Here is a 57671-nt window from a genome sequence, read left to right as displayed (position 1 = left end):
AACACCGTCGCCCACCACCAGATCGACACCCTCGAAGATGCCCGCCAGCACCTGAACCAAGACACCTCATCTCGGCCTCCCGCCAGCTACCCCTGGTGGCACAGCGCCCCATTTCCCGGCCCTCACGACGAACCCTGGTACGAGCTGCCCCCACGCCCCCGACACCCCGCCGGAACGCCCGACGAAATCACCACCAGCTCCCGCGGCACGCCCACCCGGCTCCATGCCACCGACAGCCGGCCGCCTGCCATTGCTCTGCCAGCACACACCCACCCAGACACCCCCAGCGGCCCCCACCACGAGATCGTGGCTCAGCGCATCCACACCCGCATCGCCCACCCCATACACGCCGCAGCCGTCGCGATCCGAGCCCTGGCCGGCTATGGCACCGACCAGCTGTCCCAGCTCACCACTGCCACCCCAGAACACCCACGAGCGGACCTCCCCACCGAACTGCCAAACTGGGCGCGCCTCCTTCTGGACGCCGCCTGCATTCACACCGACCTGCAGGCATACATCCGCCATGATCTGCCCGCCCACCTGTCGGGCGCGGACAGGCCGTTCCGGCTGGGGTCCTGGGACAGAAACGACATCGCCCATGCCACCGAAACCTGCCACCTCATTGCAGCCCGCGCCCGCCGTGCACGCCAACGGTCCTGAGAGAAGCGTGTGAGTAGTAGCCTCCCCATCGGAGGCCTTACCTCAAGAGGACCCCGTGCGTCCTGTGCGGGAAGCCGGCCCAGCCAGAGCGTGGTGGCATCAGAGGCTGGCTCCACAGCTGTGCCGGATCCGCCGCCACAAGGTGGTCGGTTTCAGGCCGCGTTCGACGCGCAGCAGAAAGCCGGTTGGATTGGCTGCCGCAGCCTGGTCTGATTGTCGTCGTGCGCCGGTGACGAGGCCGAAGGCGGCTACGGCGGTCGTTCCGGCTGCCCCGGCCATGGTGCCCATCATGCTGCTGGCGAGAGCGCCGGCTGTACTGAACAGGGCAACTGAGCTGGGCATTTCGAACTTGGCGCTGATCGCCGTGGTGATGGTCTGCAGGCCGATGCCGTTCATCACCTTGCGTAGATCGTCAACCTTCGTCTCGAAGTCGTGGTGTACTGCTTGCCGCAGATACAGTTCCAGCGCCTGTCGGCTGGGGATGTCACCCACGTTCTCCTGCAGCTTCTGCGCGGTCTGCCGGACCGCATCGCTGTAGGCGACGAACTCCGACTGATACTTCGTGCGCAGCTCCACGATCTTGTCCACGGGCACCGTGGCCAGCCGGGCGGGCAGCACGTACTGCAAGGACAGAACCCCGACTCGACTGGTCAGATCAAGCATCTCGGTAGAGCCCAAGGGCCCACCCAGCAGAACTGCCGCCATGCGATCAGCGTCCCACTGGCCCGCTGCAGTGTGTGCGGCCACTTGGTCCGTCAGCGGGATGAAGGCCGTACGTCGTGCGACTTCGGCCGTCAGAGCGCACTTGTACACCCACGCCACAGCCGGATCCAATCCGATCCATTCTGTGCCGGACTGCCCGCTTACAGAGTTACGGATCGCCGGCACGGCCAGACCGCTGTCCCCCAAGGCCTGGCGCAGGGAAGCCGTCATCTCGCCGGGGTAAAGGCCGGCAAGACCCTGGCCGCCAAACTGCCTGCTGTTACCAGAGTGGGTAAGGTGCGCTGAGAACCCGGGAGGTGAAGGCTCGGCGTTCACCCCACCAGCCCGGTACGGTCCGACGCCAAAGGCGCCCGCCAGTTCATCCCCGTGAGCGTTCACTGTGGCAAGCAAGTGTGCAGACGCGGCTTCGACAGCGTCAGCGGGGTCGAAGTTCTCTACAAAACCCAAGCCATCTTGAAGCGCCTGGACCTCGCTGGGATCAGACACCCGGAAACCGCGGGGAACGACACGGGCGAGCCGCGGCATGTACAGCGCTGCAGCCTTGATCCAAGCCGGGTCACGGAAGTGAACGTAGGGGTAGTACAGACCGATGGCCACCATCCTCAACTCCCTGGTCGATGCACCAGCCCCCACTGGCGCGACCAGCGTCATACTAGGGGCTAGAGCGACTGAGCGGGACGACGGAGGCGAGTCCATGGACTGCAGCCGAGCCCTCGAATCTTGAGCTGTACCGGACGTGCGTACAGTGACCGGCGTTGCACTACGCCAAGGAGAACACCCCTTCTCTCCACGCTTTTCCGCTCCGGCGTCTCTGCCCTCGCTGCTGTCCCGGAGCTGCTGGAGCAACTGCTCTACCACTGGCAGCCGGATCGACTTCGTGTTTCGCCTCTGCAGCTACATCACCTACACACGCAGCGAGTTCGGCGACTTCGTGGATGCTCTGCCCTTAAGAGGACTGGGCGCCGACCTAACGATCGCCGAACGTCTGATCGACCCCGACACGACCTAGCGAGGCCTACTCGCTCGCTCAGCACACGCCGTCCGCGCCAGCAGTGCTCGCGGCGGCTCACCAAGAAGCGTTTGACCTCGATCCGCTACGCCGCTATTTTGCATATGCCAACTCAGTTATCAGAGTACGCATGAAGGGTGGGTGAGATGCTGCTGACCACCGGGCAGGCCGCGGAAGAAATCGGCTGCGCAATCACCACCCTGCGACGCCTCGTACAGGCAGGACTGCTGCCGGGCCTGTCGCGCCGTGGCGTACGCGTGATGATTCCGCTCGAAACCGTCCAGGCTCTGCGGGAGCGCAGTCATGCCCCGCTGCATCAACTGGAAGCCCCGGAAGTTGCTGTGCTGAGGGTCGATACAGCCCAGCCAGCACACGAGCCCGGTCGCGACTGGCTCGGATTCGCTTCATCCCTTACCCCCGAGGACCTGCTCAAAGCACTGCGCGGCTGGTGGCGATGCGACGCCGCGAGCGTCGCAGCCGGGGGAGTGCTGCCGGTGACGCTGTCCGGCTACGTCGTTGCCGTCCTTACAGGCTTGGAGCGATGGGAGAAGAACACCAAGGGCCGTCATGCTTTTCCCGACGCCCGACTGGCCGGCTACGTCACTGACCTGGCCACCCCGAAAACCGTGATCACCTCCGGCCCGGACGGCGACCGCCGGCTCGCCAAGCTGCTGCTGGGCACCCGGCTCGCCTCCCACTCGGGCGGAGCAGTCGCCTACGTCACCACGCATACCGCAGGCTGACCGAACAAGGACGCCCGATGGACGCACAGAGCTACAACGCCGCGCTCTCCGAACTGCGCACCGTGCGGGACGCGATCAAGAAAGCCCGAGCGGAACTGTCGAAGCTGGAGGCTGACCGGGACAAGCGCATCACTCAGCTGGCTTCCTACGGCAAGGCAAAGGCGGAGCGGATCGCCCCGGCCGCCGGACTGAGCGTGACCGACGTCGTCGCAGTCGCCCCCGCCCTGGCACCCGACAGCCTCGCCGTCACAGCCGACAAGCCACAGCCCCAGGGCCCCGCCCCCGAAACACTCGCCGCCGGGCCCGTTGACGAGACTGCCAAGCCGCAGGCGGCGATCGCCACTGCGGCGAGCACCGCCCTCCCGCGGCTCACCACCGCACCAGACCCTGTCGAACCCGTCAACCCGACTTCACCGCCGCCGGCTTCCACAGCACGCAGCCTTCCGTCGATCCCCAAAGACACCACCGGCGATGCCTGGTTCACCCACACACCGGGCCTGGCCTCCACCCGGCCCAACTTCACCCAGCAGGCCCGTTCCACCGTCTTCCTCGACACCACCACCGGCGTCCTGGTCCACCGCCAGCAGACCCACCACCTCGACCTCGGCGCCGCCACGGCCGCGGACCTCCTCACCGCCGTCTTCCACGCCGTCCCTGAGGGTGTGGAGCGGATCTACGTCACCGCCGGTGATCCCTGGCACCGCGAAGCCGACCGCTACCCCTACCTCCGTGACGCCGTCGCCGCCTGGCTCAACGCACCGGCCCCAGGCTGGCGTACCGACACCGGCCGCGGCAAAGACCGGATGGCCGGGCACTTCGTCCACGCCCGTAACCCCGTCGGCCGCTACCAGCGCGAGAACAATGACCAGCATGTCGAGATCCGCTCGGTGGGGGAGTGGTTCGACACCGACGGCGACGACCCCGCCGTCATCCGCGACGCCTTCGTCCTGCTGTGGCAGGCCCTGCGCCGCCACTGGAGCGACGCCGTCATCATGGGCTCCCCTCCAGACCGGCCGCGACCTGTGGACGCGCACCATCCCCACCCGCGGCCAGTACGCCGACGGCTTCCCCGTCCTGTCCGAGGAGCTCCGCGGCCTGCTGCACGCCACCGCAGGTCAGGGCCGCAACGAACTGATCACCCCACCCCGCGTCCCCGAGCAGCTGCCCCGGCTCGTCGAGTACGACCGCACCTTCGCCTACGCCAAACACACATGGAAATCCCCCGTCGGAACCCCACGCCGCATCACCGCTACCACCTTCGCCGCGTGGAGTGAGAAGGAACAGATGCGGGCCCTGTACGGTGCGGGCACTGGCAGGTCCGCGTGACCGTCCCCACCACCTGGAACCACGTCGGCCTGCTGCCGGCGCCCGCTCCCGGCGACCGCGCGTGGCACTACCCCGCCCAGCCCGGAACCACCTTCACCACCTGGGCAGGCGGCCCCGAGATCCACACCGCCCTGACCAACCCCATCCAGCCGTGGAAGATCGAGATCCTGGACGGCATCCTGTGGGACGACGGCAAGCCCCTCGACGACTGGGCCAGGAAACTCAAGGAGACCTGGGCGAACCTCTCCGCCCAGGCCCACTTCCAGGGGGATGCCCAGCAGGCCCGCGCAGCTCACCTCGCCTCCCGCGCGGTGCGCTCCATCCTGCTGTACGGCATCGGCGCCTTCGCCCAGCCCCCGCATGGTCACCGGCACCACCCCCCGCACCGCCGAACGCGACGTCCCCGCGGACGCCGAAATCATCGCCTTCGACGACGAACGCATCACCTGGCAGAAGCCCACCGGGTTCAGCCGCGACCCCAACGCCCATCCCGAATGGGCCGCCGCGATCTGGTCCGGCGCCCGGGCCGCCCTGCTCACCCAGCGCCACCGCGACGACAACGCCTACGCGGGTGCCCTGCACACCCCGCCCGGCAGCGTCATCGCCTTCCGCACCGACGCCCTCTACCTCACCGAGGCCCAGGACTGGCCCTACCACCACCAGCCCGGCGACTACCTCCTGCGCGGCCACCTCACCGGCCCCCTGGCTGCCCCCACCAGCGAGGAGGAGCTCCTCAGCCTGCGGGACGCCGGACGTACCGCCCTCACCACGAACCAGGAGTCCTGATGCCGCCCCGACGCCGACGCCAGGCCACCGGCCGCACAGCCTTGAACGAGGCGGCCCGCCTGGCCGACCGGCTCCAACAGGCCGGGTACACCAAACGCGACATCGCCCGCATCATCGACCGGGACCCCTCTTTGGTGTCGCAGTTCTACACCAGGAACAAGGGAGCGGCCTTCGTCCCCGCCCTGCGCGAGGTCCTCACCGCTGTCGAGGCCGGCGGCATCACCGACCTGCCCGAACTCCGCGCCATCGCAACCCGTCACATCACGCGCCGCACCACCGCCTCCGGCGCCCGAGCCCGCGTGCGCGGCAAAGCCGTCCTGATCACCCCTACCGGCACCGGCACCGGGCGCGTCGGTGCCCAGGCCATCGCTTCCGGCTCCGCCCGCCTGCGGCCCCTGATCGCCGAAGCCGCCCGCCGCGGTCTGCGCCTGGCGTTCACCGTCCGCCTGGCCAGGACCGGCTACCTGCACCCCTCCGGCAGCCGCACCGACTCACCAGGGATCCGCCGGGATGTGATCCAACGCGCCGACCACACCGAAGAACGCTCCTACGGCTCCGCCCGGACCCGCGGGTTCGACGCAGCCGATTTCGCCCGCCGGGTCGACGCCGCGGGCGGTGACGTCACCGCCGCCGTCCACCAGTGGCTCACCGAAACCGGTCGCATCCAGCCCGATGCCCGTATTCTCCACCTCGAGGTCCGTACCTGGCAGCCTCCAGCCTCCCGATGACCGGCGCTCAGCCGCCGGCCTGAACCGCTCCCGGCCACCCGGCCGACCCCCCGAGTGTTGTGCGAAGGCCGGGCACGCAGGCGCGTGCACGGTGCGCTCTCAGCCCAGTGCGCAGCATGGGCGTATCTGTCTTCGCTTCGACGAGGGCCTCGGCCAGCCTGTCGTAAGGTGCGGTCATGACCGGACAGGCCTGTGGGGGCTCCGCCTCGATCGCCCTTGCTGTGCGAGGAGACGGACATGCGGCAGCAGCCCTCGGGGCTCTTGCTCTCGGCAGTCACCTCGACAGTGCAGCGGTGCCCGCGGTCTTGGCCGCGGCCATCGACGAGCACGGTGGCTGTGTCCCGCTGCCCTACGGTCAAGGACAGTGCCGCATCGCCAGGGTCGGGGAAACCATCGCGGGGATGCTGTATGCCACTCCGCCCATACGCTGGCTGCGCGCACATCCGCCGGCTCAGCGCAACGGCCTGATCCACTCACTCACCGAGATCGAGCTTCTCGCCGTCGCAGAGCCTTACCGCCACCACGGCATCGGTACGGCTCTGCTGGAGGAAACCGAGCACGCCGCACGCGCTGACGGGACCCGCCTGGCTCTCGCCAAGGTCCGTATCGGTGCCTTCCCGGTCATGCGCTGGTATCGCAGACGCGGATACACCGTCGCAGCCCAGGGTGAACCCGTTGTCTTCCGCACCCGACTCGGTGGACTCACCTCCTGTGACGACGGATCCGACGGTTACCAACTCGCCGTCAAGGCACTCCAGCCCGGAGAAACGGTGCGCCGCGTGGCCAGGGGAGCCGACACGGTGCTCACCGTCGAACACGCCTGAACCCGGCTGCTGTGCGGCCAGCGCCCGCCGCTCGCCTCTGCGCAGGTCAAGCCCCGATGGCAGTGCTTGCCGCGAGTGTCGAGGCCGTGCGAAGCACCCCTCGGTTCGCCCTCGAAGATGCCCTTCTCTCGCCGTCGGCCGCGCACGAGCACGGGCAGCACCTCTGCACGAGGGCGTTCGCCCCGCGAAGGGGCAACCACGCCGCCCCTCGAACGGACCTACCGCGTCGCTGGGCCGGCAGAAACGCGCACCACGCTGCCCACTGCTCCGATGACAGCCCCTCCTGCCTGCACGGGCCAAGGCGCCAGGCGAGCCTGCCCGGTTGAGCGTGGCCACCTGCCCACGCGGGTGACAAGCGCACGCCTGAAGACCACTTTCGGGGGACACCGCGCAGCCCGTCGGAGCGGCTACGATCCTCGCACCCCACCCCATGCAATTGCATATGGGATTGCACTTCCCATGGTTCGGCAATGCAGCGGCCCGTGTGCGCAGAGCCTCGTGCTCCTCGCTCGGTGGGAGAAGGCGTCGACCGAAACGGGAAGGTGACAGCAATGCAGTACCGCAACGGAGTTCCGGCCGGTGAGATCCAGGACGTGATGTGGTTCAAAAGCAGCCGCAGCAGTGCCCAAGGCGGCAACTGTGTCGAAGTGGCGGCTCTGCCGGGTGGGGGAGCGGCGATGCGTCACTCCCGTGACCCGCAGGGGCCGGCACTGGTCTACACGGCCGAGGAGGTCGACGCGTTCCTCGTGGGAGTCAAGGCCGGTGAGTTCGACAGCCTGACTGGCTGAGCGCTTGGACGGCAACCGTCGGACATGCCCAGTCGGAGTCTGCGAAACTGGCCCCGGGTTCAAGGCTGTTTCGCAGGGGGGCGTGCATGTCCGACGGTTCTGCGGTGCGTGAGGAGAGCACTGAGCCTGCCGTTGTGCCGATCACCGGGCACAGTGCGCGGCCGGAGATCGCGGCCCGTCTGCTCGGTGAGACATTGCGGCAGGCCCGCAAGGAGCGCAGCTTGTCGTTGCGTGACGTTGCTCCCGTGATCCGCGGGTCGGTGTCCAAGGTCAGCCGTCTGGAGCGGGGCGAGAGCCCTCCGCGTGAGCGGGACATCAGGGACCTGGTCGCCTTCTACCAGTTCTCGAGCGATCAGGCCCATGAGATCGAAGGGCTGTTGCAGCAGGCCAAGAACAACGCATGGTGGCAGAAGTACGGTGATGTCACGCCCAATTGGCTCAGGCGCCTGATCGGCCTGGAAGCCGGGGCCACCCGCATCGCCTCCTACGAGAATCACGTCGTCCCCGGGCTGCTGCAGACCCGCAGCTATATGCGCGCCCTTGTCTCCAACGGTCTGCCGGGCGCCAGCTCTGAGGAGGTCGAGCGGCGTGTGAAGTTGCGCTTGGACCGTCAGCGCATCCTGTGGTCCCCCCGCCGGCCCAGCATCGTCGCGATGCTGGAGGAGGCGATCCTGCTGCGTCCGGTGGGCGGCCCCGGCGTGATGTGCGAGCAGCTCGACCACCTGATCGAACTCTCACAGCGAGACGGGATCAACATCCGGATCATCCCGTTCGAACGCAGCGCCAGTGTCGCCCCCAGTTACCCCATCACGCACCTGACGTTCGGCGACGGCGGACCGTCGGAGCTGGTCTACATCGAACTCATCGACAGCGCCATGTATCTCAGCCGGGCCGGCGACGTCGAGCAGTACCGGCAGGTGCTCCTGAATCTCCTCGCCGCCTCGCAACGCATGAGGGACAGCCGCGATCTGTTGGTGGAGGCGCGGGACCGTTACGCGGCCCGCGCCGCCGATAGCGCCCTATAGTGTTCGAACCGGGAAGGTACGCCGAGGCGATAGCTTCGCCTCGATAGTCTGCACGGCGTGATCAACGCATACGCGGGCTTCGACGATGCTGCGGTCGCGATAGCCGGAGCCCGGGCTGGCGCGGACGTGGTGCGCAATATGTACGGTCGGCGGCTCAGCCGCATCGACAAGGGTGCCGGGGACTTTGCCACCGCCGCCGATGTGGAGGCTGAGATGATGATCCTCGGCGTCATCCGTGCCGCACGGCCCGATGACGCGGTGCTCGGCGAGGAGGCGGGCAGCAGGGCGCCGCCGACGCTGTGCGCCAGTGGTTGGTGGATCCCTTGTGCGGCACGCTGAACTACGCCGTCGGCAACATGTTGGTGGCCGTCAACGTGGCACTGCGCGCCGGGGCGGCGGCCGTGGCCGACCCGTTCAGCGGCGAGGTTTTCTTCACCGACGGGCGAACCGCCTGGGTGCGGTACGACGGGGTCGACGACGCACCACTGACGCCCTCGCCCGCTACCCGATTGGTGGACGTCAACCTGGATCCGCCGTTCCCGAGTGCGCCCGGATTCCGGGCCGTGGATCTGCTGGCCCATCCTGATTTCGTCGAACGTTTCCGGCCTCGGGTCGTGTCCACGACGCTGGCGTTGGCCTGGGTCGCTGCCGGCAAGCGCGCCGCGTATGTCACCGATGGCGGCGACCTCTCCGGGAGCGTGCATTTCGCGGCCGGTATCGCTTTGTGCCGGGCTGCTGGCTGCGTCGTCACCGGCATCGACGGTGCCCCGATAGGTGAGGCAGGCCGTGGGCTTGTGGTCGCCGCCGATGGCGAGACCCACGGGCTGTTGTTGTCGATGATGCGCCGCCGAAGCTAGTGCTGTGACCGCAGGGTTTCGCCGGGCCGGGTCAGACTGCGGCTTTGAGGGGCCTGCTGTCCCAGCGGAGGCCCTTCTCGCTGCGGATCCGGGCACGTCGAGGATGTCCAGTCCGTCTGGGAAAGCGCGGACCTCGTGGTTTTCACGTACCTGGCTCTGGTGGCCATGCGTGAGAAGCCTGTATCAGTTCGGTCACCGGCCGCCGGTGCGGTCCATGTACAAGATCGCGTCCATGATGTCGCGCAGGTCATGTCCCGGCGGTCGGCCGAAGTCCCTGGCCGCGCCGCGCCGCGCCGCGGCGCGGCCAGGCCAGGGACCAGGCCTTAAGGATCGGCTCGATCAACATCCAGCGAGCGTCGGACAGATCACTCGGATTCGGGCGTCGCGTCGGCATGCTTCCGGCGTACCGCCGCAGACCGAGTGCGCCCAGGCGCACAGCGATGAGAACGGCTTGGACGAAAGGCCCGCTGCTGTCGCGGCACTGCTTGTGCCGGCGGTGGTGCGGGATGGCCAGGGGTACCGCGGTAGCCGCTGTCGGTGATCACCATGGGGTGCCGCCAGCCTTCACGCCGGAGTCCTCCCGGCCCGGCCCGGCCCGGCCCGATTGCGGTTGCCTGGCTGTGGCTTGCCGATGGCGACGATGAGGGGGTGTCTGTGTCGATGACCATGGTGGTTGGTGGAGCAACGATAGCTCTTTGCTGAGGATGGCCATGGCCCGGTCGCCGGTGGAGACCAGCGTGCCGTCCACATCGATGATGCGGTCGGCTGCCGACTTGGAGACAGCTTTCGCGGGTCGTCTCCGGAGCGCTGGGCAGTCCGTTCTGATCTCTGCCAGCACCTGCCGACCGGCTTGTCCGTCCGGCCGGTCAGCGTAGGGGGCGAGGTGAACAGTGGGACCAAGGGAGCAGAGGCTCCTGACCGCGCGTCCCGTCCGGTCAGCGAGATCACTGAAAGGCAGGTGGCGCCGGCAGCATCCACTTTGCGGAGTATGAGGTCGGGGCCAGCCCCCGTGCCGTCCGTTCAGTGTACTGCGAGGGAAGCTACTCAAATGTCGCGGTCAGGAACTATTTGTGGCGACAGTTGCCCGCGCTCGGCCGCCACTGGTGTGGCCTACGCCACTAGGTGTTCTGGGTTCTTTGGGTCCTCTGTGGCGTGATGCCTGCTTGTGGCCACCTAGACCTGTGCTTGATCTCTTGTTTACCGTCGTGTGCACGGTCTGTAAGAGATCGGTCACAGCGGGGGCAGGGTCTGGGGAGGCCCTGTGGGGAGGGTTTGTCATGCCTGTGGGGAGACGATGGAGCGTCACTGGTGCTGCGGTGGGTGCCGCAGTGTTATTGGGCCTGCTTCCGTCAGCAAACGCGGCCAGTGCTGCCGACAGCAAGACGTCGGCCGGTCAGGCGTTACATGCCTTGGATGCGGGAGATACCGGAACAGCTGCCACTGAGGCTGAGGCGGTGTCGCGCGCCAAGCAGACAGGCCAGCCCGTGGAGATCGCCTCTCTGAGAGGGAGAGCAGCGAGGTCTTCGCCGACCCGGACGGCAAGCTTGAGGCGCGTGAGCACCTGCGTCCCGTGCGCGCACGCGTCGATGGTGTGTGGAAGCCCATCGATACCGACCTCGCACAGACGGACGACGGGATGGTCGCGCCGAAGGCCACAACCATCGGCCTGAAATTCTCCGGCGGTGGCGATGCCCCGATGGTGAGAATGACCAAGGCCGGGCGTGAACTGGCCTTATCGTGGCCGGGGAAGCTGCCCGCTCCTCAGCTTCAAGGGGACACGGCCACCTACCCGGACGTCTTGACGGGTGTCGACCTGCGGTTGGGTGCACAACAGGACGGCTTCACCCAGCTCTTGGTCGTTAAGTCGGCCGAGGCGGCTGCCAGCAAGGAACTGGCCGAACTGCGCCTGAGACTGAATGCCGACGGCATGGAGGTGAAGGAGACCGGCGCCGGTGGTCTCCAGGCCGTGGACAAGGGCGCCGGCGGTACGGTGTTCGAGGCGGCGCAGCCGCTGATGTGGGACTCCAGCACAGGGCCTCGACGCAGAAAGCGGCGACTGCGCAACCTGGCACACTCCAAGGCGGCGAGGAGCTACCGACGACGTAGAGCCCGGCGCGACCGAGTCGGGCAAGCTGGCTCCCGTCGATGTGGAGGTTCCTCCCAGCCAGGATGCGCTTGTGCTGAGGCCGGACACCGAGGTCCTCCGCGGGAAGGACACCGTGTATCCGGTGTTCATCGACCCCAAGTGGGACGCGCCCAAGGCCACAGCCTGGACCGTGGCGTCGAAGTACTGGGCATCGTCCCCGCAGTGGAAGTTCAACGGCGATCCGGACGCCGGCCTGGGCTACTGCGCCTGGTACTACTGCAAGCCCTACGACACGAAGCGGCTCTTCTACCAGATGTCCGTCTCGAAGTACGCGGGCAAGGACGTCCTGTCGGCCGAGTTCGTCGTACGTGACACCTGGTCGGCCTCCTGCAGCGCGCGCAGTGTCCAGCTGTGGCGGACGAAAGGCATCTCGTCCTCAACGACATGGAACTCCCAGAACGAGTCCGGCTTCTGGATCGACCAGCTGGGGACCAAGTCGTTCGCCTACGGATTCGAAGGATGCGCGGCAAAGGACGCCGAGTTCGATGTCAGATCGGCCGTGCAGCAGGCCGTCGACAAGAAGTGGCCGACGATGACCTTCGGCCTCCGCGCCGGAGATGAGTCCGACGAGTACGGATGGAAGCGGTTCTCCGACGACGCCTTCCTGCGAGTGAAGTACAACCGGCCGCCGCAGCAGATCAAGATGTCGCAGCTGGAGATGGAGTACGGCGGTACATGCAAGAAGCCGTCGGACGCTCCGCGGGTACGCACCCTGGGCAAGATCTACGCGAACGACGTCACCGATCCCGACGGTGATGCCCTGGCGGTGCAGTTCCAGGCGAAGTGGGACGCCGGAGACGGCAAGGGCACGATCGCTCGCTGGAAGCCGCCACTGACCACCTACAAGAAGTCGGCCTCGAACTTCGCGGTCTCGCTGCCCTCGTCGATCCCGTCCAACAAGACGGTGAGCTGGTACGTCCGCTCCTACGACAGCGCGCAGTACTCGCCGTGGTCGTACACCGGAGGCTCGACCGGCTGCTACTTCGTCTACGACACCTCCGTGCCCAAGGCGCCGGCCATCTCGTCCGGCGAGTACCCGGCGTCAGACCCCGAGAACCCCGATGACCCGTGGTTTGACGGCGTGGGGAAGTACGGGTCCTTCGAACTCAAGGGCGCCAACAGCGATGTGACGAAATATTATTTCGGCGTCAACGAAGACCCGTCGTCCAAGAACACCCTCACCACGTCGGCAGGTGCTGCGAGAACCGCGAAGCTGCTTCCGTCCAAGCCGGGACTGAACTTCGTGACCGCCAAGGCGTTCGATGCGGCGGGCAACGCCAGTGAGATCCGCACGTATCACTTCCGCGTCAAGACCGGACAACCGGAGCGCGGGATGTGGCAACTGGACGATTCCGCCGGTGCACCAACGGCTGAAGGAACGGCACCCGAACGCACGGTACTGCTGGGTGGCGGAGCCAAACCGAACGTCCCCGGAGCCAAGGGCACGGCGGTGTCGTTCGACGGGGTGGACGACTATGCAGCCACCGACATTCCCGTCATCGACACTTCGGGAAGTTTCTCAGTCTCGGCCTGGGTCAAGCTTGCCGCCGTCCCCGACCATGCGGCCGTCGCGGTGACCCAGCCCGGGAATAACTCGCCCGGCTTCGAGATCTACTACTCCGCGGGTTACGACCGGTGGGTGTTCAGCCAACACACCTCCGACGTGCCCGGTTCGAGCAGTGTGACGGCCATGGCTTCCACCGGGGGCGCTGTGAAAGCCGGCGAATGGACCCATCTGGTGGGCACCTACAGCTCCGGCAGCGACGAACTGAAGCTGTACATCAACAATCAGCTCGCGGGCACGGCCAGCTACAGCTCCCCCTGGGACGCACGGCGAGGCCTACAGTTCGGCGCGGCAAGCCTCAACGGCAGCCGAACGAACTTCTTCCCCGGCGCGATCGACGAGGTGCAGATCTTCGACAAGCCGCTCTCGGCTGCCGAGGTGACCCAGCTGTACGGCAAGTCGTCCCTCACCGCGGGCCGCCCAGCCCGGGCAGCGTTCGCGATGGATGAGCCGGCCGAAGCCACCCAGTTGACCGGCAGGGCAGAGGTACCGGACGCCACCCTCATGAACGGGGCCAAGCCCGGGCAGAGCGGCATCGCCGGCAAAGCGCTGACACTGGACGGAATTGACGACTACGCCACCACCGAACGGCCGGTCCTGAACAACCAGAGCAGCTTTGCCATCTCCGCCTGGGCGAAGCTGCCGAAGACCAAACCCGACCACGCGGCGATCGTCGCCACCCAGGCGGGCGCCCATCGCGCGGGTCTGGAGCTGTATTACTCCAAGACCTACGACCGGTGGGCGGCCAACGAGTACTCTGCCGACTCCACCGACGCCACCCCGATCCGCGCCATGCAAGCAGACGGACAGACCGCCTTCGGCGACACTTGGACGCACCTGGTCGCGGTGCACGACACGGTCGCCGACAAACTGATCCTGTACGTCAACGGCACCAAGGCCGGAGAAACCGACCTCCAGGCCAACTGGTACGCGGGCGGCGCGGTACAGATAGGCGCGGGCTCCTACGACGGCCAGCCCGGCTCCTTTTTCCCCGGCCAGATCGACGACGTCCGGCTCTTCGACCGGCCCACGTCCGCGCAGGAGATCCAGCAGCTGTTCCGGCAGCGGCCGTTGGTCAAGGGGCGCTGGACGTTCGAGACGGCGTCCGGCTCGCCGCTCGTGACACCCGACGCCTCCGCGTCGGCCAACGGCATGACACTCTCCGGCGGCGCCCACCTCGACGCGGGCTGGGTCGACGGCGGCGTCACCCTCGACGGCGTCAATGACTACGGAACGACATCCACCGTGCCCGGGACACCAGCGCCAGCTTCACCGTCACCGCATGGGCGCAGGCGGCAGCGATCCCCGGCAAGGGCGTGACCCTGCTCAGTGTCCCCGGCGCAACCCAGAGCGCCTTCACGGTCCGCTACGAACCCAGCAACACACCAGGCTCCGACCCGGGGCGATGGCGCATCGCGATGGCCGCAGCCGACAGCAGCAGCGCCCCCTCACTCAGGTCGACAACAGCCAGTTCTACAGCCCCACCGAATGGACGCACTGGCTCTGGTCTACGACGGCTTCTCCAAAACCTGACGCTGTACGTCAATGGTGAGCAGGAAGAAGTCGCCTGCAAGGACGCCGACGGTGACGGGGACGCAGACGACTCCTCGTGCACGGACAAGCTGTCCTGGGCAGACGACGTACTGGCCTTCAAGGCGGCACAGCCCATGCAACTCGGCCGGGCCAAGACCGGAACAAACCTGGGGCGAATACTGGCCGGGCGCCGTCTCCGACGTGTGGACCTTCCAAGGCGCACTGTCAGACGCCCAGATCGAGTTGCTGGCCCTGGGACAGCCCGGAATGGCAACCGACGTCCCCGGCACCGACTGAAAGCCCGGGTGGGCTCTCGCCTGTGCAGGGCCCACCCGGGCACCGCCCGTGCTCTCTTTCCAGGCATGGCATCCAACTTCACCTCCGCCACCGTGCGCTTGGCACCCACGCGGAGCACCGCAGCGAAGGACGAAGGACACGATGAACGGCAGATCGAGCAGGCACTTCGCAAGAATGCGGCGACGCCTCGCACTCGCCTCGGCCACGATCATGGTGGGCACACTCCTGCAGGGAGTGACGCAGCCGGCTCTCGCCGCCGACAACGGCAAGGGGCGACCCACCCTGCCCACCTCCGAGCGCCCGGTCGCCACCACGACAGGCAAGGTCAAGCCGCGCCCCCTGATGAAAGGGCCGCGGACACCACAGACAGCGCCCCACGCCACCTGGCCCAAGACAGCGTCCACGGTAGTGCGCCTCCCCGACGCCAGTAAGAAAAACCCCACGGCCTCCGTCCACGCCCACGGTCTCCCGCTGACACTCGACACCCAGGGCACGGCCCGGAAAAAACCCTTCCGCGGGAATGTCGAGGCCCGCCTGCTCAGCCACAAAGCGGCACAGAAAGCCGGCGTCGACGGCCTGTTGTTCGCCCTGAGACCTCCCAAGACCGGGACGAAGGCCGGGCAGGTGGGCCACGTCCAGGCCCAGCTCGACTACTCCGGCTTCGCCGACGCCTACGGCGGCGGCTACGCCTCCCGTCTCACCATCGTCGAGCTCCCCGCCTGCGTACTCACCACACCGGACAAGGCTGCTTGCCACTCCACGAAACCGCTCACCACAGTCAACGACGCGGTCAAGCAGACCCTGACCGCGCGGAACGTGAGCCTGACTGCCGGAACGGCCACAGTGCTCGCGGCTGTCTCCGGAACGGGAAGCGCGCAAAGCGACTACAAGGCGACATCGCTCTCCCCCTCAGCAACCTGGAACACGAGCCTCAACACAGGCGACTTCACCTGGTCCTACGACATGCCGGCCCCCGACGTCCCCGGTGGACTCGCCCCCAAAGTAGGCCTGTCCTACTCCTCCGGATCAGTCGACGGCCGTACGAGCAACACCAACAACCAGGCGTCCTGGGTGGGGGACGGCTTCGACCTGTGGTCCGGCTACATCGAGCGCCGCTACAAACCATGCTCCGACGACGGCGTCAAGCACGCGGACGGAAGCAAGCCGGGCGACCTGTGCTGGGGCTATGACAACGCCTTCATCACCTTCAACGGCAAGGGCGGCGAACTCGTCCCCAACGGCAAGGACTCCTGGAAGCTCAAGGACGACGACGGCACGAAGATCGACCACCTGACGTCCAGCGACCGCAGCAACGGCGACGACAACAACGAGTACTGGCGGCTCACCACACCGGACGGCACCAAGTACTACTTCGGCTACAACCGCCTGCCCGGCTGGACCGACGGGAAGGAAACCACCGACTCTACCTGGACCGCACCCGTCTTCGGCGACGACTCCGACGAACCCTGCCACGCCGCCACCTTCGCCGACTCCTACTGCCAGCAGGCCTGGCGCTGGAACCTCGACTACGCAGTCGACGTCCACGGCAACGCCATCGCCTACTACTACGACAAGGAAACCAACTCCTACGGCCGCAACCTCGAGGCCAAGGACAACACCCGCTACGTACGCGGCGGCACCCTCGACCGCATCGAATACGGACTGAAATCCTCGTCCGTATACAGCACCAAGGCCCTCGCCAAGGTCAACTTCACCAGCAGTGAGCGCTGCCTGCCGGACACCCACACGACCTGCTCGGACATCTCCGCCGACGCCTTCTACTGGTACGACACCCCATGGGACCTGAACTGCGACACCGGCAAGGACTGCGACAAGGGCCGCTTCGCCCCCGTGTTCTTCACCCGCAAGCGACTCACCGAAGTCACCACCCAGGTCTACAACGGCACCACCTACCACGACGTCGACTCGTGGAAACTGGCCCACCGCTGGGGAATGTCCGACACCGACTACCAGCTGCTGCTCGACTCCGTCCAGCACACCGGACGCGCCACTGACCCGGCGATCGCCCTGCCCAAGACGACCTTCGCCTACACCCAGCTCGCCAACCGGCTGGACAAGACCGGCGACGGCTACCCACCCTTCATCAAGGACCGCCTCTCCACGGTCGCTGACGAATTCGGCGGCCAGATCGACGTCGACTACTCCGCCGCGGCCTGCGACTGGGACACTCTGCCCACGCCCGAGACCAACACCACCCGCTGCTACCCGCAGTACATCGGCGGCGGCTCGACAGACGACCCCGAACGGGAATGGTTCAACAAGTACGTCGTCACCTCCGTCACCGCCACCGACCGCACCGGCGGCTCGCCTGACCAGTCACTCGCTACGAATCTCGACGGCGCAGCCTGGCACTACGACGATGACGACGGTCTGACCAAGGATAAGTCCAAGACCTGGTCCCAGTGGCGTGGGTACGGACACGTCCGTGTCCGCACCGGCGGCCAAGGCGACGCCTCCGCCATGAAGAGCCAGCAGGACAGCTACTTCCTGCGCGGCATGGACGGGGACCGGAAGAACACCACGGCGACACCAAGACCGTCACCGTCACCCTCGGCGACGACGAAGGCGACCCGATCACCGACGAGGCACAGGCCGCCGGCTTCAACTACAACGGTCACCTACTCCCGCCCCGACGGCACGATCCTGGCCAAGACCGTCAACAGGCCCTGGCACCACGAGACAGCCAAGAAGGAAAGAGCCTGGGGCACCGTCACCGCCAACTTCACCGGCACCTCCAGCTCCAAGACCTGGACCTCCCTGGACAACGGTGCCGGCACATCCTGGCGCACCACATCCACGACCACGACTCACGACACCGTCGCCGGACGCGCCACACAGATCGACGACGCCGGTGACAGCAGCACCAAGACCGACAACACCTGCACCCGCACGACCTACGCCACCAACTCCACCGCCAACATCCTCACCCTGCCCTCCCGGGTCGAGACCGTGGCGACATCCTGCTCCGACACGCCTGCCCGGCCGGACGACGTCATCTCAGACGTGCGCACGGCCTACGACAGCGGCGCCTACGACGCAGCTCCCACCAGGGGAGACCCCACCAACACCGCCGTCCTCAAGCAGTACGACGGCACCACCGCCGTCTACCTGGAGTCCGGCACCACCTACGACGACTACGGACGCCAGCGCTCCACCACCGACCTGACCGCGGACGTCAAGGTGACCGCTGCCGGAGCCCTCACGCGCACCGCGCGCCCCGACGGCCGGACCACCACCACCGCACCGGACCCCACCACCGGCTTCGCGACAAAGATCACCGTCACCACACCGCCGGCCAAGACGGGCGACGCGACCACCGCACAGACCACCAGCGTCACCTATGACGCCCTGCGCAACCTGCCGCAGACCCAGACCGACACCAACGGCAAGGTGACGAACTTCGCCTACGACGCGCTGGGCCGCTCCACCAAGGTCTGGCTCGCCGATCGCCTCACCGGCCAGACACCGTCCTACGAGTTCACCTACACCAACAACGACCAGACCCCGCTGGCCGTCGGCACCAAAACCCTCGGCAACAACGGGGAGCAGCGCACCTCCTACGCGCTCTACGACGGCCTCCTACGACCGCGCCAGACCCAGGACCCCGGCCCCAACGGCGGCAGCCTGCTGGCCGACACCTTCTACGACGAACGCGGCCTGGTGGCCAAGACGTTCCAGACGTACTTCTCTCAGAAGCCACCGACCACCGCCCTGACCGAACCGAAGGACGCCCTCGACGTCGAAACCCAGAACCGCTACACCTACGACGGCCTGGGACGGCAGACCGAAGCCAAACAGATCGCGGGCAACGGCGACGGCGGACCAGTGCTGTCCACCAGCAGCACCATCTACCGCGGGGACCGCACCACTGTGATCCCGCCCGAGGGCGGCACCGCCACCACCACCCTTGTCGACGCACGGGGCCACACCACGGCACTGCGCCAGCTCCACGCACGCAACGCCGACGCCGCCTACGACACCACCACCTACGAATACACACCACGCGGCGAACTGAAGAAGGTCACCGACCCTGCGGGCAACAACTGGTCATACGCCTACGACCTGCTCGGTCAGCAGATCAAGGCGACCGACCCCGACAAGGGCACCACACTCAGCACCTACGACGACCGCGGCCAGCTGACCACAACCGACGACGCCCGCCCCGACACCACCACCGACGCCCGCCCGGACACACCGAAGCTGTGGTACGGCTACGACAATCTCGGCCGCAAGACCGAGATGAGGGAGAGGTCCGCCACCGGCCCCCTGCACGCCCAGTGGGTCTACGACACGGTCAGCGGCGCAAAGGGCCAGCTCGCCGAATCCACCCGCTACGACGGCACCAACGCCTATACCAGCAAGGTCATCGCCGTCGACCGCCTCTACCGGCCGCTGCGTACCTCCATCACCATCCCCGCCGCGGAAAAAAGCTGGCCGGCACATACATCTCAACCACCTCCTACAAGACCTCGGGACTCACAGCCGGCATCGGCTACCCGAAGGCGGGCGCCCTGCCGGCGGCAACCGTTGCCTACACCTACGACGACGCCACCCTGCGCCCGACCACCCTCGACGGAAGTCAGGGCATCAAGGCAACCGCGAGCTACAGCCTCACCGGCAACCCCCTTCAATTCGAACTGTCCAACAACGCCGGTAAACACGTCTGGTCCACCAACGCCTACGAATGGGGCACCCAACGCCTCGCCACGTCTCGCGTCGACCGCCAGGACATCGCAGGCGTCGACCAGAACAGCACGTACCACTACGACGAAACCGGCAACATCTCGTCCGTGTCCGACGTTTCCCGCGACGGCACCGACACCCAGTGCTTCACCTATGACTATCTGCGTCGCCTGACCGAAGCATGGACGCAGAACACCACTGCCTGCGCCGCAGCCGGCAGCAGCCTGGGCGGACCAGCACCCTACTGGCACTCCTACACCTACGACCTGGTCGGCAACCGCCGCACCCAGACGGTCCACGACCTCACGGGCGACGCCACCAAGAACACCAAGCAGACCTACACCTACCCCGACCCGGGCAAGACCCTGCCGCACGCCCTGACCTCGGTGACGACCACCGGGCCCACCAGCACCATCCAGGACAGTTTCGAGTACGACGAGACCGGCAACACCACGACCCGCACCCTGAACGGGGACGCCCAGAACCTCACCTGGGACCCGGAAGGACACCTCGCCAAGGTGACGGCGGGCGGCAAGACCACCGACTACGTCTACGACACCGCAGGCAACCGGCTCATCGCCCGCACGCCCACCGCAACCACCCTCTACCTCGGCGCCACCGAGATCACCCTCCCCAAGGGCAGCAGCACCCCCACAGCCACTCGCTACTTCGACCTCGGCGGTGGAAACCAAGCCGTCCAACAGGACAACGGCACCGTCTCGTTCACCCTCGCCGACCATCACGGCACCGCCCAACTCGCCGTCGATGCAAGCACGCAGAAACTCACTCAGCGCCGCACCCTGCCCTTCGGCGGCACTCGAGGAAACAAGCCGACCACCTGGCCGGGCACCAAGGGCTTCGTCGGCGGCACCGACGACACCAAGGACACAGGCCTCACCCACCTCGGCGCCCGCGAGTACGACCCGACGACCGGCCGCTTCATCAGCGTCGACCCGCTCATGACCCCGACCGACCCACAAAGCCTGAACGCCTACGGCTACGCCAACAACAGCCCCGTCACAAGCAGCGACCCCTCCGGTCTCTGCATGGCGGACCTGTGCGGCATCGGCTACCCCATCGGCGGTACCGGCTCGGGCGGCCGAAAGAAGGAATATGTCAAGAAGGCGCCACGCGGCGCCGGTGGAGTAGGCGCTCCCGGATACAGCGGAGCCGGATACACGGCCCCCCTGCCTGCTGCCGCCAACGGCGACTCGAACAACATGGTCAAGATCCACGACGAGTGGAACGTCAAAATCTACCCCGGCGTCTACATGCCGGCCGACAACCCCCATGTCAACGAGGTCGCCGCACGATTCAACAAGTGGGTCAACTACGTCTGCAACGCGGGCCCCGGCGACTACGACTGTATGGCCCCCGGCGACGGCGAATCCGATCCGAACGCCTACCAGCGGGTCAAGGGCAAGATGTTCTCCTGCGATTCCGGATGGGATTGCGGAGATAACTGGTTCAACCCCGTCGACCTGGTCAAGGCCGGCGTGGACAGCGGCCTCATCGGCGGCAACGGACAAGCCAGCCGGGTGGCCGGCCGCGGGGCCCGCAGAGGCGCGTCGACCGGCGGCCCGTGCAGTTTCGACCCTGACACCCCCGTCCTCATGGCGGACGGCAAGTCGAAGCGGATCGGCAAGGTGAAACCCGGCGACCGCGTCGAAAGCGCCGACCCCAGGGACGGAAAGCACAAAGGGCTTCGTAAGGTCACCGCTGCTTTCGTCAACCATGACGACGACCTGGTCAATGTGCACGTACGGGGTTCCGACGGAAAGAACCTGACGTTCCGCACCACCTCCCTTCACCCCTTCTGGGACGACACAACCACACCTGGGTACAGGCCAGCAAGCTCAAGCCGGGCCACCTCCTCAACACCGCTGCTGACGAGCACGTCCGGATCATCGCCGTCACAGTTCGCACCGGCGCCGCGGACATGTACAACCTCACTGTCAGCGACCTCCACACGTACTATGTGCTGGCGGGGCCACTCCGGTCCTGGTTCACAATTCCGGTCCGAATTGTGGAGTGCCGGCTGGCGGCAAAAATGGAGACCGTCTCGGCGGCGAGGATTTCCACGGAAGTGACTACAGTCTCGACGAGATGGTTGAGTTCGTGAACGGGCACACGGGTGGGGGGAATCCGGCAATGGGGCGTCCGTCTGCCACGGAAGTTGAGACGACGCTTCGGCAGGCCGGCCCGCGCCAGTTGGACGGGCAGAACTCGTCAAGGTTTGACCACAATGGCGTCCGCGTAATTATCAACTGGGATATGCCGTGGAAGTCCACGTCGTATTACCCTGGCAGGTGAATGAATGAATACTAGCGAGCGAGGCGAATGGCTCGGATGCTTCCTGACGGATATGGATATTCGTCGACTGGAAGACGTCTCAGTTCCAGTCGCCCCGGAGCGGGCTCTAGGGCTGGTTGAGCTGCTGGAGAGCTGGCGCAATCACGTTCTCAGGATCGAGGCAGAGGTTGGGCTACCAGATTCTGAAAGGACGGTGTGGGGCGTCTATGATTTGATTGCCGCCCTCGCGCTCAGAAGCTTCGTATTTCGTGGCATGAAAAACATCGACTCGAATTTCCTTGAGGGATTCAGATTGGCACTCGATGATGTCGACTCAAGATTTACGCAGTTCACTGAAATTGATGAATCTGGAATTGTTCGTCGCCTCGATGGCGGTGAGCGATCGAATGGCGAATGGTGGTGGGATCGAGTTCCCCGGGTTGGCCCGATCCGTCGAGATGTAGAGCGATTCAAATCGTCGTCGTGACCCAATTTCGAACTGTTGAAATGAAGAGGACTCGATGGTGGTCCTAGGGTTTCATCAGTAAATCTGAAGCCCCACCGGATTAATTTCCGGTGGGGCTTCAGGTGTGTTTGACGGCAACGTCAGCGGACGACGGCTGCGGCCGCACAACCACGGACACCAGCGGAACCCGAAACCGGCGCTGATCTGCAAATACGCAGATAGAGAGGGGCCGCGTAGCACACGTACTATGTACTGGCTGGGATAACTCCAGTTCTTGTGCACAATACGTGTGGACCGGGGATCACGACGCGGACCGAGAAGGCCGGTGATATCGGAAAATACACCGAGGGTCAGAAGACTCGGGACCCGGCGTCGCAGTGGTATCACGAAGAACTGAGCAATGAAGAACTTCTGGACGGAATCAACAACCCTGGTGAAGGGGACGGAATTCTCGTCTCGCGCGACGGCAAGATCCTTGGTGGGCATCACCGTTGGGACGAACTCCAAACAAGAGTCAGGGACGGGCGAATTGATTCAGATACACCAATACGCATTGACGTCTACAACCCGGAGTAGTGCCTGATGCCACTGATCCATTCGACCGACCCTGACTTTCGCGTGTGTATGATCACCTTCGATACGCTGCTCGCGATCCAGGCGGAGGCGGAGAGTCGCGGCTGGGCAACTCGATGGTCCTCAGTAGACGCGCTCCGCAGCCAGGTCAGGGATGGTGCCCTCCTCCTCCAGTCGCTGATGCGTGAGGAGCGAGGAGGGGTTGTGTGGCATACCGGTCTCGTGTTGTTCTCAGCCGCAGATAGCAAGGAAGCTGGCGGAATCGCCACGATCGATCTTGATCCAGCAAGGTTCGAGTCGTTGGAGCGGCTTGATCGCGATCTGGATGTTCGAAAGGCGCTTGCGCGGATGTTCTCTCTTGCGAGCGGCGGGATTTCGATGGTTTCGAAGAAATAGCGAGATCCATGAATGGTCAACCATTGATGGATCCGTTTCAGGCCGAGTCGGCGAAGTTTCCGTCTCTCTATATAGAAGTGATATCTGGCGCGAAGCTTGGCCGCTCAGCGAGGGGCCTCCCGTCGATATCGGTCAGTGATAACCCCTGAGGCCCCACCGGAATGATGTTCCGGTGGGGCCTCTAGGGCGTCTGACGGCAGTGATTGACGGCAACGTCAGCGGACAGTGGCTCCAACGAGGGGCGGTTCGTCGCTGTCGTCGGGCTTGCTGGTGGTCTCGGCGGGGCTGCGGAGGGTGTTGCTGAGTAGGTCGATGGCGTCGCGCTGGAAGCGGAGCCGCACGTGGGCGTACACGGCCGCGGTCACGCCGATGTGTGCATGCCCCAACAGCTCCTTGATGACGGACGACGAGTTCCACTCCTTGCTCCAGGAGGAGCGTCGCGGTCGAGTGGCGGAGGTCGTGGAAGTGGATGCGGCGGAGCCTGGCCTGGCGGAGCAGGGTGTTGAAGTGCCGGGTGAGGGTGGACCCTTCGATCGAGGTGCTCGCCGCCTCGGAACGTATGAGGGACAGCCGGGATCTGTTGGCAGAGGCGAGGGACCGTTACGCGGCCCGCGCCGGCGGTGGCGCCCCGTCGACGGGGGCAGGCGCCTTCAGAGCCGGGCTACGCCGCCCCACTCGACCCACTCCTGGTGTTGAGGCCGGGCCACGACTTCGCTGTCGGGGCGCCACTGGGTGACATCGACCAGTCCGGGGTCGAGGATGTCCAGTCCGTCGAGGTAAGCGCGGACCTCGTGTTCTTCGCGTACCCGGCCCCAGTGGCCGTGTGTGGCGACCTGCATCAGTTCGGTCACCCGGTCCCGTACCTCGGCGCGGTGGCTGACGAGCTGGCAGACCACCAGGAAGCTGCCGGGCGCCAGATGGCCGCTGACGCGGCGTACCAGTTCTTCGGGTCGGTCCTGATCGGGCAGGCAGTGCAGCACCGACACGAACAGGGCCGCGACGGGTTGCGTGAAGTCGATCAGATTCTGGACCTCGGGATGCCGCAGGATGCGGTCGGTGTGGCGCATGTCGGCATTGAGGACGACGGTGTTGTCGTTCTCCTCCAGCGCGGCGCGGCCGTGCGCGAGTACGCTGGGATCGTTGTCGATGTAGACGACCCGGGCCTGCGGGTCGATGCGCTGAGCGATCTGGTGGACGTTGTCCTGCGTGGGCAGCCCTGATCCGTGATCGATGAATTGTCGGATCCCGTAGTCCTGCGCCAGAATCCTGACCACCCTTTGCAGGAAGGCACGGTTGTTCCGTGCCAAAATCTTGCTGCTCGGGGCGATCTGCAGGAGTCTCTCGCACTCCGTTCGGTCGGCGGCGTAGTTCTCCACGCCGCCCAGGAGCCAGTCGTACATCCGTGCCACGCTTGGCATGCTCACGTCAATACCTGCTTTGGAATTTCCCGCCGCTAATGTCACGTATGCCCCCAGGTGTCCGACTCGGAGAATCCTCCCATGGTAGAGGGGCAGATGATGGCATCCAAGCAGAAGGAAGCCAAACATCGGGGGACAGAAATAACGGAACGAGGGACAGAAAATGCGCCGGTGCACACCGGAGCGCGGCCGGCCGGCTCACGACCGCCGGCGATCACCGCTTTCGATCGTGCGCAGCCTGCCGGCGTCTCACGGTGCGCCGTGCGCGGTGTCCCGGCACCCGGCGCATCCCAGATAGTCACTCGAGGCCGCCCCGCGCAGATCGATCGCGGCCTGGCGCGCTGCCTGCCACAAAGGCTCGAACTCTTCGGCCCGCCCGCCCAGGGCGCGTACCAGCCGTGCCGTAACCGGCCAGGGCGGAGCATGGTGACCGGCGAGCACCTGGTCGAGACACTCAGGCAGCAGAGCTTGCTGGCTGAACTGGTCCAGCCTGGGTGAACCGGCCGACAGATACAGACCCCGCAGGCCGGCGGCCAGATAGCCGGCCGCACCCTTGGCCGGCAGACCCGGAGAGCGCACCGTGCCCGAGGCGCTCTCCCACAACACCCGCAGATCCTCCGCCCGGCCGCCGAACACGCTCGCCAGCGTGTACACCTCCGGCCAGGTCGGCAGGCAATCGCCCTCCAGGATCTGCGTGAGGTAGGGCAGGGTGATCCCCGCACGTTCCGCACCCTCATCGACCGGCACACTCGAGCCGGCCTGCAGGTACGCCAGCGCGTCCGACAGGCGCTGCTGCGCCCTGCGCCGGTCGCACCACGGCAGCGCAGGGAAAAGTGCCCTGAGGGCGACCTCGTCCCATCGGGTCCTGGCCTGCGCCGCCGTCACTCCGGCAGCGGCTGCCACCTCATTCCAGCCGGCGCCGGACTGCCGGGCTTCATGGACCGCAGCACCGGTGAACCGTTCCAACTGCCGCAGCAGGTGTTCAACGAGATCGAAGCGGGCATTCAGTGGAAGTCGCAGCCGCTCGGCGGTGACGAGGCGTCCGGCAAGGGCCGACACATCGCGTGCCGCACGCATCCCGCTGGGCACGACCACGGGCAGTCCCTGCTGGGCAGCCCGCGCCCGCCGGGCCCGGCCGCGGCAGACGGAGTCGCAGTAGTCCCGTCGCCGCCCGCGGCCTTCTCGCGGGTGCAGCGGCCTCCCGCAGAAACCGCACTCCTTGCGTTGAACTGGCGTCCGCATCCTGATCGCTCGGCTCCCGTGCATGACATCGATCCCCGACAGCCTTGTGGCGCGGACCGCGGCCCGCGCCACAGGAACGGCGCGTGAGCCCCTGGGCCGGGGCTCACGCGCGGCGGCATCAGAACCGCAGGTACAGGAAGCCGGCGCGGAACCGGACCGTCAGGCCCAGAGCTGCCCACCACCGCCAGTCACCGGCCCAGTCGGGCACCGGTGCCGTCACCACGACGATCACGATGATGCGGCTCAGCCGCAGGCGGACGTCCAGGGCGGCGCCCACCCAACCGTTTCCTGGAACACGACGGCGCGAAATGGTATTTTCGCGTGGCGGGGGAGCGTACTCCAGCCCCCCGTAAAGCCGGGCAATCATATGGTTACTAGCCCTTTCTATTCTGATTGTCCGCACCAGGGCCCCGGAGGTGTCCCCACACACCGGGGCCCGCCCCTGCCCGGGGCGTGCGGTTGATTCCATGGAGAAGGTACTCGCTCAACCTCCCCTGCGTCACCGTAACCCAGGCATCCCATCGCCTGCCGCCGTGGGAAATCAAAGCGTCAAAAACCCCGCCCTGCGAGCCGATTCTCTTCTCTGAAGAAAATCTGTCCATGATGCCGCCTTAACGGTCGTCAGGTGTCGATGTCTGTAACCAAAAGAACCGCAACGTGAAATAATCGGTCAGAATCCGGCTTCCGATACATGGAACAATCCGGGGTGCGTGCCGCCAAGGGCTTGTTCTGTTCACCCGATTGGATGACGCCGCACCGATCGGAAGGCGGCATTCCGCTTATCTGCACGTGCAGATGCAAAAAATAGAGGTTCCATGACACGCCCGTCCGTGAGGACCGGCATCGTTGCCCGAGGTAACTCCCTGCTCCGGGCATCGGACGCCACGAGGCCGCACGGTTGCGTACCCCCCCACGCAAAACCAGAGTCCTCCACGCTCTTTCTGATGCATCCGAGCCGAACCGGCTCACGTCCGGGCAGCGATCGCCACAATGGGACAGTGCTGAACGGGCAGACCCCCAGGGGGCTCTGCCTCCAGGTGCGCGAGAGCGCGAGTCGGGGGAGTGCATGCCACCACGCAGAATCACCGAGGCGGAAGCCGTCCGAGCACTCCTGGCGCGCGGAGCACGCCCCCTCGAACCCTTCCCGGGGACACAACGACCCTGGCGCTGCGCGTGCCTCAGCTGCGGACAGATCAACTCCCCGCGCTACAACGACGTCATCAACAAGGGCACCGGTGCCTGCCGGGGGAAGTGCCGTTCACGCAAACTCACGAACAAGCTCATGCTGGACGGCACCAAAGCCGCAGCCACGATGGAACAGCACGGCTGGTTGCCCCTGGAGCCCTACCCCGGAGCAGGCAAGGCCTGGCGCTCCCGGTGCGCCCAGTGCGCAGCCGTCAAAGCCAAACGGCTCACACACGTCCGCAACGGACGTGCCAGATGCATCCATTGTGGGGGGCATAGTCTCAGCGCGGCCACAGCCGCTGCGGCCATGAAAGCGGCCGGTCTCGACCCGCTGACCCCGTACCCCGGCCAGCAATTACGGCCCTGGCTCGCCAGGTGCCTCAACTGCGGTCACCACAGCACTCCCACGCTCGCTTCCGTCCGCCTGCACGGCCACCAGTGCTGGGCATGTAGAGCCGACCAGTTCCCCACCCGCGGCCGCCTTGACGAACAGCAAGCCGTCGCCTGCATGCTCTCCCAGGGGCTGGATCCCCTCGATCCGTACCCCGGACAGGCAGACACACCGTGGAAGAGTCGCTGTACAACCTGCGACAGCCATTCAGCCCCCGTCCCCGGATCCCTGCCCGGCCACCACCAGGCTGCCCGGTCTGCGCACAGCAGGGCATCAGCCCCGCCGAACCCGGCGACTTCTACCTCGTGGTCCACGACGACCTGCACACCCTGGATGGGGGGGCCCAGGGCGGCAGGCTTCACCTGCACCCCGCCCGTCGCGCATGGCGCCCCCTGGCTCGCTGGCGCTTCACCGCGGCGCAGGACGCCTGGGCCTTCGGCCGCTATCTCAAACAACAGATACGGAGCAACGGCTGCCCCCCTGCCCCCTCCACCGACACGGCCCCGGACCAGGCCTGGCCGCAGACCGCCTCCCTCTACGACGTCTCCAGCACCGAAGCCATCCGCATGATCGAAGAAGTCGCTGGGCCTCCGTCCTGAGACTCGCCGGGAGGGCACGGCCGGATCACTCGGAGGCCAGCACTCGAAACCGCAGCCCACGGCAGCCGCAAGCACCCCAGTCCCGCCCCAGCTGCATGCCCTTCCGGCACCGTCAGACAGCACGCACCGTGCGCCGCGGAGAAGATGAAGGCGACGTACGGCTCAGCCGGCGACGCTCCCCAGGGAGCGCCGCCCGCCCGCCGGCTACTCACCAGCTACGGGCTGCGCCGGAGCCGGCAGAACCGTCGCCTGCTCCTGCGTGCCGGGACCCGTGTAGAGACGGAGCTGCCCTGCTTGGTGCGCTGGGCCTTGCTCCGAGCCACAAGGTTCTCCAGGGTCGTGCGCACGACCGTCGTCCGGATGTCGCGGTCGGGATGCCCCTGGCTGAGAGCGGCAGTGATCTCCGCCGCTGAGCGCGGTTCGGTCTGGGCGGACAGGTGCTGGCCGACGAGGGTGACCAAAGTGGGCTGCGCCGCCTCGGCAGGCGACTTACCGGCTGCCGACTTCTTGCGAACCTTCACGGTGGCGGACGGGACCGTCACACCCTCTTTGCCGCGGCGACGCCTGCCGGAGGCCGCAGCCGTCTTCTCCCGGGGCGAGGGCATGACGGGGGCCGCGGACGCGGAAGGTGTGCCGGGGTCTTGGCCCGGTGCCCCGAGTGCCCGGCGCATGGTGGTGAGCACCTTGTGGTCGTGCTGCAAGGCGGCCAACTGCTCTTGTAGAGAGGCGATCTCCGTTGTGACGCGTTGCTGTTCCTTGGCATTGCGCTCAAGGTCTTCGGTCACTTGCCGAATGTACTGCGATGTCAGGTCGGTGGCAGTAGCGGTGCTGTCGGACATCGTGCGTTCCCTCGCTGACGGTATGGGGGGTCCCGGCGGTAGCCCCATCAGTTGAGAAGTAACTGCCTGCCCGGTTGCGTGGCAGCGATGATACGGGCGTCGGGCGTTTCGCCGCCATGTGGCGTATGTCCGGCCTGACGGACACGCATGCGACGGTCAGAGCTCACCACCGGCCAGCTCCGGCGTACTGCGCAGTGCGCATTTCCGGGTGACGAGGCCGCAACTGCCAGAACACTTCGTCCTTTTCACGGTCGTGACGCCAGCCCGCCAGGGCGTGCAGGGCGACCAGCCCATCGAGCAGCTCGGCGGTCTGCTGCGATGTGTGCCCACCCAGCCGTGTCAGAGATTCCATGTCGGTGTGTGCGACTCCCCGCAGGTGTGTACGGCAATGACGAGGGCGCTCAGCTGAAGTGCCGCAGGCGCGGACGGAGGAAGGGACAGCAGAGTTGGCCGCAAGGCCCAGTGGGCAGCACGGCACCGTGCACTGCGGCCTGGTAGCTGGTCACGCACTGTGGCATCGAGGAGACGCACTGATACAGGTGTCGTCCTGAGATCCGGCGGCCGAAGCCACAATCCGTGCGCCAACTCTTCCCACACTTCCCCGCGTCCGCATAGACGCATCCCACGCAGCAAGCCTGCCGGGAGACGGACGTGTCCACGGCTGTCGGTACGCAAAGTGCACTGAACGGCCAGCATGCGAGCAGCGGGAGAGGTGAACCGGGGCAAAGCGGTGGCGAGGTAGGTCAGGGTCTCCCGTACCCGCTTCTGTTCTTCCGCTCCGCCGTGACGGGCACCCCGGGCGGCCGGCACCGGCGCGCAGAGCTGTTGCCTGCCCACGTGTGTATCGGGAACAACGGCACTGTGGCGTGTCACGGCCGCGCACGCCGCACAGGTGTCGGCCAGACGCCAGTTGCGGCCGTTCGCATCACAGGTGAGGACAAGCAGGATCGGACCGGCGCAGCCGCGGTGGCGGGAGTGCCACCGGCACTCCCGCATCCGGCACTGGCAGACGCGTAGATGCCCCGGCAGGGCATCAGCCCGAGCGTGACGGGCCAGATGGGCCAAGGCGGCAGACCGCGCAGACGCGGCCTCGAGCTGAGGCGCAGGTTCGGTGCAGTGTGCGCACACGAGGTCAGGCCGGCCCGCGCGAGAGCGCAACTCAACCGTCCAGATCCGCCGTACCTCGGCGCCGGCGAGCCTCTTCGGTCGGCTGTTCTCCTGTCTGTCCGCGTCACAGGACCAGCCACCCGCTGGCAGGGATCCCGGGACGGACGGTAGTGCAGGAACCTGCACCGGGTCGCCCCGCAGAAATAGTGCAGAAGTCTGCACTGACATGGTGCAGGCCTGCGCCGTCGGATGGTGCAGTGACGATCATCCCGCCCGACCCCAACCTCACCGCACTGCGCGTCGAGCTCGCGCGACTGAGGGGCGAGCGCGGATGGACCTTCGACAGCCTCGCCGAACGCAGCGGCCTGGCCAGGCGCACCCTCATCGACCTGGAACACGGCCACACCGCCGGCAGCCTCGCCACCTGGCACGCCCTGGCCCACGCGTTCGACGTCCCCATCGAACGCTTCCTCACCTCCCTGTGCGACGGCCACCCCACTCCCGGCGCACCACGGCCCTGAAAGGCCAGCCCCAACTCCACGCCCACCGCCGGTGAGGTCCACCCGCACAGGCGAGACGATGCCGAACAAAAAGACCATGTCTCGTGCGTGAGTTCCCCCGCACTGCGCCGACCGTGTGACAACCGTGGAAGCCGACACCGGCCATCGGTGCGGCTCCTGGCAACTTCACCGTCGTGCCCCCTCAAACACCACGCACATCCCCTCAGCGGGGCATCAGCTCCCGCCACCTGTCTTACCGCCGCTCCCCGCACCGCACCGTCCACACCGCCGCCCGCCTGTCCCTGACCGGCTTCTGCACGCCGCCCGAATCCGAGCGCAGCCACCAGTTCCCGAGCGGCACCACAACCGACACCTGCCGTGCCAAACCTCAAGATCAGGCTCACCCGCGTTCCCACCCAGGCCGAACCCACCACTGCCTGGCACCCGACGCCGCTCGCCGCCAACCCGAACACCACGTGCCTCGTCGCACTCGCTGCAACCGATCCTTGAGCCAACCCGGCCGACTGCATCGAGCGGCTTGGCAACCGGCCGCCCATCGGCGCGATCACCATCCGCCACCCCGGAAGCCGGACCCATCGTGTCCGGCACACCACCCTTCCACCACTGCGTAAGCAGGCCTCCTGCCGAAGGCATTGCCATGACGACTGTGGGCGCTCCCAGAGGGCTGCGGACCAGGCTCTGGCCGCCCGCGCCGGGCTGAACGCTGAACACCAATCGCCTGGGCCGCCCTCCCGTCGCCGAACCCCCGCGCCTCACCCTGACAGTCGATCCCTCTCATCCAACTCGCCAAGGACCTCTCCAGCCATGAAGCCCACCGATGAACAAGCCGCCGCAGCCGACGCCTTCCACGCGGGCGACCATCTGGCTGCAAGCCGGAGCCGGTACCGGCAAGACCACCGCGCTGGAAATGCTGGCCCGCTCCACCCAGCGTCACGGCCGCTATCTCGCCTACAACCGGTCCATCGCCCAGGACGCCACCACCCGCTTTCCGCACACCGTGAAGTGCAAGACCGCCCACGCCCTCGCCTATGCAGCCGTCGGCCACCGCTACGCCCGCCGCCTGAACGCCCCCGGCGCCCCGCATGGCAAACAGGACAGGCCCTCGGACTGACCAAAGCCATCCATATCGGCGAGCGCGACGTCTCTCAACGCGCCCTGTCCCACGCCCTCCTACGCACGATCACCCGCTTCTGCCACACCTCAGACACCCAGCTCACCCGCCACCACGTACCGAAACTGCGGGGCCTGGAAGACAACGGCCTGCACCGCGAGCTCGCCACCCACATCGTCCCCATCGCCCGCAAAGCCTGGCAGGACCTGCAGAACCCCGACGACGGTTGCGTCCGCTTCGAACACGACCACTATCTGAAGATCTGGGCACTCACTCAGCCGAAACTCGACGCCGACTACCTGCTCCTGGACGAGGCCCAGGACACCAATCCAGTTGTGGAGCAGATTTTTCTCGCCCAGCGTGACCACGCCCAACTCGTCATGGTCGGTGACTCCGCCCAAGCCATCTATCAATGGCGCGGCGCCAAAGACATCATGACCGGCTTCAACGGCACCCAGCTGACCTTGTCGCAGTCCTTCCGCTTCGGACCCCACCTCGCCGAAGAAGCCAACCTCTGGCTCAGCCTGGCCGACGCACCCATCCGGCTCACCGGCACCCCCACCGTGCTCACCGAAATCGGACCGGTCGCCACCCCCGACGCCGTCCTGTGTCGAACCAATGTCGGCGCGATCGCCCACGTCATGACGCTCATGACTGCCGGACACCGAGTAGCCCTCGTGGGGAGGAGACAGCCTGCGCGCCTTGGCCCAAGCCGCCCGCGACCTCAAAGAAGGCCGCCGCACCCAGCACCCCGAACTGATCCTGTTCCCCTCCTGGGGAGACCTGCAGGACTACGCCGCCCACGACCCAGCCGGACGTGACCTACAACCCCTGGTCAACCTCGTAGACACCCACGGCACGGACGCGATCCTCGCCGCCGTCACCCAGCTCGTTCCCGAACCGCGCGCGCACGTCACCATCTCCACGGCCCACAAGGCCAAAGGACGCGAATGGCCCCGCGTACTCATCGCTGACGACTTCGCCCGCCCCCAAGACCACCAGCCAGGTGTCCAGAACGGCTCCGCAACACCACCCGATCCGATTGACGATGCTGAAGCTCGTCTGGCCTACGTCGCTGTCACTCGAACTCGCCGACGCCTGGACCTCGGAGGCCTGTCCTGGATTCATGCCCATCCGCAGTGCTGATCAGCCGGCACCCGTCTTGATCTATCGGCGGTGAGGTCGTCGTCCCCGGACCACACGAAAGCCCACAACGTCGAGTTCGGTAGCGAAGACCTCCCGGCGTGCATGCAACCGCGGTCGTCGCCACGCCGGCAAGGTCATCAGAACGCTCGATGCACAGTGCCGCTCGCCCGCCCTGGAGCAGCCTGTCTACGCTATGCCGCAACAGAAGGCGCGGCCACGGCCGTCGAACCGCTCGTAACGGAACGGGGGGCGGCCCGATGGCGGGACCGCCCCCACGTACTGCTGCTTGTCCGTCAGTGCCGGCCGGTGTCCTTCAGTGATTCCTTGGCCTCGCGGGCTGCACCTGCGGCCTCGGCCGCGTGGCCCTTGGCGACCAGTTTATGGTTGCCCACGGCGTGTCCGGCTGCTTGAGCGGCCTTGCCCACTGCCTGTTCGGCCTTGGCCCTGGCCTTCTCGCTGGCGGCCATGTCGCTCACCTTCCTCGGTTGCCGGTCTGGGTACTGGCTGTACGCATGACCCCCTGCAATGCCGTCAAACCGAAGGAAGAACAACACATTGCGTGGTCGGCACCGGTGAGGTGAGCTGGAGGCCGAAGGCGGCCTCCGTCGGGGACGGATCTACTTGAACCAGTAGCGGACGCCGTGGTGGTGGGAGCACGTGCCCTGCGAGTGCCGCGAGTAGGACAGGGAAGCGTCCTTGCACTTGGCGGTCTCGTACTTGTCTTTGGGCTTTTGGTGGTGCGTCCAGCCGCACAGCCCGGTGGTGTGGTGGATGCAGTGGTGAGCGGTGTTGGTGGACGGCAGAGTGGCCGCGGACGCGGTCGGTGCGCTGAACAGAACACCGGTGAGAGCGACAGCGATGGCCGGGGCAACAAGACGTGCGCGCAAAAGAACCCCCCTAATCCAGTGAGTAAGCAGACGGCCCGGGACCATGCAACAACCCGGACAGCTGCTCGCGCAGGACAGCGAATGCCTGGATCCCCCCTGGCCATCAAGGCCTCCTCAAAGAGCGGCATCGCTGTCCGTTGCGGGGCCCGCGGTGATGACGCGGGCGCCGGGCTGATGCCTCCGTTTCCCCCGGCCCTTGAGGCCTCTGTCAAGAGCGGCGCAGCCCGGCGCCTCCGTGATCACCGCGAAACTCCCGGGGGCTGCTCGGACGTTGATCGTCACGGCGCGAGCCCGCTCCAGAGTCGACCTCTCGTTCATCCGCGAGCCCGCGAGCTCTGCAGAAAGATCGAGCCCCTGGGGTGCGCTGGTGTCGCGAACGGCTACTGAGATGGCGGACCAACGAGTCCTTGGATTAGGGCGCCGCGTGACCCGCATGTGCTCGTGACCTGCATAAACGGACGGATCTGGGAGGATCGCTTGACTGTGTTCTGCGGCATCGACTGGGCGGAGCGTCACCACGACATTGCCCTCGTCGACGAAGCCGGCACCCTGCTCGCCAAAGCCCGTATCACCGACGACGCGGCCGGCTACCACAAACTCTTGGCCCTCCTGGCCGAGCACGGTGACAGCCCAGAAGATCCGATACCGGTGGCCATCGAGACCAGCCACGGCCTCCTGGTCGCGAGCCTGCGCACCGGCAGCCGTCGGGTGTTCGCGATCAACCCGCTCGCCGCCGCCCGCTACCGCGACCGCCACGGCGTCAGCCGCAAGAAATCCGACCCGGGCGACGCCCTGGTCCTGGCGAACATCCTGCGCACCGACATGCACACCCACCGGCCCCTGCCGGCCGACTCCGAACTCGCCCAAGCCATCACAGTCCTGGCCCGAGCGCAGCAGGACGCCGTCTGGACCCGGCAGCAGGTCGCCAACCAGGTCCGCTCGCTCCTGCGCGAGTACTACCCTGCCGCCCTGCTGGCCTTCCAGGGCAAGCAAGGCGGCCTGACCAGGGCTGACGCCCGTGTCGTACTCACCTTGGCCCCGACCCCGGCCAAGGCCGCGAAGCTCACCCGCGCCCAGTTGCGGGCCGCCCTCAAACGCAGTGGCCGCCTCCGCGGCTGCGACGCAGAAGCCGAGCGGCTGCGGGACATCTTCCGCGCCGAGCACGCCCACCAGCTGCCCGGTGTCGAGGACGCCTTCGGCCACCAGCTCTTGGCCCTGCTCAAACAGCTGGACGCCACCTGCGAGGCCGCGGACGATCTCGCGGAGGCGGCCACAGCCGCCTTTCACCAGCACGCCGACAGCGAGATCCTCCTCAGCTTCCCCGGCCTGGGACCGATGCTCGGCGCCCGCGTGTTCGCCGAGCTGGGCGATAACCGGGGACGATTCACCGACGCCCGGGCTCTGAAGTCGTATGCCGGATCCGCGCCCATCACCCGGGCCTCCGGGAAGAAGCGCTTCGTCGGCCGCCGCTTCGTCAAGAACAACCGCCTCATCAACGCCGGCTTCCTCTGGGCCTTCGCCGCCCTTACCGCCTCACCAGGAGCGAACGCGCACTACCGTCACCGACGCGAGCATGGCGACTGGCACGCCGCCGCACAACGGCACTTGCTGAACCGCTTCCTCGGCCAGCTCCACCACTGCTTGAAGACCCGGCAACACTTCGACGAGCAACAAGCGTTCGCATCACTTCTCCCAGCGCCAGCCTGACCCGGCAGCGGAAGCCAAAGACAGGGTTGCCATGATGTCGATCATGCCTTCTCTGGTCACCGCCGTCATGCCTCCTGGCACCCTCAACACCTCTGACCAGCCGTCGCTGCACATCGACAGCGACTTGCTACTACGGCCCTGGCTGCCTTCCGACGCAGCCGCCGTCGCGCGAGTGTTCCAGGACCCGACAATCCAGCACTGGCACCTACGCAGAGCTGACTCCGAAGACGAGGCCCGAGAATGGATCGAACAGTGGCGCCGCGGCTGGGGGAGCGAGACCGCCTGCCACTGGGCCGTGGTCGACGGTGGCGACGAGACGCTTCTCGGACGGGTCTCCCTCCAGTCCATCATCATGGCCGGCGGCCAAGCAGAAATCTCCTACTGGACCGCCCCGGAGGCCCGCGGCAAGGGCGTCTGCTCCCGGGCGGTGACCCGAGTGTCGAGCTGGGCACTGGAAGAGACCGGCTTCAACCGACTCGAACTCGGCCACTCCACGGCGAACGCCGCATCCTGCCGCATCGCCGAGAAGACCGGATACATCCTCGAAGGAGTACGACGTCGTGCACTGCTTCACGCTGACGGCTGGCATGACATGCATCTGCACGCCCGTGTTCAGAAAGACTGACCAAGAACACACCACCATGGCATCGTTCGCCCTCATGAAACACGGGCAGCTTGACTTCTTAGCCCCCTGAGATGTCTTTGAGTTGAACGAGTGCAGCGGGGAGTTTATAGCGGTTTCAACGACCTGTAGCCCACTCCGGGGAATCTCGGTGTAGCAGGTGGTCCGCGCGGCTCTTGAACGGGCCAGAAGGACGTGTCCCCGGCCAGGCCGAGCAGGACGTCAACCCACACCGAGAGGGACCGGCGGAGTCGTCCCTGCCCCGCCTGTCACGGCCCCCCCGGGACGCCGGCACCACCTTGTGCCCGCCTTCGTCCACCCCGCCGGACTACCGTGCTGTTGTCGTCGACCGTACGGCGACGTCACCCCTCCCACCGGACACGAGGGGCAGGCCGAGGCGGCCTGCTTCACCAGCGCGGCAAGCAGGGAGCGCCGGTCTCTCTCCACCGTGGGCAGCTGCTCCCAGTCGACCTCGCGGTGCGCGGCGGGCAGTGCATCGACGTCGGCGGACCGGTAGAACTCGTGCGGCACCGGCCCCGGCCGCCTCGGCGTGCACGGTGACGGCCGTCTGCACCGTCTCGGAGGCCTCGCGTCAGCGGCGCCACTGGGCGTCGTACCCCTCACCGGCGAGGCCGGCGAGCTTGACCCGCTCGCCCTCGGCGAACCGTTCCAGCGCGATCAGCTCATCGGGAACCTCTGCCACGGACACGGATCCTGAGCGGCCCGCGGCATGTGCCGACGATCCGACTTAACCCCCGATCGGGTAGACCGCTCCCGGTTCCCGGGCGGGTCCCTTGCGGGAGCCGCTACGAAGATCACGGCCTTTCCGTGTTCTTCGAGAGGACTCCCGCCCGTGCGCTTCACCCGATCCGCCGCCGTGCTCGCCGCCCTCCTCCTCTCCGCGACCGCGCACGCCGCCCCGGCTGCCGCCGCGCCCGCCGACCGCGTCACTCTGCCCGTACGGGACGCCCTCGCCCAGTTGCCCCTCCACGCCGAGGACCGCACCGGCTACGAGCGCTCCAAGTTCCGGCACTGGGTCGACGCCGACAGGGACGGCTGCAACACCCGCGCCGAGGTGCTCAAGGCCGAAGCCGTCATCGCCCCGACGCAGGGCCCGCGCTGTGCCCTGGGCGGGGGTGAGTGGTATTCGCCCTACGACGGCCGCTACATCCAGGGACCGAGCGGTGTGGACATCGACCACCTGGTCCCGCTCGCCGAGGCCTGGGACTCCGGCGCCTCCGTCTGGACGGCGAAGAAACGTGAGGCCTATGCCAACGACCTCGGTGACGACCGCGCACTGATCGCGGTGTCGGCCGCCTCGAACCGGTCCAAGGCCGACCAGGACCCCAGCACTTGGCTGCCGCCGACCATCGGCTACCGGTGCCAGTACGTCACCGACTGGGTGGCCGACAAGATGCGCTGGGGATTGAGTATCGACATCGCCGAACACGCCGCCCTCGCGGACGTGCTCAGCCGCTGTCCGAACGTTCCCGTCACGGTCACACCGGCCCGCTGACCCGGGCTAGGTTCTGTCTCTTTGGTCAGCGTCGTGCCCAGATGAGGATGGCGGCGAGGTGGAGTGCGGCCTGGTAGGCGATGGCGAGTTTGTCGGTTCGTGTGGCCAGGCCGCGCCACTGTTTGAGGCGGCTGATGCACCGCTCGACGGTGTTGCGCTGCTTGTACGCCTCGCTGTCGAAGCCGGGCGGGCGCCCCCCTTGGCGGCCCCGTCGCAGGCGGTGGCGGATCTGGTCGGACGGCTGCGGGATGACCGCGCGGATCTGGCGGCGGCGTAGGTGGCCGCGGATCGCGCGGGATGAATAGGCGCGGTCGGCCAGGACCATGGCAGGGCGGGTCCGGGGGCGGCCGGGGCCGGTTTTCGGCACCCGGATGCGGGCCATGACCGTCTCGAAGGCGGGTGCGTCACCGGCCTGGCCCCCGGTGACGGCCAGAGCCAGGGGCCGTGCATGGCCGTCTGCCGCCAGGTGGATCTTGGTGCTCAGCCCGCCGCGGGAGCGTCCGAGTGCGTGGTCGGCCGGCTCGCCTCGGCCTTCGGCCCCCTTTTGAGTGCTCCGGCGGCGTGCTGGTGGGCCCTGACGACGGTGGAGTCGACCGACACCGTCCAGCCGATGTCGTCCACGGCATCGGCTGCCGCGAGGCGGCGAGGATCTTCTCCCACGTGCCGTCGACGGCCCACCTGATCAGCCGTTTGTGAGCGGTCTGGAACGAGCCCAGCTCGTCGGGCAGGTCCCGCCAGGGCGAAGTTGGTGCGGTACTTCCACGCGATGGCCTCGAGCGTGCGGCGGTGGTCGGCCCACCGCCGTCCGCGGACCGGATCGGCCGGCATCAGCGGCTCGATCCGGTCCCACATCGCATCAGTGATCACTAATCGGACAGGCACATCCGATCAACTGATGAACCCACCAAAGAGACACGCTCTAGTGCCGGTGGGAGGAACGGGGGAGCGGCTGCCGTTGCTGACCTAGTCGGAGGCGCACGACTGGCTGGACTGGCTGCGGCAGGCTGCTGCCGGGAGCGGATCAGATGCTTCGGTGGCCGGCCGCTGGGCGAGGGAGATCGCCGCCCGGATCCCGTCCCGGGACCGAGCGTGCCGGCCGGCGTGACGCTGCGGCCGGTGTCGGGGCGGCAGTGCGTGCAGGCGCTGGTGCCGTCGGCGAGCAGCCGCCGTGCCTCCTCCCGGTCGACGGCCCGGCGTCGCTTGCCCGCCGTGTAGCAGTCGCCGCGGTGGAGTTGGAGGGGCGGCCGGCCCCGATGCTGAGTTCGACGATCAACTCCGGCACGGCCGGCTTCGCCGATCGGCGCACGCGTGGCCGGCTTCCCGCCCTCGCGGCGCTCCCTTCCCGGGGCGGCCCGACCTGGCCTGCGCTCTGCGACACGGTTTCTTGTCTCGCGCCGGCCCGGTTGTCGGCTCGGTGCCCGGGGCGTGGCCCTGATCCTGCGATACCGCAATCCTGCGGTCGAGCTGACGGCCGCGCCCGCCGCTCGCGTCCATGGCTTGTTTGCTGCTCGCTGTGCGGAGTTGTGATGATGGCTGCATGTCTGAGCACGGGGGCGCGGCCGATTGGCCGCAGCAGATTCCACGGTCACGCATCGCTGACTACGCGGAGATGACGACGTCGCCAACCGCTCGAGAGATGCAGGCGTCTTCAGGGAAACACGATCTCGAAGATGGAAGACCTGACGAACAGCCGCCGGTACACACTCAGGAATCCGATCGCGAAGATGCAGGGGCTGAGACGCGCAGACGGGAGTTCGCCGCTCTGCTCGGTGAGTTCCGCCGCACCCCTGTCCTGGTGCCGCTCGGTGACGGGCCGGGCCCGGAAGGTGAGCGAGGCCTGCTGACCGCGGATTTGGGCGGTGTCCGGTTCATCCTGGCGTTCTCCGACGTGCAGGCGCTGGCCCGTTACGCGGTCGCGCGTGGTGAGGCGGCGCGTGAGTGGTCGTACCAGACGGTCCTCGGGGCGCGTCTGCTGGATGTGGCGGTGCCGGCGGCCGGGGTGCCGTGCGGGGTGGCGCTGGATTGCGCGGACGGGGAGGAGGGCATGGTGTTTCCGCCGGTGCGCGGGATCGTGCCGGACGAGGTGGCGGTTGACTTCGCCAGCGGGACGGGGGAGGCGGAATGACCGGGGGCGGCAAGGACCTGAAGGCGGAGGGGCTGGCCCTGATCGCCAAGGGGCTGACCGAGGCGCTGGGCGAGCTGAAGGAACTCGGCATGGTCGGGGAGGCTGGGGCGGGGCGTGGTTTCGGCGACATCGCCCTGTCCGGTCTCGAGTTGGGGCACGAGGGCCTGACGGGGGAGTTCAAGTCGTTCTGCGAGCGATGGGAGTGGGGCGTACGCTCGCTGATCAACGAGGGAAACGGCTTCGCAGTCAAGACGGGCCTGTCGGCGGGCACGTACTACGAGACCGATAAGTACATCGAGGGAAGTTTCAAAGTCGTCGCGAACTCGGCCGTCGGCAATCCCTACGCCTCCGAGGAGGACGTGGAGAAGATGGGCTGGGGCGACATCGCCAAGTCCGGTATGAGCGTCGACTACAGCAAGAAGTCTTTCGACCAGGCACTGGCCAACAGCGAGCAGGGCTGGAAGGACGCCGGCCGGGACGTCATGACCTCCCACACCATCGGCCCTGCCTGGCCTGGACCCGCAAGACCTGCACAGCGCCGGCGGAGTCTCCGACAAGGAGTACAACAAGTTCCTCGACGACACCTTCGGCCCCTCCCCGGAAGCCCGCGCCAAGGCGGCCGAACAGCAGGGCGGTGAAGGCTGATGGGCCTCGGAGACATAACAAACTCCCTCCTGGGCGGAGCCGAACACCTCTACGACGAGGGCAAGAAGAAGGTCGGCGAGGCCGTCGACTACGGCACGGACAAGCTCGGCGGGGCCTTGGATCACGTCGGTGCGCACGACTGGGCCGACAACGTGGAGGACTGGGGCGACGAGGTCGCCTCCGACCTGGGCGCCACTCCCGGCGAGCAGCAGCTCGGCCAGACCGAGGAGCCGAACGAGCTGGTCCACGGCAATCCGGAGAAGATCCGCGAGAGCGCAAAGCACCTGAAGGACTTCCACGGCGCCTTCGACAAGGTCAGCCAGGGTCTGAGGAAGGTCGACTCCTCAGGCTGGCAGGGCGAGGGCGGTGACGCCTTCCGGGAAGCTCGGCGTGCACCCGACCAAGTGGGCGCAGGCAGCCGAGGCGTGCACCGCAGCAGCGGGAGCCCTGGAGTCGTACGCGGACACCGTCAAATGGGCGCAAGCCCAGGCGAAGGAGGCCGTGGAGCTCTACAAGAAGGGCGTGAAGGCGGCCAAGGCCGCAGCCGACGACTACCAGACCAAGGCCGAGGCCTACAACGCCAAGGCCCGCGCGGGCGACGACCCGGGACCGAAGCCGAAGCAGGACATGGAGGCGGGCAAGACCGACGTCAAGGCCGCCGTCCACAAGCTCGCCGAGGCTCGCAAGCAGCGCAACACCGCCGCATCCCAGGCGGAAGCCAAGGTCAGGGCCGCGCTCGCGCACGCCCCCGCCGAGCCGCCGCCGCTGTCCCGGATCGGCCGCGATCTTGCCGACGGCTACCAGGCGGTCAACACGGAACTCACACACGTCGTCGGCGGCGCTCTGAAGGGCACTGCGGGCCTGGTCAACTTCGTCCGCGGCCTGAACCCGACCGACCCCTACAACCTCACCCATCCGGCTGCCTACCTGCAGAACGTCAGCATGACGCTGTCCGGCCTGGTCTCCACGGCCTCGCATCCCGAGCGGGTCGTCCAGACCGCGGTGGACGGCTTCAAGAAGGACCCTTCCGAGTTCATCGGCCGTCTCATCCCCGAACTCATCGGCACCAAGGGTGCAGGCCTGGCACGCGGCGGACTGCGACTCGGCCTGAAGACGGCCGCCAAGGAAGGGCTGGAGGAAGGCGCCGAGAACGCCGCGCGCCGTGGAGCCCGCGAAGCAGCGGAAGAGCGTCCGCACGCCACCTCACGGCAACCCGGTGAGCTGACGTGCGAAGAAGACCCCGTAGACGTCGCCACCGGCAGCGTGCTGCTCTCCCAAACAGACATCGAGCTTGCAGCCGGACTCCCACTCGTCTTCAAGCGAGAGTTCTCCTCGGTCTACCGCTCGGGCCGCTGGTTCGGCCCCACCTGGTCCTCGACCATCGACCAGCGCCTGGAAATCGACGCTGAAGGAGTCGTGTTCATCGGGGAAGACGGCCTCCTGCTGACCTACCCCCACCCCGCCCCAGGTGTGCCGACCCTGCCACGGCACGGCAGCGCACGCTGGTCACTGGATCGCACCGACGACGGCTACCTGCTCATCGACCCCGAGAGCGGACGACGATGGCACTTCGCCGACGCCGGCGACGACCTCGCGGTGCTGGACCAGATCGACGACCGCAACGGCAGCTGGATCCAGTTCGAGTACGACGAGCACGGTGCTCCCCGTGCCCTGGCACACAGCGGCGGCTACCGCCTTGTCCTCCACAGCTCGGCAGGACGCATCCGCGCGCTCGCCCTTGCCGGCGCGGCAGCAGACAGCGGCGACCAGGAACTTGTGCGTTACGGCTACTCCGCCGACGGGCATCTGACCGACGTCGTCAAATCCAGCGGCATCCCCACACGGTTCGGATACGACGAACGCGGTCGGATCGTGTCCTGGACCGACACCAACGGCCGCACCTTCACCTACGCCTACGACGAGCAAGACCGCTGCACCTACCAGTCCGGGGAAGCTGGACACGAACGCTCGGTCTTCACCTACACCGAGGAGCAGGAAGGGCAGCACACCACCACGATCACCGACTCGTTCGGCCACGACACGCGCTTCGTGATGAACGACCGCGACCAGGTGATCGCCCGCATCGACCCCCTGGGGACGTCACCCGCTTCGTACGCGACCGTCACACCCTGCTGGAGCACACCGACCCGCTCGGCCACACCATGACCTCGAGTACGACCCGGCCGGCTCATCACCGTGACCCGTCCCGACGGACATGTGGCACGCGCCGAGTACAACCACCTCGGCCTGCCCCTGAGGTGGTCAACCCGACGCACCCTGATCCGGCGAACCTACGACGAACGCGGCAACTGCACATCGGACACCAACCCCAGCACAGACCACCCACTACGCCTATGACGAGGCGGGACGCCTCACCGCGGTCACCGACCCGATGGGCAACACCCCACCATCGACACCAACCCCGCCGCCTGCCCGTCACGGTGACAGACCCGCTCGGCGCCGTGACCCGCTACCAGCACGACGCCTTCGGGCGTATCACCGCTGTCACTGACCCGCGGGAGCCGTGGCAGCGATGGAATGGACCCCCGAAGGCCACCTCGCCCGCTACACCGCCCCCGACGGCACCGTGGAGTCCTGGACCTACGACGGCGAAGGCAACTGCACCAGCCACACCGACCCCTTGGAGGCGTCTCACGCTACGAGTACACGCACTTCGACCTGCTCCTGGCACGCACCGGGCCGGACGGCGGCCGCTATGGTTCCTCCCGACACGAGCTCCGCTGACCGGCGTCGTCAACCCGGCGGGTCTGACGTGGAGATACGAGTACGACGCCGCGGGCAATCTGGCAGCCGAGACAGACTTCGACGGTCGCCGCCTCGCCTACACCCACGACGCGGCGGGCAACCTGCAATCGCGGACCGACGCGATGGGACAGGTCATCCGTTACCAACGGAACTTCCTGGGCCAGGTCACCCGCAAGGACGTCCAGGGCCATCACCGAGTACGCCTACGACCTCACCGACCAACTGGCCTGGGCAACCAGCCCCGACTGCACCCTGACCCTGCTGCGCGACCGCTTCGGCCGCCTGCGCTCCGAAACCGTCAACGGCCGTACCGTCTCCTCAGCTATGACCAGTGGGGGCGACTGAGCAGCCGCACCACACCCGACCCGCCGTCACCACCTGGCGCTACGACGCAGCAGGCGCCCGGCACAGATGATCGCCGCAAGCCGCACCGTCGAATTCACCTACGACGCCGTGGGCCGGGAGGTCTCCCGCTGCATCGGCAACAATCTGCACTGGTCGAACCAGTGGGACCGCGCCGGCGACGGCTCACAGCCCAGACCATCGCGGCAAGCAGCCGACACCAGCCGATCCAACAGCGCGGCTACTCCTACCGCGCCGACGGCAACCTCACCCACATCGACGATCCCTCAACCGGCCCACGCCACATCACCCTGGACCCTGCCGGCCGCGTCACCGCCATCCAACCGCCAACTGGATGGAGACCTACGCCTACGACGAAGCAGGCAACCAGACCTCCGCCTCCTGGCCGCCCAGCCACCCCGGACACGAGGCCACCGGCGCCCGTTCCTACACCGGCACCCGACTCACCCACGCTGGCACAGTCCGCTACGAACACGACGCACTGGCCGTGTCACCCTGCGGCAAACGACCCGACTGTCCCGCAAGCCCGACACCTGGCGCTACGAATGGGACACCGAAGACCGCCTGACCTCAGTGATCACCCCAGACGGCACCCGCTGGAACTACACCTACGACCCGCTCGGCCGCCGCACCAGCAAATCCGTCTCGCCACCGACGGCGAAACAGTCATCGAACGCACCGATTTCACCTGGGACGGCACCACCCTGTGCGAACAGACCACCGTCTCAGCACAAGCCCCGAACCCCGTCACCCTCACCTGGGACCACCACGGGCCACACCCGATCACCCAAACAGAACGAATCACCAGCGCCGACGCTCCCCAGCACGAAATCGACGCCCGCTTCTTCGCCATCATCACCGACCTCGTCGGCACCCCCAATGCCCTCGTCGACGAACGCGGAGACATCGCCTGGCAGACGCGGCGCACGCTGTGGGGAGCAACAGCATGGACAGTCGACAGCACGGCCTACACCCCCCTGCGCTTCCCGGGACAGTACTTCGATCCGGAAACCGGCCTCCACTACAACCACTTCCGGCACTACGACCCCGAAACCGCCCGCTACCTCACCCTCGACCCACTAGGCCTGGCACCCGCCCCCAACCCGGCCTCCTACGTCCCCAACCCCCACCTCTGGGCCGACCCCCTGGGCCTGACCCCCTGCAAGGCAGCGGCGCAACACGCCAAGGACAACAAAACAACCCCACTGGGCAAAATATCCCCACACGAGAAGAAGCGTCCGTCGGAAGCACAACCAACCACAACTACAACAGAACTTCTTCAACGCGCACCCAGAACTCAAAGGAAAAGTAGTCGTCCACCACGCCATCGAACAACAAGTCCTCAAACGCTACCCGGGCCTATTCAAAGCGGACGAACTACACTCCCTTGAAAATTTGCGCGGCATCCCCAAGGGTGACATCAACCAGAATTCATCTCAGCGAAATACGAGTCTCCTGGAACGATTCTACAGAACTCACCCCACCGCCACACGCAGCAGATCCTCAATCACGTCACCAAAGTCGATGATATGCTGGGACACTGGTTCAATCCCCGCATCAGATAACCCCACAGTATTGGAGAAAAACCCTCATGTGGCGAGAGCTCGCCTCAGAATTCCCCGATGCCGATATCGAACTGCAGGAACCCGCAACTCCCGACGCCCTGACCGCGATCGAGGAACAGCTCGGTCAGCCACTCCCCGCTCCTTTGCGTGAACTCCTGACGGAGACTGACGGGATCGAGGCCAATTATGGCACCGAGGTGATCTGGACCGCAGAAAAGATCCTGGAAGAAAACCTGTCATTTCGCGGCAACGAGCAGTTCCGCAACCTGTACATGCCGTTCGACGCGCTCATGTTCTTCGGTGACAACGGCGGCGGCGATCAGTTCGCCTTTGTGCGCACCCCACCCGCGACGAAATTTTCGTGTGGGACCATGAAACAGACAGTCGCACCTGGATCGCGCCATCTCTTGAGACCTACCTGCGCAGCACGCTCAGCAGTGACGGCGAGGACTGGTACCGCACGACGTGATCAGTCCCTGAAACCGTTTTTTGCGATCTCAACCTGGGCACGTACGACTGGTCAGGCGGGGGAGCGAGAATCGTTCGCGGCGTGAGGGAACCTATCTTCGCTTACAACGGCTAACACAATGAGGTGGATCCTCCCTGGTTCCCGTGTCTGGTACGGCAGTTAGGCGTTCGGTCCGGGTGTGGAGAGTGTGCCGTGGATCGTGTCGGATGAGCTGTGGAACCGCCTGGAGCCGCTGCTGCCGCAGCGCACGCGGCGCTTTCGGTACCCAGGGCGCAAGCCGTTGCCGGACCGCGAGGTGCTGTGCGGGATCCTGTACGTGCTGCACACCGGGATCCAGTGGGAGTACCTGCCCAGGGAGCTGGGCTTCGGCTCAGCATGACCTGCTGGCGTCGGCTGCGGGACTGGAACGAGGCCGGCGTCTGGCAGCGCCTGCACGAGGTGCTGTTGGCTGAGCTGAACGCCGCCTCACGGCTGGATTGGTCCCGCTGTGTGGTCGACTCCTCGCACGTCAGGGCCTTAGACCGTGTCCTACATGGCCAGTTTGAGGAGCCGTTTGTAGCAGCACAGGGCGGCTGCCAGTCCGAGGAAGGCCAGGTAGTTGCCTGGTTTCCGTTCGTAGCGGTGGTTGAGTCGGCGGTAGCCGGTCAGCCAGGACATGGTGCGCTCGATGACCCATCTGCGTCGGCCGAGCCGTTCACTTGAGTCGATGCCCTTGCGGGCGATGCGGACGCCGATGTGCTTGCCCCATAACCATCGCCGCAGGTGAGGTACGTCGTAGGCTTTGTCCGCGTGAAGCCGCTGAGGCTTGGAATCGGTCGCGTGGGATTCGTGTCCCATGTGGAAGTGGGACAGCATGGGCTTCAGGGCGAGGCTGTCGTGGGTGTTGGCCGCGGAGAGTCCGACGCGTAAGGGCAGTCCGTTCGCGTCGGACAGGACGTGCATCTTGGAACCGGGCTTACTCCGGTCCACGGGGCTCGGGCCTGCAAGTTCGCCCCTTTTTTAGCCCTCACGTGCGCGGATTCGAGGACCGTACGGGACAGGTCGACCAAGTCCCGCTCGTCCAGAAGCTGCAGCACCTTCTGATGCAGGCGTCCCCAGACTCCAGCACGAGACCAGATGGCGAAGCGGCGGTGCACGGTCGACTTCGACGCTCCGAAGCACGGCGGCAGTGCCCGCCAGGCGCAGCCGCTGACCAGCACGTAGATGATCGCGGCGAAGACCGCCTCATCATCGATGTTCGCGACACCGCCCCCTTGCGGCCGGGCCCGCGCCGGCGGCAGCAACGGCTTCGCGATCTCCCACAAGCCGTCCGGAACGATCCATCCCCACCGTCCACTCCCCATGTCCAGCACAACTGCCAACTGGCCATGTAGGACACGTCTTAAAAGGGGGCAGCACACAGGCCCGTCGCCGGTCGATCGCGGCCGGCCGGCTCGAAACACCACCTGATCACCGACGGGCACGGCACCCCGCTCGCGGTCTTGCTGACCGGTGGAAACCGCAACGACGTCACGCAGCTGCTGCCACTCCTCGACGCGATCCCGCCGGTACGCGGCCGCATCGGCCGCCCCCGTCGCAAGCCGGACTCGCTGTTCGCCGACCGCGGCTACGACCACGACATCTACCGCCACCAGGTCCGTGCCCGAGGCATCGTGCCCGCCATCGCCCGCCGCGGTACCCGCCACGGCACAGGGCTCGGCACCTACCGCTGGGTGATCGAGCGAACCTTCGCCTGGCTCCATGGCTTCCGGCGTCTTCGGATCCGCTGGGAACGACGGGCCGACATCCACGAAGCGTTCCTCAAGCTTGCCTGCTGCTTGATCACCCACCGACAGCTCGGCTCATTGTGTTAGCCGTTGTAAGCGCCGTGCGGCTGTTCAAGCCGTCCGGTCAGCAGCCCCGTTTGCTCGTAGCCTCCCGGGCCAAACGACTCCGTGTCCGCTATGAGAGACGCGCGGATCTCCATCACGGCCTACTCGAACTGACCTGCAGCCTCATATGCCACGCCGCTTGCGAACCTCATGCTGAAACGATCAGTTAGCCAGAGAGGTCGGGAAGAAGCCGGCGTAAAAGCGCTTCCTCGTGCACGGCAAGGCCCCGCTGGCTCATCGCTTGCCCAAGATCCGGGTCCCACGGGGTTGCGACGGGATCCCCGGCCAGAGGGGCGAGACGGTCTGTGGGCAGTTCGGCGAGTGCATCGAGGTAGTCGGCAGCGCTCAAGCGCCACGGGTGAGCCCCCAGCCGGAGCACCCGCTCGGCGATCGTGATACCTGGCCAGTCGAAGTCGCCGTGGTAGAGGACCTGCGCGCCATCCTTGAGAAGCCGCCGCAGTAACTCCCATCCAGCGCTCGAGGGGTTCCCACTCCCGCATACCAGGATTCCGGGGAGCCCATGACGCGCGGCCGCCTGCAGAACTTGCGGGTTCTCGCACCAGCGCACGGTCGTCTCCGGTGCGGTCAGCAGCACGCCGTCGGCGGCGGTCCGCAATTCATGCATGGTCAGATGGGTGGCCAGGCCGATGTCGCTGCGGGCACGCATCATCGACGACCAGAGGTCACACCCGGGCGGGCCAGTCTCCACACGATGACAGTGCCCGATAGTAAATCGGCGCTGACACCCCCTGTTCCCACAGCAGCCTCCGGCCCGCCGATGATTCCGATCCGGGCAGGGCACACGCCGCAGCGATCCCTTTGAGGGTCAGTGTGCCGGCGAGGCGCCCCTCGTCGAGGCCATGCGCGTCGCCAGTGGTGTGCGCGGCGAGTTCACCCAGTTCCCACCCCCGCGCCGACTGCAAAGCAGGACCACCGGCCGATGGCATGTGCGCAAGGTTCAGGACGGCCATGGTGCGCACGGCGTCCCGCAGCGCCGTCGTCGCGGCTGCTGCGCCCGCGCGGGTCAGGATGCCGTTGCCGCGCAGATCCGAGATCCAGCCGGCGATCCACACGGCCTCGGCCAGCCCGCTGCGGGCCAGTTCGGTATCGAGGCCCTGCCATACCGCCGTCCACGCTGTCTCCCGCTCGTCCTTGGCCGCCTGCCGGTCACTCAGAGGACGGCCGGTGAGTTCGGCGACGACAGCGACAAGCCCGCACTGGGCGGACGACGCCCGCAGCGCCGCGTCGAGGGCCGCGAGTTGGACGCGGCGCAGTCCTGGTTCCACACGGGTGCCCAGCAGTCCGCCCAGCCGCTTGGCACCCTCGGCGGCAAGATGGACCTGCATGGTGCCCGTGGGGGACAGACGGTTGCGTTCGAGCCGGTCTCTGGCCTTGTCCCACAGCGCCGTGAGACTGGGATCGCTGAGGTAATTGCGCAGAGAAGGCGGCAGAGGAGGGGGCAGGGAAGTCATGAGACCGTCTGAAGGTGACGGGTGTGGCCGTCCCAGTGGACGTGGGTGGTCACAGCAGCGGTTCCCTCATCCCGCCGTACCTCGTAGGTGTCCATCTGTGGGACATCGGCGAAGAACCCCCATAAAGCGTGTCCAGTCATCACGAAGTCGAGGTCCAGACGCACCAGGAGAGCCATCAGTTCACCGATGGTGCGTTGGTCGACCTTGGCGAAGGCGTCGTCCAGCAGGATCAGCCTCAGTGCCAAGCCGGTGTCGGGCAGGCTCTTGAGGTAGGCGTCGGCGGCGGCGAAGAGAGTCACATACGACACGAAACGTGTTTCGCCCTGGGAGAGTTTGGCCCGGCGGCTGATCTTGCGTTCCTGGCCCCGCTCAGGTCCGGTGATGATGGCGTCCATGACGTGCCAGGTGCGGTAGTCGAGCGCCATGCGCAGGTGGGTGGCATACCCGGCCTCGGGGTCGCGGCCGTAGGACTCGTCGACCAGCGTCTTGAGACGGTCGATGAGTTCCTCGGTCTCCGCGTCGCGCAGCACACTGATGTCACGCCGCATCAGCCTTTTGATCTGGGTGATGTTTCCCCGGCAGCGTCCGACAGCCTCCAGTCGATTTTCACACCGATGCCGTGGCTGGTCGTGATCGAGCCGAGCGAGGTGTTCATCGCTTTCACCAACTCCTCGGCTTCTTTCAGGCGCTGGCGGAGTTCTTCCGCCATGCCGCCGAGGACGAAGTTGTGGAAGGCGGTGCGCTCGCGCTGGGTGAGCGCACCGCGGCCGCGGTCCCGACGCTCACGCAGGTCTGCTGCGGCATCGGCGATATGGCGGCGCCCGGTGGCATCGGCGAGTTCCACGACGTGGAGGTCGTCCTCAACGGTGACGGTGATGTCGTATGCGCCAGCGGTGTTACGTTCCAGAAGGGACAGCGCCCGCATGAGAGCAGTGGCGTCCGCCGTGCTGTCCGGCCGCTGTACCGCCGCGCGGACCTGGCGGACAGCGGCTAGGACGTCATCGGCTGCGGGATCCGGTGATCGCAGCACAGGCGGTGGCTGTGTCCCCGCCGCCAGCGCGACCGCGATCGAGGGATGACCCAGACGCTGATGCAGCACCTGGGCTTGCTGGATCAGTGCCGCTTTGGCGTCGACGGCCTTCTGTCTTGCGACCTGCGCCTTTTCCTCCGCGGAGGCGACCAGGCCCGTGAGCTTCACAATCTGGGAGCGGGAGTGGCGCAGTCTGTCCTCGGTGCGCCTCAGCTCCGCTTCCGCCTCCTTCAGCCGACGGTGCACCTGATCAGGATCCGCGCCCAGAGCCTCACGCAGCGCGGCAAGTGCCGCGGCTTCTCTTGACCAGGTCAGCCAGGCGGACTCTGCGGTCTCTTCGGCCTGTGTGCGACGCTCCTGCACCGGGTCGAGACGGCCCCAAGCCTTACGGTGGCGGTCCAGATGACTGGTGACCGTCTCGACGGCGTGATCCACGTTGCTGCAGGCGGCCTGCGCCTGCTGTGCGTATCCGCGCACTGCCAGCAGTCCATCGATGTCCTCAGGCATCCCCAGTGCCGCACAGATCTCCTGGTGGCTACGGTTGCGGGCGGTCCAGGCCCGTTGCATCCGCTCTGCTTCCTCTGCCAGAGCACGTGCCTCCCTGCGGCGCGCGACAATCTGTGCGCGCGCCGCAGCGGCCTGCAGACGCAGGGTCGCCAACCGTGCAGAGCGTGGTGCGCGCACCAGATGTTCCTCCAGTGCCTTCGACGCATCCTTAAGGACATCGTGGTGCTCGCTGCGTTCCTGCCCCCGCTGCTGTAGCTGCAGCAGGTCGTCGATCTCCGTCAGGCGCGCTGCGCGCGCGGCCGCCCGCGCGGCCGCCCCGATGAACCGGGCGGCCGCAGGACGATAGCACCCTGTCAAGGGGCCGTTGCCCCAGGAGCCGTCGGGGGACAGCCAAGTGGGATGGCCAGGCTCCAGCGCAATGCGGTCCAGCACTGCGTTCACCACGGTCGCGTCGACGGCGGCGTTCTCGGCCGGGGTCAGCAAGGTTCGTACAGACCTCAGCGCCTGCGGGCCCTGCGCGGTGAGCAGTAACTGCCCGTTCCTGGCGCGGATCTCCCCGCCGGTGGTGACTTCCCCGTACAACAGGCCTGAGGCCAACAGCGCGCCCTCCACACCGGCCTGGACTTCTTCGTCCACGCCGGGCTTGAAGTCCAGCAGCTGCCACAGCGCCACGGTGTGAGGCGGACGGCTGCCCAGCCATTCGGGTACGGCCGGCGGCAGATCCTGCGCGTTGCGCAACTGCTCGGCTTCGGCCAGGAGTTCTTGCCGCTGGATCTGGTCCTTGGCCGCCTGGGCGGCCAGTTCGGCGATCTGCTGGGCGTGCCGTGCCCGTGCGGGGGCGGCCGCCTGCTGGGCTACCGCATCCAGCAGGGCCAGTTCCCGTTCGGCGTGCGCGGGCTCGGACTCATCTCCGGCGAGCGCGTCGACCTCGTCGAGCAGCGGGGCGAGCGCAGTGCTGCGCCAGTCGATGTCGCCCAGCAGCTGCCGGTGAGCGCAGTGGCTGTCCAGGCGCGCCAGGCCAGTGCCAGCTCGGTGGCTTCCTGGTCACGGTCTGCTTCGGCCGTACGGGCCATCTCTTCTGCGGCATTGACGGCCTGGGCTGCATCGTCGGCACGGTCCTGGGTGCGCAGGACCTTCTCACGGTCGGACGCCAGTTGCCTGGCCTCATCGGCGCGTGCGGCCCCCTGCTGCGCCCGGCTGGCGGCCGTGGCCCGCAGAGACCTGCTTGCCTCGCGCAGGGCATCAAGAGATTCAAGAACCCTGTCCGGTTCGGGAGCAAGGCGGGCCGGTGCGGGGCGGGTCACGGGCTCGGGATCGTGTTCGATGTTCGTGCGTACCGCCTCCACGACGGGGGGGGAGGCTCAACTGCAGACGGACGGCGCGGCAGTGACAGCTTCAGCCCGGTGCGCGCCAGCAGATCGTTTGTCTGGCTGACCAGCTGTGCGGCACTCGTAGCGGCGTCGCAGGCGTCCTGGGCTGTTTCGTGACAGGCCTGCGCGGTGCGCTCTTCTTCTTCACGGGCGGCATGGGCGGTGTGCAGCGCAGTGCTCGAGACCAGTTTGAGGGCCTGCAGGGTGCTGAGGCGTTCGCTGAGCTCGCGGGCTGCCTTGTATTGGCTCGACTGCTTGATGCCGTTGACGGTGGCCGCGAGTTCCTCGGCGTAGCCGCCTAGTTCGGCGGCCTCCGTCTCAGCGGCGCCATGGTCGTGGACGAGCCGTGTGTGCTCGGACTCCAGCCGGGTGGCGTCCGTGTCTGTCTGACGGGCGTTCAGGGCAGCCTCGTGTGCACGGTCAGCCATGGTGAGGCACACCCCGGCGGCGTAGCGGGTGTAGACCTTCAGGAAGTCAGAGACGTGGCCGTAGGCGGCCTCCAGCCGGGCCAGGGCTGCGCGGGTTTCTTCCAGGCCGTCGAGTTCCTCGCCGGCGGTGGCGATGGCTTTGTCGGACAGCGGCGGCAGGGCGCGGAGAGGATCTGGGGCAGGAGTCCTTCGTCGATGCGGTTGCCGACGTCGGGGGAGCGCAGGGTGTGCAGTTGGAGCAGCCCTGCATACCGTTCGCGCCCCTGGTCGCCGTGAAGCCCGAAGACAGCCGTACGGACGCGGTCGCGGTGAGTGTCGGGGGAGGAGGTCAGCCGGTCCGCGCCAATGGCCTGGGCCAAGCCTCCTTGGACAGTGGGATGCGCCCGGCATCGAGCAGCGCCAGGTCGTGATCGAGCGCAGCGGGTGAGGAAGTACCAGGCTTTGGCCTCACGCGGCTGTGCGAGTAGCGGATGAGCGCCCCTACGGTCAGGTAGCCGGTCTGCTCTGGCGCCCGTCGTCTGTGGCGCGGGCCAGTTCCACACAGACATAGCCCAACCGGTTCGCCTGGCCCTGGCCCCCTGCACGCAGGTCCTCCAGGCGGACCTTGCCGACCCGGTGGCGTCCATGCGGCGTCGGTCGGCGTCCCAGCACGAACGGCAGGAGCATCTCCAATGCCGTGACTTGCCGGAGCCGTTGGACCCGCGTAGCACGAGGCGGCCGCCGGACAGGGTGAACCGCTGGTCGTAGTAGTACCAGACGTTGACGATGCCAGCCCTGTGCAGGCGCCAACCGGTGCGGATAGTTCTGGCCGCGGACTGGAGGGTCCTCCCTGGTCGGCGGGCGGGCGCGGGGCAGGGAACGCAAGGGTATTCACGAAGCCTCTTCAGCTGAGGAGTCGGTGAACAGAGTCGGGTGCGGGTGAGGCGGGCCGCTGCGCGATGCGAGCAGCCGCAGCGTGAGGTTGGGGCGGTAGCGGGCTGTCGCCGGGTGTAGGACGAGCCCGTCGGGCAGGCTGTGGGCCAGCGACATGGACTCCAGTAGCGCGACGACTTCCTTTGCAGACGGTCCGGGTCACTGGTGTAGACGCCCGCCCAAGTCCGCGTGTAACGGGAGGCGAGGGTCTCCAGTTCGGCGCGCACGGTCTCCCATGACGCCAGCATCCCGGGGTTGCCGGGGTACCGGGAACGTGCTGTCCTGCGGCGGGGCGAGCTAGGTCGGTGAGAGCGTCGGTGAGCAGGAGCGCCGCCTGGCGCACGGTGCCGGACCCGGGGTAGACCACGTCGCTGAGGGTGCCCTCGGCGTCGTAGGCGAGGGCACCCTCAGCCCTCACCCCAGGGTCAGACCGAAGTTCTCTCCAGCAGGCGGGTGAGCTCGGAGCGTTCCCGTGACAGGACGTCACGCTCCTCTTCGGGGAGCTCCTCGCGTCTAACCAGAGGGTTTTCCACCAGGCGCCGACGCAGGCTGCGCCGGGGCTCGCGGAGAGTGTCCGGCAGGCGATCCGCAAGGTCGCCGAGGCGGTTGACGTCGCGCAGCGGCCGGGGCAGCACGTGCGGCAGTAGGGCGCGGTGGACGTGCAACAGGGCTTCTTCCCGGCGTTCCCCCAGGCTGCCAGGGATCCCTCTGCCTCGGTCAGCACCCCCCAGTCCACGAGGAGGCCGATGGCCTGCACCAGCCTCCGGTTCTCCGCGGGGGTGTCACGCAGGGCAACGCCGGCCGACACCGCATCCGCCCGTACCTGTTCGACCAGCGCAGACACCAAGAGCCATTCCCCGGTTCCGGGATTCAGTAGCCCCGCGCACACCAGGCTCAGCAGCGCGTAGGCCTGGGGTGTGAATGCGGGGCTGTCCCCACGCTGGACGGGCCGAGGAGGGCTGTCGCTGCTGGGTGGGGTCTTCACCAGTCTGGCGAAGGAGTGCTCGACGATGAGGTGGTACCCCAGCAGCCGGCCGAAGCTGGAACGCAGCGCGGTGGCGTGCCGGCGCACCAGCGCGAGCTGTTCCGGCTGCTGGTGCAGCGTGAGAATGGGCCGGGCCAGCAGGATGCGTGCGGCCAGGCGCCGCTCGGCCGCATCGTGGGAAGCGGTGGAGGCCGTCGGTAGCGGGCTTGTCCTCACAGCTGCTGGCCCTTCCGCCGGAGTTCGTCATTGCTGTCGTCGCCGGGTTCGTCCGGGAAGGCACTGGCCGGGGTTGTGCCGGGGCGTGAGGCGTACAGCCTGAGGCGGAAGAAGGTGATGTCGCCGTCGTCGGAGTGGGTGACCGTGGGACTGTCGGAGTCTTCCGCGTGCACGGTTACCTGGAGGTCGAAATCGTCCGCGCGTCCGGGGCCCTGGGCAGTGAAGCCGTGGTCGGCAGCTTCCGACTGTTTGTCCAGCAGAAGGTCGCGGGCGGAGGGGGTGAGGTGTTGTTCGTGCAGCTCACGGCCGCCGCGAGTTCGTCCGCGGCCGCCTGCCGTGCGGCCGCGTCCTGGGCGGCCTGCTCCTGCAGCCGCACAATGTCCATGCCGGGGTCGGGGACCGGGAGGAGCGGCCGCGGGCGGCGCGGTCGCCGCGCTCGCGCAACGAGACCGGCACGTCCACCGGGCGTGCGTCCCACCAGGACGTGGCGGGGGTGTCGCGCGGGTCGATTTCGTCCGGGCCGAAGCCCAGATGACGGGCGGAGTAGGCGCCGAACGAGGCGGCGAAGCCACGGTGCGCTTCTCCCACGCTGGCCTGGGCGAACAGGCTGGCCAGGTGCAGCAGGTCGCTGCGGCGTGCCCCTCCGGTACCGGCGGAGGTGAGCATGCGGCGGGCGTTGGTCAGCAGCTGGCCCAGCGCCTTCTCAGCCGTCGCCCTCAGGTGAGCCGGGCCCGACTGGCCGCTGTCGCCCCGGTACCAGGACAGTAGTTCAACCCAGTCCCCGTGCCGGCGTCCCGGCAGCCGTTCGATCGGAGTTCCGTCCGGGGAGGCCAGGGTGGGCAGTGAGCCCAGCGCGGCCAGGACATGGTCCACCAGGGAAGCAGCTCCTCGAGCCGTTGTCGTACGGCGGGGGAGTAGCGGGAGACGTCGGTGTCGATCAGGTGCACGTACTCCAGCAGCAGTCCTTTGAAGGTGGCGTACTCCTCACCGGCCAGGTCGTAGCGCGCCAGCACGGAGGCCAGGTAGGCGTAGAACTGGCGGACCGTGTCGGTGAAGTACGTGTGGCTGGTGAAGACGGTGGTGACGTCGGCCGCCAGGGTTTCGGCGTCGATGGCCCGGGGATTGCGTGCCTGCGCGAGGATGTTCTTCAGCAGCGAGGCCATGCTGCCCAGGAGCTCTCGTGCCACCTCCCGGGCGCCGTCCCGTCTGCTGAGCAGCTCCGTGACCTGCTGGTGCACCAGGGCGCCGAGCTGGGTGACCTGGAAGCGGACGCGGGAGTGGCTCAGGGCGGCGATGCTGGGTACCCGCGGGTCGCGGGCGACTGGCAGCAGGTTGCCCCAGCCCACCAGGCTGTAGCAGCGAGTCTCTGCTTCCTCGGCGGACAGGAGGATGCCGAGCTCGGCCAGGGCCTCGCTGACCTCGGCCGCGGACAGGTCGGTCAGCAGCGTCCGGGTGAACTGGTCCATGACAGCGATGTATTCGGCCGCATGTCTGTCCGCAGTGACGTAACGGTAAAGATCCCGCCGCGCCTCGCGCTCTGCCTCCTGGCCGTCCTCGTCTTCGGTGTCGTCGACCGTCACCCTGATCCCCTCCGGCTCTGTACGGGCCACAAGGGGCCAGGAAGCGCTGAAAGTTAGATTAGTTACGGCCGTTGTGATTCCTCGCGAAACGATCGGCAAGGACCGAAAATGCTCGCTTGTGACTCGGGCGGGGCGGTGCATGGCGCTCAGGTCAGCAGGTCCCGGGCGCTTGCGGGTATCTCCACGTGCTCACCGGCGTCCCGCATGCGCTGCAGCAGGCGGTAGGCCTCGGTGTGAGTGACGTCGCCCATGCTGCAGCCGTACGCCAGGACGTCCTTCGTCTTCAGTGTGGTGATGCCCTTGCGCCGGGCGAGGTCGCACGCGGCGCGATCGTCGCTCAGCCAGTAGGAGCCCTTGAAATCGGGCCAGTTCTGGATGACGTGGAGGGTCTGGGCCTCGCCCAGGTGCTGCAGGGGGCGCCGGCCGAGCCGCCGAACGCGGCCCGGCGCACGCGTTCCACGGTGTCCGCCTCCCTGTCGTCGATGACCAGGGGGTCGCCGAGCCAGCGGTCCGCGGCCACGTCATGCAGTCGCGGATGGGCGCACTCCGCCGATCGGCGTGCTTCGTGGGCGACGGCCTCGGTCCACCGCCCGCGGCCGTCGAGGATCTTCCTCAGCAGCTCGAGCGAGTCAGCGGCGGCGAAATTGCACAGCACGGTGTTATCGGGAAACCACCATAAAGTCACGGGGAGAATGCCAGTTCTGCAGGGCTGGTGGCCGAGGTGCCGTGCGGCCCGTCGTCCAGCGTGTCGGGACCTGGATGGAACAGGTCCAGCAGCTGGTCGGGGTCCATCCCGGTCACCGTGGCAACGAGGCGGATGCTGATGTCTCCGTGCACGTAGGCGGAGATGGCCAGTTTGGCCAGGCGGGTGGAGTACCAGCCGTCATCGGCCTGCTGGGCGTACTGCATGTGCGGGCCCGGGTCTCCGGTGTGCAGGGCTGCCATACGGGTCGTGCATGCCGACCACTGACGGCGTTCGTCGTCGCTGATGATCTCCAAAGCATGCAGCCGGGTCGCCATGGCGCTGGGGGAGACCAGGTATTCCCAGGAGAGCGACAGCAGTGCCTGTTTGTCCAGGCGGGCATGTGCTGTGACGGTCTCGAGCAACTCCGAGCGCGGCATGAGCAGTTCGGCTGCGAAGGCGTTGGCCCGGACTTCCGCCAGAGCTTGGTCGGTACTGGGTGTGACGTGTTCGGCGAGGGGGCGTTCGACGGCGTCCCCTGCCAGGATGTGGCCCAGTTCGTGGGCGAGGGTGAAACGTTGACGGGTCCACAGGTGGGTGCGGGCGACAAGAATGAGACGGAAGTCCCCGGAATCCCAGGACAGGCCGTCCAGACCGTCGGGCAGTTCGACAGCCGCCGCCACAAGTCCGAAGGTCTGCTCCCACTGCTCGGCCAGGGCGCGTGCCGTGACACCGCGCGGACTGCGGCCGATCATGGTTTCGGCCTCCCTCGCCAGCTCCGCGCCTTGCTTGATCAGGCTGCCGTCGGCGGGAGTGGCGGGCAGAGGGGGAAGGTCGATGCGGTAGTCGAAGCCGGCGAGTGCGTCCACCACCTCGGCGTGACGCAATGCGGCTGCTCTGGCGCCGTCCTGCGTCGCGTCCGCCCGTGTCCGGGTACGCGCGGCCAGGGCTGAG

General features: G+C 67.2%; 37 protein-coding genes and 12 pseudogenes (1 of these 49 running past the window's edge). 26 read left to right on the top strand and 23 right to left on the bottom strand.

Annotated elements, in window-relative coordinates; genetic code table 11:
* Positions 1-660, top strand: the 3' portion of a protein-coding gene (locus D9753_RS00230; protein ID WP_121785198.1) for a hypothetical protein. Its footprint begins 486 nt before the window's first position; only the last 660 of its 1146 coding nucleotides appear in the window; its start codon lies beyond the left edge, outside the window; the stop codon is at positions 658-660.
* Positions 661-759: 99 nt separating this feature from the next.
* On the opposite strand, the gene D9753_RS00225 is transcribed toward D9753_RS00230, so the two are convergent.
* Positions 760-1983, bottom strand: coding sequence for a DUF6236 family protein (locus tag D9753_RS00225; RefSeq protein ID WP_121785197.1), 1224 nt, complete (start codon positions 1981-1983; stop codon positions 760-762).
* 555 nt (positions 1984-2538) lie between these two features.
* On the opposite strand from D9753_RS00225, the gene D9753_RS00220 reads away from it, so the two are divergent.
* The 7 genes and pseudogenes from D9753_RS00220 (at position 2539) to D9753_RS00190 (ending at position 9469) form a co-directional block, all read left to right on the top strand.
* On the top strand, positions 2539-3135 hold the full coding sequence (locus D9753_RS00220) for a helix-turn-helix domain-containing protein (protein WP_121785196.1): 597 nt from the start codon (positions 2539-2541) through the stop codon (positions 3133-3135).
* 17 nt (positions 3136-3152) lie between these two features.
* Positions 3153-5247: pseudogene (locus D9753_RS00215) on the top strand (hypothetical protein).
* On the top strand, positions 5247-5975 hold the full coding sequence (locus D9753_RS00210) for a helix-turn-helix domain containing protein (protein ID WP_121785195.1): 729 nt from the start codon (positions 5247-5249) through the stop codon (positions 5973-5975). Before D9753_RS00215 ends, D9753_RS00210 begins: the two are co-directional and overlap by 1 nt.
* A gap of 176 nt (positions 5976-6151) precedes the next feature.
* Positions 6152-6799 (top strand): GNAT family N-acetyltransferase, encoded by a 648-nt coding sequence (locus D9753_RS00205; RefSeq protein WP_121785194.1) that lies wholly within the window; start codon positions 6152-6154, stop codon positions 6797-6799.
* Positions 6800-7350: 551 nt separating this feature from the next.
* The gene (locus D9753_RS00200) at positions 7351-7587 is read left to right on the top strand and encodes a DUF397 domain-containing protein (protein ID WP_121785193.1); all 237 of its coding nucleotides are present in this window, start codon (positions 7351-7353) and stop codon (positions 7585-7587) included.
* Between the two features lie 86 nt (positions 7588-7673).
* Entirely contained in the window at positions 7674-8612 is a 939-nt protein-coding gene (locus D9753_RS00195) for a helix-turn-helix domain-containing protein (protein ID WP_121785192.1), read from the top strand.
* 138 nt (positions 8613-8750) lie between these two features.
* Positions 8751-9469 (top strand): annotated as a pseudogene (locus D9753_RS00190) (inositol monophosphatase family protein).
* Between the two features lie 201 nt (positions 9470-9670).
* Here the strand turns inward: D9753_RS00190 and D9753_RS37380 are convergent.
* Positions 9671-9863, bottom strand: a pseudogene (locus D9753_RS37380) (transposase); the annotation flags it as partial.
* Between the two features lie 1834 nt (positions 9864-11697).
* Between D9753_RS37380 and D9753_RS00180 the strand changes: the two are divergent.
* The 4 genes and pseudogenes from D9753_RS00180 to D9753_RS00170 all read left to right on the top strand — a co-directional run bounded on the left by D9753_RS00180 (position 11698) and on the right by D9753_RS00170 (position 23440).
* A complete protein-coding gene (locus D9753_RS00180; protein WP_240467957.1) occupies positions 11698-14499 on the top strand; it encodes a LamG-like jellyroll fold domain-containing protein in 2802 nt (933 codons plus the stop codon).
* A 720-nt stretch (positions 14500-15219) separates the two neighbouring features.
* A pseudogene (locus D9753_RS00175) lies at positions 15220-21732 on the top strand (polymorphic toxin-type HINT domain-containing protein); the annotation flags it as partial.
* Between the two features lie 298 nt (positions 21733-22030).
* Positions 22031-22492 (top strand): hypothetical protein, encoded by a 462-nt coding sequence (locus tag D9753_RS36220; protein WP_163010532.1) that lies wholly within the window; start codon positions 22031-22033, stop codon positions 22490-22492.
* A gap of 561 nt (positions 22493-23053) precedes the next feature.
* Complete coding sequence (locus D9753_RS00170; RefSeq protein ID WP_121785191.1) at positions 23054-23440, top strand: hypothetical protein; 387 nt, start codon at positions 23054-23056, stop codon at positions 23438-23440.
* Between the two features lie 215 nt (positions 23441-23655).
* Here D9753_RS00170 and D9753_RS36215 read toward each other — a convergent pair whose 3' ends face one another.
* The 4 genes from D9753_RS36215 to D9753_RS36210 form a co-directional block, all read right to left on the bottom strand.
* Complete coding sequence (locus D9753_RS36215) at positions 23656-23826, bottom strand: hypothetical protein (protein ID WP_163010531.1); 171 nt, start codon at positions 23824-23826, stop codon at positions 23656-23658.
* Between the two features lie 264 nt (positions 23827-24090).
* Positions 24091-24903, bottom strand: coding sequence for an SAM-dependent methyltransferase (locus tag D9753_RS00160; RefSeq protein WP_276209409.1), 813 nt, complete (start codon positions 24901-24903; stop codon positions 24091-24093).
* A gap of 204 nt (positions 24904-25107) precedes the next feature.
* The gene (locus D9753_RS00155; protein WP_121785189.1) at positions 25108-25953 is read right to left on the bottom strand and encodes a helix-turn-helix domain-containing protein; all 846 of its coding nucleotides are present in this window, start codon (positions 25951-25953) and stop codon (positions 25108-25110) included.
* 265 nt (positions 25954-26218) lie between these two features.
* Positions 26219-26377, bottom strand: coding sequence for a hypothetical protein (locus tag D9753_RS36210; protein WP_163010530.1), 159 nt, complete (start codon positions 26375-26377; stop codon positions 26219-26221).
* 1472 nt (positions 26378-27849) lie between these two features.
* On the opposite strand from D9753_RS36210, the gene D9753_RS00150 reads away from it, so the two are divergent.
* Positions 27850-28275 carry a hypothetical protein gene (locus D9753_RS00150; RefSeq protein ID WP_163010529.1) on the top strand — a complete coding sequence of 142 codons (426 nt, stop codon included), beginning with the start codon at positions 27850-27852 and terminating at the stop codon, positions 28273-28275.
* A 215-nt stretch (positions 28276-28490) separates the two neighbouring features.
* Here D9753_RS00150 and D9753_RS00145 read toward each other — a convergent pair whose 3' ends face one another.
* Both D9753_RS00145 and D9753_RS37375 read right to left on the bottom strand, forming a co-directional pair.
* Complete coding sequence (locus D9753_RS00145) at positions 28491-29114, bottom strand: hypothetical protein (protein ID WP_205614010.1); 624 nt, start codon at positions 29112-29114, stop codon at positions 28491-28493.
* 163 nt (positions 29115-29277) lie between these two features.
* The gene (locus D9753_RS37375; RefSeq protein ID WP_240467955.1) at positions 29278-29466 is read right to left on the bottom strand and encodes a hypothetical protein; all 189 of its coding nucleotides are present in this window, start codon (positions 29464-29466) and stop codon (positions 29278-29280) included.
* Between the two features lie 1012 nt (positions 29467-30478).
* On the opposite strand from D9753_RS37375, the gene D9753_RS00135 reads away from it, so the two are divergent.
* Positions 30479-30742: a helix-turn-helix transcriptional regulator gene (locus D9753_RS00135; RefSeq protein WP_121785187.1), complete on the top strand. Its 264-nt coding sequence runs from the start codon at positions 30479-30481 to the stop codon at positions 30740-30742.
* An 804-nt stretch (positions 30743-31546) separates the two neighbouring features.
* Positions 31547-32999, top strand: a pseudogene (locus D9753_RS00130) (UvrD-helicase domain-containing protein).
* 293 nt (positions 33000-33292) lie between these two features.
* Here the strand turns inward: D9753_RS00130 and D9753_RS00125 are convergent.
* Both D9753_RS00125 and D9753_RS00120 read right to left on the bottom strand, forming a co-directional pair.
* Positions 33293-33466: a CsbD family protein gene (locus D9753_RS00125; protein WP_121785186.1), complete on the bottom strand. Its 174-nt coding sequence runs from the start codon at positions 33464-33466 to the stop codon at positions 33293-33295.
* A 150-nt stretch (positions 33467-33616) separates the two neighbouring features.
* Positions 33617-33886 (bottom strand): DUF3761 domain-containing protein, encoded by a 270-nt coding sequence (locus tag D9753_RS00120; RefSeq protein WP_240467954.1) that lies wholly within the window; start codon positions 33884-33886, stop codon positions 33617-33619.
* Between the two features lie 462 nt (positions 33887-34348).
* On the opposite strand from D9753_RS00120, the gene D9753_RS00115 reads away from it, so the two are divergent.
* The 3 genes from D9753_RS00115 to D9753_RS00105 all read left to right on the top strand — a co-directional run bounded on the left by D9753_RS00115 (position 34349) and on the right by D9753_RS00105 (position 37731).
* Positions 34349-35593 carry an IS110 family RNA-guided transposase gene (locus D9753_RS00115; protein WP_121785210.1) on the top strand — a complete coding sequence of 415 codons (1245 nt, stop codon included), beginning with the start codon at positions 34349-34351 and terminating at the stop codon, positions 35591-35593.
* 43 nt (positions 35594-35636) lie between these two features.
* Positions 35637-36218, top strand: coding sequence for a GNAT family N-acetyltransferase (locus D9753_RS00110; RefSeq protein WP_121785211.1), 582 nt, complete (start codon positions 35637-35639; stop codon positions 36216-36218).
* 850 nt (positions 36219-37068) lie between these two features.
* Positions 37069-37731: an HNH endonuclease family protein gene (locus tag D9753_RS00105; protein ID WP_240467953.1), complete on the top strand. Its 663-nt coding sequence runs from the start codon at positions 37069-37071 to the stop codon at positions 37729-37731.
* A gap of 25 nt (positions 37732-37756) precedes the next feature.
* Here D9753_RS00105 and D9753_RS00100 read toward each other — a convergent pair.
* A pseudogene (locus tag D9753_RS00100) lies at positions 37757-38583 on the bottom strand (IS5 family transposase).
* A gap of 14 nt (positions 38584-38597) precedes the next feature.
* A complete protein-coding gene (locus tag D9753_RS37370; protein ID WP_240467959.1) occupies positions 38598-39314 on the bottom strand; it encodes a DUF6233 domain-containing protein in 717 nt (238 codons plus the stop codon).
* Here D9753_RS37370 and D9753_RS00095 point away from each other — a divergent pair.
* From D9753_RS00095 to D9753_RS00075, 7 genes and pseudogenes are all read left to right on the top strand, one after another.
* Entirely contained in the window at positions 39269-39856 is a 588-nt protein-coding gene (locus D9753_RS00095) for a hypothetical protein (RefSeq protein WP_121785183.1), read from the top strand. The genes D9753_RS37370 and D9753_RS00095 overlap by 46 nt on opposite strands.
* Complete coding sequence (locus D9753_RS00090; RefSeq protein ID WP_240467952.1) at positions 39853-40494, top strand: hypothetical protein; 642 nt, start codon at positions 39853-39855, stop codon at positions 40492-40494. Before D9753_RS00095 ends, D9753_RS00090 begins: the two co-directional genes overlap by 4 nt.
* Before the next feature lie 6 nt (positions 40495-40500).
* Positions 40501-41200 (top strand): annotated as a pseudogene (locus tag D9753_RS39165) (putative T7SS-secreted protein); the annotation flags it as partial.
* Between the two features lie 243 nt (positions 41201-41443).
* On the top strand, positions 41444-42667 hold the full coding sequence (locus tag D9753_RS37365) for a DUF6531 domain-containing protein (protein WP_394346663.1): 1224 nt from the start codon (positions 41444-41446) through the stop codon (positions 42665-42667).
* Positions 42668-42784: 117 nt separating this feature from the next.
* A pseudogene (locus D9753_RS39590) lies at positions 42785-44790 on the top strand (RHS repeat-associated core domain-containing protein); the annotation flags it as partial.
* 431 nt (positions 44791-45221) lie between these two features.
* Positions 45222-45749 carry an SMI1/KNR4 family protein gene (locus D9753_RS00080; protein WP_338057949.1) on the top strand — a complete coding sequence of 176 codons (528 nt, stop codon included), beginning with the start codon at positions 45222-45224 and terminating at the stop codon, positions 45747-45749.
* A 62-nt stretch (positions 45750-45811) separates the two neighbouring features.
* Positions 45812-46183, top strand: a pseudogene (locus D9753_RS00075) (transposase); the annotation flags it as partial.
* A gap of 9 nt (positions 46184-46192) precedes the next feature.
* Here the strand turns inward: D9753_RS00075 and D9753_RS00070 are convergent.
* Positions 46193-47007, bottom strand: a protein-coding gene (locus D9753_RS00070; RefSeq protein ID WP_121785182.1) for an IS5 family transposase whose coding sequence is annotated in 2 segments (ribosomal slippage) — positions 46193-46659 and positions 46659-47007 — 816 coding nt in all. Because the reading frame shifts where the segments join, the coding sequence is not laid out codon by codon here.
* A gap of 46 nt (positions 47008-47053) precedes the next feature.
* Between D9753_RS00070 and D9753_RS00065 the strand changes: the two are divergent.
* Positions 47054-47517: pseudogene (locus D9753_RS00065) on the top strand (IS5 family transposase); the annotation flags it as partial.
* Between the two features lie 184 nt (positions 47518-47701).
* On the opposite strand, the gene D9753_RS37330 reads toward D9753_RS00065, so the two are convergent.
* From D9753_RS37330 to D9753_RS00005, 10 genes and pseudogenes are all read right to left on the bottom strand, one after another.
* Complete coding sequence (locus D9753_RS37330; protein ID WP_240467950.1) at positions 47702-48244, bottom strand: DUF2399 domain-containing protein; 543 nt, start codon at positions 48242-48244, stop codon at positions 47702-47704.
* On the bottom strand, positions 48219-49007 hold the full coding sequence (locus D9753_RS37325) for a TIGR02679 domain-containing protein (RefSeq protein WP_240467949.1): 789 nt from the start codon (positions 49005-49007) through the stop codon (positions 48219-48221). Before D9753_RS37325 ends, D9753_RS37330 begins: the two co-directional genes overlap by 26 nt.
* Positions 49004-49555 (bottom strand): SbcC/MukB-like Walker B domain-containing protein, encoded by a 552-nt coding sequence (locus D9753_RS00055; RefSeq protein WP_121785181.1) that lies wholly within the window; start codon positions 49553-49555, stop codon positions 49004-49006. Before D9753_RS00055 ends, D9753_RS37325 begins: the two co-directional genes overlap by 4 nt.
* Positions 49555-51282 (bottom strand): hypothetical protein, encoded by a 1728-nt coding sequence (locus tag D9753_RS00050; protein WP_163010528.1) that lies wholly within the window; start codon positions 51280-51282, stop codon positions 49555-49557. Before D9753_RS00050 ends, D9753_RS00055 begins: the two co-directional genes overlap by 1 nt.
* 562 nt (positions 51283-51844) lie before the next feature.
* The gene (locus D9753_RS00045; protein ID WP_163010527.1) at positions 51845-52342 is read right to left on the bottom strand and encodes a hypothetical protein; all 498 of its coding nucleotides are present in this window, start codon (positions 52340-52342) and stop codon (positions 51845-51847) included.
* 883 nt (positions 52343-53225) lie between these two features.
* Positions 53226-53621: a hypothetical protein gene (locus tag D9753_RS39150; protein WP_394346662.1), complete on the bottom strand. Its 396-nt coding sequence runs from the start codon at positions 53619-53621 to the stop codon at positions 53226-53228.
* Positions 53622-53679: 58 nt separating this feature from the next.
* Positions 53680-54455: pseudogene (locus D9753_RS39145) on the bottom strand (DUF2398 family protein).
* Positions 54452-54628 (bottom strand): hypothetical protein, encoded by a 177-nt coding sequence (locus D9753_RS36205; protein WP_163010525.1) that lies wholly within the window; start codon positions 54626-54628, stop codon positions 54452-54454. The pseudogene D9753_RS39145 and the gene D9753_RS36205 overlap by 4 nt, the downstream one beginning before the upstream one ends.
* A 127-nt stretch (positions 54629-54755) precedes the next feature.
* A pseudogene (locus D9753_RS37320) lies at positions 54756-55921 on the bottom strand (DUF2397 domain-containing protein).
* A gap of 795 nt (positions 55922-56716) precedes the next feature.
* Positions 56717-57671 (bottom strand): ImmA/IrrE family metallo-endopeptidase (locus D9753_RS00005; protein ID WP_205614009.1); only part of this gene is annotated, 955 nt, incomplete at its 5' end.

Source organism: Streptomyces dangxiongensis (genome assembly GCF_003675325.1).
Lineage (GTDB): Bacteria > Actinomycetota > Actinomycetes > Streptomycetales > Streptomycetaceae > Streptomyces > Streptomyces dangxiongensis.
Note: the sequence above shows the minus strand (reverse complement) of the source record. Positions and strands in the feature narration are given on the sequence as shown.

Bases quoted from the DNA above. Each gene is read 5' to 3' on its own strand.
- D9753_RS00095 (WP_121785183.1), top strand. From the start codon at position 39,269: ATGTCTGAGCACGGGGGCGCGGCCGATTGGCCGCAGCAGATTCCACGG.
- D9753_RS00080 (WP_338057949.1), top strand. From the start codon at position 45,222: ATGTGGCGAGAGCTCGCCTCAGAATTCCCCGATGCCGATATCGAACTG.
- D9753_RS00210 (WP_121785195.1), top strand. From the start codon at position 5,247: ATGCCGCCCCGACGCCGACGCCAGGCCACCGGCCGCACAGCCTTGAAC.
- D9753_RS00220 (WP_121785196.1), top strand. From the start codon at position 2,539: ATGCTGCTGACCACCGGGCAGGCCGCGGAAGAAATCGGCTGCGCAATC.
- D9753_RS00110 (WP_121785211.1), top strand. From the start codon at position 35,637: ATGCCTTCTCTGGTCACCGCCGTCATGCCTCCTGGCACCCTCAACACC.
- D9753_RS36220 (WP_163010532.1), top strand. From the start codon at position 22,031: ATGAATACTAGCGAGCGAGGCGAATGGCTCGGATGCTTCCTGACGGAT.
- D9753_RS37375 (WP_240467955.1), bottom strand. From the start codon at position 29,466: ATGGAATCTCTGACACGGCTGGGTGGGCACACATCGCAGCAGACCGCC.
- D9753_RS00125 (WP_121785186.1), bottom strand. From the start codon at position 33,466: ATGGCCGCCAGCGAGAAGGCCAGGGCCAAGGCCGAACAGGCAGTGGGC.
- D9753_RS00170 (WP_121785191.1), top strand. From the start codon at position 23,054: ATGCCACTGATCCATTCGACCGACCCTGACTTTCGCGTGTGTATGATC.
- D9753_RS00205 (WP_121785194.1), top strand. From the start codon at position 6,152: ATGACCGGACAGGCCTGTGGGGGCTCCGCCTCGATCGCCCTTGCTGTG.
- D9753_RS00090 (WP_240467952.1), top strand. From the start codon at position 39,853: ATGACCGGGGGCGGCAAGGACCTGAAGGCGGAGGGGCTGGCCCTGATC.
- D9753_RS37365 (WP_394346663.1), top strand. From the start codon at position 41,444: ATGACGCTGTCCGGCCTGGTCTCCACGGCCTCGCATCCCGAGCGGGTC.
- D9753_RS00145 (WP_205614010.1), bottom strand. From the start codon at position 29,114: ATGTCCGACAGCACCGCTACTGCCACCGACCTGACATCGCAGTACATT.
- D9753_RS00045 (WP_163010527.1), bottom strand. From the start codon at position 52,342: ATGGCTGACCGTGCACACGAGGCTGCCCTGAACGCCCGTCAGACAGAC.
- D9753_RS00195 (WP_121785192.1), top strand. From the start codon at position 7,674: ATGTCCGACGGTTCTGCGGTGCGTGAGGAGAGCACTGAGCCTGCCGTT.
- D9753_RS00200 (WP_121785193.1), top strand. From the start codon at position 7,351: ATGCAGTACCGCAACGGAGTTCCGGCCGGTGAGATCCAGGACGTGATG.
- D9753_RS37325 (WP_240467949.1), bottom strand. From the start codon at position 49,007: ATGACTTCCCTGCCCCCTCCTCTGCCGCCTTCTCTGCGCAATTACCTC.
- D9753_RS00225 (WP_121785197.1), bottom strand. From the start codon at position 1,983: ATGGTGGCCATCGGTCTGTACTACCCCTACGTTCACTTCCGTGACCCG.
- D9753_RS00055 (WP_121785181.1), bottom strand. From the start codon at position 49,555: ATGCGGCGTGACATCAGTGTGCTGCGCGACGCGGAGACCGAGGAACTC.